This window comes from Corynebacterium maris DSM 45190, from assembly GCF_000442645.1.
In the GTDB taxonomy this organism is placed as follows: Bacteria; Actinomycetota; Actinomycetes; order Mycobacteriales; family Mycobacteriaceae; genus Corynebacterium; species Corynebacterium maris.
This window is the reverse complement of record NC_021915.1, coordinates 1-55,436: the sequence shown is the minus strand read 5'-3', so window position 1 is coordinate 55,436 and position 55,436 is coordinate 1. Positions and strand designations below refer to the sequence as shown.

57 protein-coding genes and 3 tRNA genes (1 of these 60 running past the window's edge) are annotated in these 55,436 nt (G+C 66.0%); 29 read left to right on the top strand and 31 right to left on the bottom strand.

Annotated features, from left to right (window positions below; translation table 11 throughout):
- Both B841_RS00300 and panD read right to left on the bottom strand, forming a co-directional pair.
- Nucleotides 1-447 carry the 5' portion of a TetR/AcrR family transcriptional regulator gene (locus B841_RS00300; RefSeq protein WP_084481938.1) on the bottom strand. It extends 210 nt beyond the left edge of the window, so 447 of the gene's 657 nt are visible here — the first part of the coding sequence; its start codon is at nt 445-447; the stop codon falls past the left edge of the window.
- Between the two features lie 115 nt (nt 448-562).
- Nucleotides 563-1,000, bottom strand: a complete 438-nt coding sequence (gene panD, locus B841_RS00295) for an aspartate 1-decarboxylase (protein WP_041631937.1) — start codon at nt 998-1,000, stop codon at nt 563-565.
- Between the two features lie 389 nt (nt 1,001-1,389).
- Here panD and B841_RS00290 point away from each other — a divergent pair, with 389 nt between their 5' ends.
- Entirely contained in the window at nt 1,390-2,283 is an 894-nt protein-coding gene (locus B841_RS00290) for an Lrp/AsnC family transcriptional regulator (RefSeq protein ID WP_020933473.1), read from the top strand.
- A 43-nt stretch (nt 2,284-2,326) separates the two neighbouring features.
- Here B841_RS00290 and B841_RS00285 read toward each other — a convergent pair whose 3' ends face one another.
- From B841_RS00285 to B841_RS00275, 3 genes are all read right to left on the bottom strand, one after another.
- On the bottom strand, nt 2,327-2,686 hold the full coding sequence (locus B841_RS00285) for a WhiB family transcriptional regulator (protein ID WP_020933472.1): 360 nt from the start codon (nt 2,684-2,686) through the stop codon (nt 2,327-2,329).
- A gap of 401 nt (nt 2,687-3,087) precedes the next feature.
- A complete protein-coding gene (locus B841_RS14025; RefSeq protein ID WP_020933471.1) occupies nt 3,088-3,393 on the bottom strand; it encodes a hypothetical protein in 306 nt (101 codons plus the stop codon).
- Between the two features lie 38 nt (nt 3,394-3,431).
- Nucleotides 3,432-3,959 (bottom strand): DUF1707 SHOCT-like domain-containing protein, encoded by a 528-nt coding sequence (locus tag B841_RS00275; RefSeq protein ID WP_020933470.1) that lies wholly within the window; start codon nt 3,957-3,959, stop codon nt 3,432-3,434.
- A 240-nt stretch (nt 3,960-4,199) separates the two neighbouring features.
- Between B841_RS00275 and B841_RS00270 the strand changes: the two genes are divergently transcribed.
- The 4 genes from B841_RS00270 (at nt 4,200) to B841_RS00255 (ending at nt 8,019) form a co-directional block, all read left to right on the top strand.
- Nucleotides 4,200-5,330: a glutamate--cysteine ligase gene (locus B841_RS00270; protein ID WP_020933469.1), complete on the top strand. Its 1,131-nt coding sequence runs from the start codon at nt 4,200-4,202 to the stop codon at nt 5,328-5,330.
- An 84-nt stretch (nt 5,331-5,414) separates the two neighbouring features.
- Nucleotides 5,415-5,903 (top strand): substrate-binding periplasmic protein, encoded by a 489-nt coding sequence (locus B841_RS00265; protein ID WP_020933468.1) that lies wholly within the window; start codon nt 5,415-5,417, stop codon nt 5,901-5,903.
- The gene (locus B841_RS00260; RefSeq protein ID WP_020933467.1) at nt 5,903-6,886 is read left to right on the top strand and encodes a cation diffusion facilitator family transporter; all 984 of its coding nucleotides are present in this window, start codon (nt 5,903-5,905) and stop codon (nt 6,884-6,886) included. Before B841_RS00265 ends, B841_RS00260 begins: the two co-directional genes overlap by 1 nt.
- Before the next feature lie 314 nt (nt 6,887-7,200).
- Nucleotides 7,201-8,019, top strand: a complete 819-nt coding sequence (locus B841_RS00255) for a M23 family metallopeptidase (protein ID WP_020933466.1) — start codon at nt 7,201-7,203, stop codon at nt 8,017-8,019.
- A 90-nt stretch (nt 8,020-8,109) separates the two neighbouring features.
- Here the strand turns inward: B841_RS00255 and B841_RS00250 are convergent, their stop codons facing one another.
- The gene (locus tag B841_RS00250; protein ID WP_041631665.1) at nt 8,110-8,625 is read right to left on the bottom strand and encodes a ferritin; all 516 of its coding nucleotides are present in this window, start codon (nt 8,623-8,625) and stop codon (nt 8,110-8,112) included.
- Between the two features lie 139 nt (nt 8,626-8,764).
- Entirely contained in the window at nt 8,765-9,322 is a 558-nt protein-coding gene (locus tag B841_RS00245; RefSeq protein ID WP_041631935.1) for an NADPH-dependent FMN reductase, read from the bottom strand.
- 409 nt (nt 9,323-9,731) lie between these two features.
- Between B841_RS00245 and B841_RS00240 the strand changes: the two genes are divergently transcribed.
- Nucleotides 9,732-10,400, top strand: a complete 669-nt coding sequence (locus B841_RS00240) for a hypothetical protein (protein WP_020933463.1) — start codon at nt 9,732-9,734, stop codon at nt 10,398-10,400.
- Nucleotides 10,401-10,507: 107 nt separating this feature from the next.
- On the opposite strand, the gene B841_RS00235 is transcribed toward B841_RS00240, so the two are convergent.
- Nucleotides 10,508-11,158, bottom strand: a complete 651-nt coding sequence (locus tag B841_RS00235; protein ID WP_041631664.1) for a fasciclin domain-containing protein — start codon at nt 11,156-11,158, stop codon at nt 10,508-10,510.
- Between the two features lie 415 nt (nt 11,159-11,573).
- Between B841_RS00235 and B841_RS00230 the strand changes: the two genes are divergently transcribed.
- Nucleotides 11,574-11,894 carry a hypothetical protein gene (locus B841_RS00230; RefSeq protein ID WP_020933461.1) on the top strand — a complete coding sequence of 107 codons (321 nt, stop codon included), beginning with the start codon at nt 11,574-11,576 and terminating at the stop codon, nt 11,892-11,894.
- Between the two features lie 142 nt (nt 11,895-12,036).
- Complete coding sequence (locus B841_RS00225; protein WP_020933460.1) at nt 12,037-13,164, top strand: FUSC family protein; 1,128 nt, start codon at nt 12,037-12,039, stop codon at nt 13,162-13,164.
- Here B841_RS00225 and B841_RS00220 read toward each other — a convergent pair.
- A complete protein-coding gene (locus tag B841_RS00220; protein ID WP_041631663.1) occupies nt 13,161-14,147 on the bottom strand; it encodes an LLM class flavin-dependent oxidoreductase in 987 nt (328 codons plus the stop codon). The genes B841_RS00225 and B841_RS00220 overlap by 4 nt on opposite strands.
- Nucleotides 14,148-14,337: 190 nt before the next feature.
- On the opposite strand from B841_RS00220, the gene B841_RS00215 reads away from it, so the two are divergent.
- Nucleotides 14,338-14,658 carry a hypothetical protein gene (locus tag B841_RS00215; protein WP_020933458.1) on the top strand — a complete coding sequence of 107 codons (321 nt, stop codon included), beginning with the start codon at nt 14,338-14,340 and terminating at the stop codon, nt 14,656-14,658.
- A gap of 23 nt (nt 14,659-14,681) precedes the next feature.
- Here B841_RS00215 and B841_RS00210 read toward each other — a convergent pair whose 3' ends face one another.
- A complete protein-coding gene (locus B841_RS00210) occupies nt 14,682-15,674 on the bottom strand; it encodes a S41 family peptidase (protein ID WP_020933457.1) in 993 nt (330 codons plus the stop codon).
- A gap of 95 nt (nt 15,675-15,769) precedes the next feature.
- Nucleotides 15,770-16,135 carry a hypothetical protein gene (locus B841_RS14020; RefSeq protein ID WP_020933456.1) on the bottom strand — a complete coding sequence of 122 codons (366 nt, stop codon included), beginning with the start codon at nt 16,133-16,135 and terminating at the stop codon, nt 15,770-15,772.
- On the opposite strand from B841_RS14020, the gene B841_RS00200 reads away from it, so the two are divergent.
- Nucleotides 16,106-16,705 carry a helix-turn-helix domain-containing protein gene (locus B841_RS00200; RefSeq protein ID WP_020933455.1) on the top strand — a complete coding sequence of 200 codons (600 nt, stop codon included), beginning with the start codon at nt 16,106-16,108 and terminating at the stop codon, nt 16,703-16,705. The two genes, B841_RS14020 and B841_RS00200, sit on opposite strands and share 30 nt — an antisense overlap.
- Before the next feature lie 21 nt (nt 16,706-16,726).
- Here the strand turns inward: B841_RS00200 and B841_RS00195 are convergent, their stop codons facing one another.
- Nucleotides 16,727-17,314, bottom strand: coding sequence for a CGNR zinc finger domain-containing protein (locus B841_RS00195; RefSeq protein ID WP_020933454.1), 588 nt, complete (start codon nt 17,312-17,314; stop codon nt 16,727-16,729).
- A 93-nt stretch (nt 17,315-17,407) separates the two neighbouring features.
- Between B841_RS00195 and B841_RS00190 the strand changes: the two genes are divergently transcribed.
- The 3 genes from B841_RS00190 to B841_RS00180 all read left to right on the top strand — a co-directional run bounded on the left by B841_RS00190 (nt 17,408) and on the right by B841_RS00180 (nt 21,625).
- Nucleotides 17,408-18,475: an LLM class flavin-dependent oxidoreductase gene (locus B841_RS00190; RefSeq protein ID WP_020933453.1), complete on the top strand. Its 1,068-nt coding sequence runs from the start codon at nt 17,408-17,410 to the stop codon at nt 18,473-18,475.
- A 71-nt stretch (nt 18,476-18,546) separates the two neighbouring features.
- Nucleotides 18,547-19,569 (top strand): AraC family transcriptional regulator, encoded by a 1,023-nt coding sequence (locus tag B841_RS00185; RefSeq protein WP_020933452.1) that lies wholly within the window; start codon nt 18,547-18,549, stop codon nt 19,567-19,569.
- Nucleotides 19,570-19,765: 196 nt separating this feature from the next.
- Nucleotides 19,766-21,625, top strand: coding sequence for an FAD-dependent monooxygenase (locus tag B841_RS00180; RefSeq protein ID WP_020933451.1), 1,860 nt, complete (start codon nt 19,766-19,768; stop codon nt 21,623-21,625).
- A gap of 331 nt (nt 21,626-21,956) precedes the next feature.
- On the opposite strand, the gene B841_RS00175 is transcribed toward B841_RS00180, so the two are convergent.
- The 3 genes from B841_RS00175 to B841_RS00165 all read right to left on the bottom strand — a co-directional run bounded on the left by B841_RS00175 (nt 21,957) and on the right by B841_RS00165 (nt 23,107).
- A complete protein-coding gene (locus B841_RS00175; RefSeq protein ID WP_020933450.1) occupies nt 21,957-22,304 on the bottom strand; it encodes a hypothetical protein in 348 nt (115 codons plus the stop codon).
- Nucleotides 22,304-22,762: a hypothetical protein gene (locus tag B841_RS00170; protein WP_020933449.1), complete on the bottom strand. Its 459-nt coding sequence runs from the start codon at nt 22,760-22,762 to the stop codon at nt 22,304-22,306. Before B841_RS00170 ends, B841_RS00175 begins: the two co-directional genes overlap by 1 nt.
- A gap of 258 nt (nt 22,763-23,020) precedes the next feature.
- A tRNA-Leu gene (locus tag B841_RS00165) sits at nt 23,021-23,107 on the bottom strand.
- A 186-nt stretch (nt 23,108-23,293) separates the two neighbouring features.
- Between B841_RS00165 and B841_RS00160 the strand changes: the two genes are divergently transcribed.
- The 8 genes from B841_RS00160 to crgA all read left to right on the top strand — a co-directional run bounded on the left by B841_RS00160 (nt 23,294) and on the right by crgA (nt 32,837).
- The gene (locus B841_RS00160; RefSeq protein WP_020933448.1) at nt 23,294-24,133 is read left to right on the top strand and encodes a DUF3662 and FHA domain-containing protein; all 840 of its coding nucleotides are present in this window, start codon (nt 23,294-23,296) and stop codon (nt 24,131-24,133) included.
- 9 nt (nt 24,134-24,142) lie between these two features.
- The gene (locus B841_RS00155; protein ID WP_020933447.1) at nt 24,143-24,604 is read left to right on the top strand and encodes an FHA domain-containing protein FhaB/FipA; all 462 of its coding nucleotides are present in this window, start codon (nt 24,143-24,145) and stop codon (nt 24,602-24,604) included.
- Nucleotides 24,601-26,040, top strand: a complete 1,440-nt coding sequence (locus B841_RS00150; RefSeq protein ID WP_020933446.1) for a PP2C family protein-serine/threonine phosphatase — start codon at nt 24,601-24,603, stop codon at nt 26,038-26,040. The genes B841_RS00155 and B841_RS00150 overlap by 4 nt, the downstream gene beginning before the upstream one ends.
- 2 nt (nt 26,041-26,042) lie before the next feature.
- Nucleotides 26,043-27,440: an FtsW/RodA/SpoVE family cell cycle protein gene (locus tag B841_RS00145; RefSeq protein ID WP_041631661.1), complete on the top strand. Its 1,398-nt coding sequence runs from the start codon at nt 26,043-26,045 to the stop codon at nt 27,438-27,440.
- Nucleotides 27,437-28,885, top strand: a complete 1,449-nt coding sequence (locus B841_RS00140) for a penicillin-binding transpeptidase domain-containing protein (protein WP_020933444.1) — start codon at nt 27,437-27,439, stop codon at nt 28,883-28,885. The genes B841_RS00145 and B841_RS00140 overlap by 4 nt, the downstream gene beginning before the upstream one ends.
- Nucleotides 28,886-28,889: 4 nt before the next feature.
- A complete protein-coding gene (locus B841_RS00135; protein ID WP_020933443.1) occupies nt 28,890-30,458 on the top strand; it encodes a serine/threonine-protein kinase in 1,569 nt (522 codons plus the stop codon).
- Complete coding sequence (gene pknB, locus B841_RS00130) at nt 30,458-32,479, top strand: Stk1 family PASTA domain-containing Ser/Thr kinase (protein WP_020933442.1); 2,022 nt, start codon at nt 30,458-30,460, stop codon at nt 32,477-32,479. The genes B841_RS00135 and pknB overlap by 1 nt, the downstream gene beginning before the upstream one ends.
- 85 nt (nt 32,480-32,564) lie before the next feature.
- A complete protein-coding gene (gene crgA / locus B841_RS00125) occupies nt 32,565-32,837 on the top strand; it encodes a cell division protein CrgA (RefSeq protein ID WP_020933441.1) in 273 nt (90 codons plus the stop codon).
- Between the two features lie 520 nt (nt 32,838-33,357).
- Here crgA and B841_RS00120 read toward each other — a convergent pair.
- The gene (locus B841_RS00120) at nt 33,358-34,041 is read right to left on the bottom strand and encodes a rhomboid family intramembrane serine protease (RefSeq protein WP_020933440.1); all 684 of its coding nucleotides are present in this window, start codon (nt 34,039-34,041) and stop codon (nt 33,358-33,360) included.
- Nucleotides 34,042-34,141: 100 nt separating this feature from the next.
- Nucleotides 34,142-34,663 carry a peptidylprolyl isomerase gene (locus B841_RS00115; protein ID WP_020933439.1) on the bottom strand — a complete coding sequence of 174 codons (522 nt, stop codon included), beginning with the start codon at nt 34,661-34,663 and terminating at the stop codon, nt 34,142-34,144.
- Between the two features lie 210 nt (nt 34,664-34,873).
- On the opposite strand from B841_RS00115, the gene B841_RS13200 reads away from it, so the two are divergent.
- Together B841_RS13200 and B841_RS00105 are read left to right on the top strand one after the other, a co-directional pair.
- Complete coding sequence (locus B841_RS13200) at nt 34,874-35,875, top strand: hypothetical protein (protein ID WP_020933438.1); 1,002 nt, start codon at nt 34,874-34,876, stop codon at nt 35,873-35,875.
- 156 nt (nt 35,876-36,031) lie between these two features.
- Nucleotides 36,032-36,862, top strand: coding sequence for a shikimate dehydrogenase (locus B841_RS00105; protein WP_020933437.1), 831 nt, complete (start codon nt 36,032-36,034; stop codon nt 36,860-36,862).
- Here the strand turns inward: B841_RS00105 and B841_RS00100 are convergent.
- A complete protein-coding gene (locus B841_RS00100; RefSeq protein ID WP_041631660.1) occupies nt 36,859-37,629 on the bottom strand; it encodes an ABC transporter ATP-binding protein in 771 nt (256 codons plus the stop codon). The two genes, B841_RS00105 and B841_RS00100, sit on opposite strands and share 4 nt — an antisense overlap.
- 119 nt (nt 37,630-37,748) lie before the next feature.
- Between B841_RS00100 and panB the strand changes: the two genes are divergently transcribed.
- The gene (gene panB, locus B841_RS00095; RefSeq protein WP_020933435.1) at nt 37,749-38,573 is read left to right on the top strand and encodes a 3-methyl-2-oxobutanoate hydroxymethyltransferase; all 825 of its coding nucleotides are present in this window, start codon (nt 37,749-37,751) and stop codon (nt 38,571-38,573) included.
- Nucleotides 38,573-39,448, top strand: coding sequence for a pantoate--beta-alanine ligase (gene panC / locus B841_RS00090; RefSeq protein ID WP_020933434.1), 876 nt, complete (start codon nt 38,573-38,575; stop codon nt 39,446-39,448). The genes panB and panC overlap by 1 nt, the downstream gene beginning before the upstream one ends.
- Here panC and B841_RS00085 read toward each other — a convergent pair.
- Complete coding sequence (locus B841_RS00085; protein ID WP_020933433.1) at nt 39,426-40,274, bottom strand: hypothetical protein; 849 nt, start codon at nt 40,272-40,274, stop codon at nt 39,426-39,428. The two genes, panC and B841_RS00085, sit on opposite strands and share 23 nt — an antisense overlap.
- A gap of 134 nt (nt 40,275-40,408) precedes the next feature.
- Between B841_RS00085 and B841_RS00080 the strand changes: the two genes are divergently transcribed.
- Entirely contained in the window at nt 40,409-40,714 is a 306-nt protein-coding gene (locus B841_RS00080; RefSeq protein ID WP_041631926.1) for a CHY zinc finger protein, read from the top strand.
- Nucleotides 40,715-40,733: 19 nt separating this feature from the next.
- Here the strand turns inward: B841_RS00080 and B841_RS00075 are convergent, their stop codons facing one another.
- The 6 genes from B841_RS00075 to gyrA all read right to left on the bottom strand — a co-directional run bounded on the left by B841_RS00075 (nt 40,734) and on the right by gyrA (nt 45,235).
- Nucleotides 40,734-40,952 carry a hypothetical protein gene (locus B841_RS00075; RefSeq protein ID WP_020933431.1) on the bottom strand — a complete coding sequence of 73 codons (219 nt, stop codon included), beginning with the start codon at nt 40,950-40,952 and terminating at the stop codon, nt 40,734-40,736.
- A gap of 27 nt (nt 40,953-40,979) precedes the next feature.
- The gene (locus tag B841_RS00070; protein WP_020933430.1) at nt 40,980-41,831 is read right to left on the bottom strand and encodes an SGNH/GDSL hydrolase family protein; all 852 of its coding nucleotides are present in this window, start codon (nt 41,829-41,831) and stop codon (nt 40,980-40,982) included.
- Between the two features lie 170 nt (nt 41,832-42,001).
- Nucleotides 42,002-42,074 (bottom strand) — tRNA-Ala (locus tag B841_RS00065).
- Nucleotides 42,075-42,081: 7 nt separating this feature from the next.
- Nucleotides 42,082-42,158 (bottom strand) — tRNA-Ile (locus B841_RS00060).
- Between the two features lie 134 nt (nt 42,159-42,292).
- The gene (locus tag B841_RS00055; protein ID WP_020933429.1) at nt 42,293-42,640 is read right to left on the bottom strand and encodes a DUF3566 domain-containing protein; all 348 of its coding nucleotides are present in this window, start codon (nt 42,638-42,640) and stop codon (nt 42,293-42,295) included.
- Between the two features lie 3 nt (nt 42,641-42,643).
- Entirely contained in the window at nt 42,644-45,235 is a 2,592-nt protein-coding gene (gene gyrA, locus B841_RS00050) for a DNA gyrase subunit A (protein ID WP_020933428.1), read from the bottom strand.
- 132 nt (nt 45,236-45,367) lie between these two features.
- Here gyrA and B841_RS00045 point away from each other — a divergent pair, with 132 nt between their 5' ends.
- The 3 genes from B841_RS00045 (at nt 45,368) to B841_RS00035 (ending at nt 46,511) form a co-directional block, all read left to right on the top strand.
- Complete coding sequence (locus tag B841_RS00045; protein ID WP_041631659.1) at nt 45,368-45,580, top strand: hypothetical protein; 213 nt, start codon at nt 45,368-45,370, stop codon at nt 45,578-45,580.
- Entirely contained in the window at nt 45,577-45,846 is a 270-nt protein-coding gene (locus B841_RS00040) for a hypothetical protein (protein ID WP_020933426.1), read from the top strand. The genes B841_RS00045 and B841_RS00040 overlap by 4 nt, the downstream gene beginning before the upstream one ends.
- A gap of 224 nt (nt 45,847-46,070) precedes the next feature.
- On the top strand, nt 46,071-46,511 hold the full coding sequence (locus tag B841_RS00035; protein ID WP_020933425.1) for a DUF6918 family protein: 441 nt from the start codon (nt 46,071-46,073) through the stop codon (nt 46,509-46,511).
- Nucleotides 46,512-46,516: 5 nt separating this feature from the next.
- On the opposite strand, the gene B841_RS00030 is transcribed toward B841_RS00035, so the two are convergent.
- From B841_RS00030 to dnaA, 6 genes are all read right to left on the bottom strand, one after another.
- Nucleotides 46,517-47,719 (bottom strand): hypothetical protein, encoded by a 1,203-nt coding sequence (locus B841_RS00030; protein ID WP_156844640.1) that lies wholly within the window; start codon nt 47,717-47,719, stop codon nt 46,517-46,519.
- 63 nt (nt 47,720-47,782) lie between these two features.
- Complete coding sequence (gene gyrB / locus B841_RS00025; RefSeq protein WP_020933423.1) at nt 47,783-49,849, bottom strand: DNA topoisomerase (ATP-hydrolyzing) subunit B; 2,067 nt, start codon at nt 49,847-49,849, stop codon at nt 47,783-47,785.
- A 148-nt stretch (nt 49,850-49,997) separates the two neighbouring features.
- Nucleotides 49,998-50,693, bottom strand: a complete 696-nt coding sequence (locus tag B841_RS00020) for a DciA family protein (RefSeq protein WP_020933422.1) — start codon at nt 50,691-50,693, stop codon at nt 49,998-50,000.
- On the bottom strand, nt 50,653-51,909 hold the full coding sequence (gene recF / locus B841_RS00015) for a DNA replication/repair protein RecF (RefSeq protein WP_020933421.1): 1,257 nt from the start codon (nt 51,907-51,909) through the stop codon (nt 50,653-50,655). Before recF ends, B841_RS00020 begins: the two co-directional genes overlap by 41 nt.
- 29 nt (nt 51,910-51,938) lie before the next feature.
- Complete coding sequence (gene dnaN, locus B841_RS00010; protein WP_020933420.1) at nt 51,939-53,129, bottom strand: DNA polymerase III subunit beta; 1,191 nt, start codon at nt 53,127-53,129, stop codon at nt 51,939-51,941.
- A gap of 666 nt (nt 53,130-53,795) precedes the next feature.
- On the bottom strand, nt 53,796-55,436 hold the full coding sequence (gene dnaA, locus B841_RS00005) for a chromosomal replication initiator protein DnaA (protein WP_020933419.1): 1,641 nt from the start codon (nt 55,434-55,436) through the stop codon (nt 53,796-53,798).

Here is a 55,436-nt window from a genome sequence, read left to right as displayed (position 1 = left end):
GGTCATGCTGGTGACCATGAGTGAATTCTGTGCCAGCTGACGGGTCATCAGCGCCGGGTTGTCCTGGACCAACTTCTGGCGGGCCAGAGAGCGTTCCCGGTTCGCCCCGGCGAGCGAGAGCGGGTCGTGATCCGTGAAGATCACCCGCAGACTGTGCAGCGGGGATTCATCCAACGGCCGTTCCGCGAGCAGCGGATGTAGCTCGGCGGCGATCTTTGCGGTCTCCGTGACCAGTGCGTCTTCCTTGCACGCAAAGTAGTTGAAGAAGGTGCGCGGGGATACGTCGGCGGCCTCGGTGATGGCTTCGACGGTGAGCTTGTCCACGCCCTCTTCCAGCGCAAGGGTCAGCGCCGCCTGACGGATCGTGCGCCTGGTCTCTAATTTTTTACGTTCCCGCCGTCCCAACGACGCGGAAGTACTATCTAAATTTTCCATACCGGAATACATTTACTGCATTCTTGCACGCAGTGCAAACATGTGTCGAGGAGGTCACAAACGGCTACGGCGCGGAAGGCAGTTCACCTTCCGCGCCGCAAAACAGGCGTGCCCCCGGGGCCGACGGCTACCGCTGTGCACGCACCTGCGCGAACGGGCGTGCGTGCGGCGAAACGCTCACCCCCGGGGAAAGGGCCTCGGCCGGATCGTCACCGAGTTCGATGATGCGGTTGTCCGCATCGACGTGCACGACGGACGGCACATAGGAACGGGCCTCGGCATCCTCCATCTGCGCGTACGCGATGAGGATGACCAGATCGCCCGGGTGCACGAGGTGAGCCGCGGCGCCGTTGATGCCGATCACGCCGGAGCCGCGTTCACCGGCGATGGTGTAGGTCTCCAGCCGGGCGCCGTTGTCGACGTCGACGATCGCGACCAGCTCACCCGGCAGGATCCCGGCCGCGTCGAGCAGGTCCTGATCCACGGTCACCGAACCCACGTAATGCAGGTTGGCCTCCGTCACCGTGGCTCGGTGGATCTTGGCGTGAAACATCGTCCGCAACATGGCGGCCCCCTTGGAAGTTCGGCTGACGGTGTGGGCGATCATTTTAACCCGTGTCCACCGACGGGAGTGAAGACATGAAGAAACAACACGGACAAGGCCCGTTCCTCACGAGTGAACCGGGGTTGCGTGCGGCGTCGGCGGATTACCGTGACGACTTCTTTGACCCACAGACCAGATCGCTCCCCCCCGATGCGGGCGAAGGATGAGATCGCCACGGGCATCTCACGCACCCGGCCCCAGGCAATCGATTCCGGCCCGCCCGGCCTCCAGGCCGTCCGCACCCTATCCATGGGCCTCTCCCCTCGTATTGCGGCTCGTCCCCCGCATCACCGCCTAACATTGAGGCAGCAAATGCCCCTATCCGTCAGCGAGACAATCAGGACCAGCCCGTGACGACACCGCTTCCCGCACCCGCCGCCGACATCGACGAGCTCGACCTGCGCCTGCTGATCCAGCTCGACCGCACGCCCAACGCCTCCCTGGCCGTGCTCGCGGAGAACCTCGGCGTGGGCGAACGGACGGTGGGACGCCGGTACGCGCGGTTGCGCGAAGACAACCTGGTGCGCATCGTGGGCCGCACCCCGCCCGGGGTCGACGGGCGGTTAGCGTCCCTGATCAGGGTGACGACCAGCCCCGACTCCGCAGAAACGCTCGGCCGACGACTCGCCCGCCACGACGACGTCACATGGGCGCGCCTGTCACGCGACGGCGCGGAACTGAACCTCGTGACCACGTCGAACGAGGTTCAGCAGCTGCTGCAACGCAACCCACACGTGCGCGCCGTGCGCAGCCACGACCTACTCACCGGCTGGGGCCGAGACGGCAGGGCAGCGGACCCGGCGCGGGAGGTCGACGACCTGGACCGCATCATCGTGCAGGAGCTGAGCCACGACGGGCGCGCGGAAATCAAAGCCATCGCCGAGCGTGCCGGCGTCAATTCCAGCACCGTGTCCCGACGCCGCGCCAAGCTCATCGACGACGACTTGCTGCACTTTTCTGCGGAGATCGCTCCGGAGGCCCTGGCGGGCACCGGCGCCGCGTTGTTGTGGTTGACGGTCCCACCGGGCCGCATCCGCCAGACCGGCGAAGTATTGCATAATCTGCCGGAATGCCGCTTCGTCGCGGCCTGCAGCGGGGAGGCGTCATTGGTCGCCGAGGTGCTGGTGGAATCGCCGGAGGCGCTGGTCGACTTCGTCGACGCCCGCCTGGCCGGCCTCGACGTGGTGCACTGCGAGATCGTGACCCTTGGGGCCAGGCTCACCGATGGTGGGGCGGGGCCGTAGACCCCCTCGCGCGGGGCGGCCGAGGGGAGCAACTGAGGCGGGCTTAGACCTCGGGGAGTTCGCCGCCGGCGGCAAAGTATTCCGCCCAGTTATCGACGTGGGTGTTTTTGCGCAGCAGGGCACGGCGCTGCCGTTCGGTCAATCCGCCCCACACCCCAAACTCCTCCTTATTGTCTAGAGAAGTGGCCAGGCAATGGCGCTGCACGTCGCAGGGCTGGCACAGTTCCGCAGCCTCGCGCTGCTGTGCCCCGCGCACAAAAAGCGCGTCCGGGTCCCCCTGTCGGCACGTTGCCGCCGTGACCCATTCTTCCCGCCGGAAGGAGAGATCGCGAGGGCGGGCGGGGGTTGGCTTCTGCCACACCGGAATTTCGTGTCCGGAATCGACGTAGAGCGGCATGATCATCTTTATCTTCCTCTGCGATCGGTGCTGATCATTGGTTTCCCATGAAAATCAAACAGTATTTTCTCAGGATGAGAAAGGCGACCATTTCCCCCCGAAAGGGGTCACATTATTTATGAATTATATGCAGAATGCGGCTATTTAGGCCGTGAAGAGCCCGCCCCAGCGTGCCGCCGGGCGGCGCATCGAAACGAAACTGGCGCCGCACACCGGACAGACACGCAAGGACCGCAGCGCCATTAACATGTAGCGACTTCTTTTACCCCGACGCCCCTCAGGTTCGGCCATAAAAGAAGAAATTCGACTCGGCGCCGACCCCATCGCCTTCAACACGGCAGCGAGGGGCACACTTTCTGCGGGCCGTGCGGCGCCGGGCCGCCGGTGAGGGCGGAGCTACCGAGAAATCAGAGCGCTGGGCCGCCCTCACCCTCCCACTTATTGAGCGCACGGACCTTGCGGGCGTTGTAGCGGCGGCGCACGCCGTAGCCGTGGTCGGCGTCTTCGGGAAGGAAGTCGGCGCCCAGCTCCTCGAGCGCGGTGCGCAGCTGCTCTTGCTGGGCGTCATCGAGCTCAGCCTGGCCGTGCTCGAAGTCCTCGATCGTCTCGGCGCCGAGGCCGGACTTTAAGCCGACGGTTTTCTCGGAGACGTGCAGGAGAATGCGGGCGGCGTGAGCTTGATCGGGATGAATGATGGTGTTGTCTGTAGCCATACTTTCAGTATGGTCAAGAACTCTTAAAAAGCTCCCGCCTACTGCCCCAACTCTCGACGCCGCTCGGCGGCCTTGCGCAGTCGCTCGGCCCGCTGTTCACTTTCCTTCTTGTTGAGCTCCGCAAACAGCTCCTCATCCGCGTCATCTACTTTGAGCACGGAACGCATGCCCCACGAGGCAAAGGCCCCGAGCGGGAACACCACCCAGGAGAAGGGAACGTTGACGATGAAAATGCTGGCGAAGAAAGTGATCAGCACGACCGCCCAGATGATGCCGTCCAGGCGCTGGATTTTTCGACTGCGTTCCATCACCTCATCGAGTTCACGTTGGGCGCGCATGTCAGGCGCGGGCCCAGCGGCGACAACGTCCGAGCTAGTCGCCGATTGCTCGGGGAGGTCGTCAAAGAGTGCCTCTATCTCCCCGCGGGTGCGCGCGACGGCGGCGTCGCCGGTACGCGTCTCGAACTCGGCCACGTCGAGGTAGCCGTCGGCAAAGTATTGGCCCAGTCGATCAAGGGCGAGCGCGCGGTCGCCGTCGCCGATGCGTTGGTCGGGAGCGTGATCCACGATGAGCCCTCCTTGGGGCCGACGAGGGGGAGGCGACGACGATAAGTTTCTGGCTCCAGTCTAGAACAGCGACAAGTTCAGCGGCAGGGGCAGACCACACATGTTTCACGTGAAACCCCTCATTGAGCACGGGTACGGCAACTTACCCATGTATAAAATTTGGCTGATCCCGGCCCCCTTCGCCCGCATACACCTATCATTAAAAGACCGTTGTTCCAATGATCGTCAAAGGGGCGCACCATGCGGCCGCAGCACACTTCAATCCGGACCTTCGGCGTGGAGGAGGAACTCCTGCTCGTCGACGCCGCCTCGCTCTCGCCCTTGCCTGTCGGCGAATGGCTGGCGGAGCGCAGCCCACATACGACAGGCGGCGAGCACGAGTTCACCACGGAACTGCAACAGGAGCAGGTGGAGGTCGTCTCCCCGCCGCAGACCACCCTGGCCGAGCAGGTCGAGGCCATCCGCACCGGGCGCGCCCTGGCGGATAAGGCGGTCGCGGAAGCCGGTGGCCGGATCGTGGCGCTGCCCGCCGCCCCCGGCCCGGTGCGCCCGCACGTGGTGCCGAAAGAACGATTGGAGCGGGTGCGGGACCACTTCGGGCTCACCGCCCTGGAAACGCTGACCTGCGGGTTCCACGTGCATGTGCAGGTGCATTCCCGCGAGGAGGGCGTTGCCATCATCGACCGCATCCGGGTGTGGTTGCCGACGCTGTTGGCGCTCAGCGCCAACTCCCCGTTCTGGGGCGGGGCCGACAGCAAGTTCGCCTCCTACCGCTACCAAGTGTGGACGCGCTGGCCCACGGCCGGGCCGACGGAGTTCTTCGACAGCGTCGAAGCCTACGACCGGCTGCGCTCCCTGCTCCTGGCGACCTGCGTGCCCTTGGACGTGGCCATGATCCACTTCGACGCCCGCCTGAGCGCCAAGCACCCCACCGTCGAGGTGCGGGTCGCCGACGTCTGCCTCAAATCCGAGCAGGCCGCCGTGATCGCCGCCCTGGTGCGCGCGCTGGCGGAGACCGCCGCCCGCCAGTGGCACGCCGGCGTGGCGCCGGACCCGGTGTCGGTCCCGCTGCTGCGGGCATGGTCCTGGTGGGCGAGCTTCCACGGCGTCGACTCGGAGCTGATCGACCCGGCGACGGGCACGCCGGCGGCGGCCCGGGACGTGGTCCAGCGTCTGCTCGAGCATGTGCGCCCGGTGCTCGTGGAGCAGGGCGAGAACGGCGACGTGGAATCCGTCGTCGCGGAGATTCTGAGTGGCGCGTCCGGGGCGCGGCGGCAGCGGGAAGCGTATGCCCGACACGAAGAGATTTACGACGTGACGGCGGACGCGCTGGTGGCGACGCACGACAACGCCTGGACCCCTGGCGGGTGACGGCGACGCGCTGCCCGTCCCGCCGCACCCGGCTAGGGTGAGATACATAAATAATAATATTTTTATGGAAAGAATGGAGCGGCGATGTCACACAGTTTCCTCCCCCGCCTCGGCGCGGCGCTCGGCCTGACGGCCCTCACGCTGAGCGGGTGCAGCGCGATCCCCGCCGACGCCGAAGGCACGCTGGACCGGGCCCGCAACGGCTCCCTGGTCGTGGGCGTGTCGGAGCACAAGCCCTGGACCGACGTCAACGACGAGACCGGAGAAGTCACCGGCTCGGAGGCCGACCTGATCTTAAGTTTCGCCGACAGCATCGACGCGGAAGTCGACTGGCGGCCCGCCGCAGAGAGCATCCTCGCCGGCCAGATGAAGGCCGGTGAAGTGGACGTGATCATCGGCGGCCTGACCGCCACCTCCCCGTGGAGCAGCCACATGGCGCTGACCCGTCCGTACACTTCGGCGGAGACCGAAGAAGGCGACACCGAGGACATGGTCATGGGCGTGCGGCTGGGAGAAAACGAGCTGCTCGTGGCCCTTGAGCGACACCTGGCGAAAGAACACGGAGAGATCTGATGACGCACCCGAGCGAGGCCAGCACCGGCCCGGGCCACGACTCCCTGCCGGAGGAGCAGCAAGAGGTGCTGCGGAAAGCGGTCCGCCTGGAGTGGATCACCATCGGCGTCCTGGTCGTCACCGTCGCGGCCGTCGGCCTGGTCGCCGGCCAGTCACAGGCGATGCGCGCGGCGTGGCTGGAAGACATGCTGTCGTTCCTGCCGCCGATCGCGTTTCTGGTCGCGACCAGGTTGATCCGCCGTAACCCCAGCCCCAAACATCCTTATGGCCATCACCGCGCCATCGGGGTGGCGCACCTGGTGGCGGCGACCGCCTTGTTGATCATGGGCGGGTTCCTCATCTACAGCTCCGTGATGAGTCTAATCACCGTGGAGAAGCCCCCAATCGGGATCATCGTGCTCTTCGGCCAGGACATCTGGCTCGGCTGGCTGATGGTGATCGTGATGGCCTTGTCCGGGATCGCGCCGGTGATCCTGGGCCGAATGAAACTCAAACTGGCCCCGCCGCTGCACGACAAAGTGCTCTACGCCGACGCGGACATGAACAAGGCCGACTGGTCGACGGCGGTGGCGACCATCGTCGGCGTGCTCGGTATCGGGATGGGCCTGTGGTGGATGGACGCGGCCGCCGCGATCGTCGTGGCGCTGTCGATCGTCTACGACGGCGTCACCAACCTCAAGGCCGCGGTCGAGGACCTCACCGACACCCGCGTGATGACCCTGGAGGAAAAGCCCCACCCCACCATCGACGACGTCGAGGACGTCGCCCGCGCCACCCCCTGGGTCGCGGAGTGCGTGGCCCGGGCACGCGATCAGGGCCATGTGTTCCATGTGGAGATGTTCGTGGTGCCGCACGTCGGTCATGACCCGAGTGTGGAGGAGATCCGGCGGCTACGTGACCAGCTTCACTCGGTGGACTGGAAAGTCCACGATGTGGTGATCGCGCCGGTGCCGGAGCTGCCGAAGTACTTGCTGGAGAAGTAGCCGAAGCGCCGACAGAAAGCCGTGCTGACCGGGCTTTCTGCCGCAGTCGAGGCCTCGTGGCCCAGGCGCTGTGTTCATTTCCCTCAAGTGGAGGTTGAAACCTTAAAAGGGTGGGCCACAACCTTCGCCGTCACTGATAAGTGACTGCCAACTGGGGTTTCGGGGGTTTCATGGCTTGCATCGTAAAAATGTGCGGGATATTGTGACCGCAGTTGATAACGAAGCGGTTACGATTCGCTCACAGAGACGCCACGAACCGCTTCCCCCCTCCCCCGCAGCACCGCACGACGGTCACCACGACAGGAGAAGAATACATGCGCATCCAGACTCAGCGGTCGGCCGGCACCGGACACCGTAAGGTGTCCACCCGCTCCCCGAAGCGTCGCCTCGCCCTCGTCGCCGCCACCGCAGGCGCAGTGTCCACCGCCGGCGTCGGCGGCGCGACCGCCGCCACCCTCACCGATGGGCCCGCCGCTTCTTCTGAGGTCGCCGACGTCGACTACAACCTGGTCAACGAGGCCGCCGCGCTGTCCTCCGACGGCGCCCCGCAGATCCTGGCGATCGCAGAGCACAAGCCGACCGCCGGTCTCGCCGACCAGCTGAACAAGGCCGTCGACTACGCCTCCGAGGCCCTCGCCGCCGCGCAGGCCGAACAGGACCTGGCCGCCGCAGCCGCCTCCATGTCGTCGCAGGGCGGCGCCAACCCGGTCGCCTACGCCGCCGCGGCCGCCAGCCCGCAGTCCAACGCTTCCGTGGTCCGCCCGGCGGAGGGTACCTTCACCTCCGGTTACGGCCCGCGCTGGGGCACCCTGCACGCCGGCATCGACATCGCCGCCCCGATCGGCACCCCGATCTACTCCGTCATGGACGGCACCGTGATCAACTCCGGCCCGGCCTCCGGCTACGGCCAGTGGATCCGCGTGAAGCACGACGACGGCTCCATGGCAGTCTACGGCCACATGTCCACCCTGAACGTCGGCGTCGGCGAGCGCGTCCACGCCGGCCAGCACATCGCGGGCATGGGCAGCGAAGGCCACTCCACCGGATCGCACCTGCACTTCGAGATCCACCCGACCGGCAACGGCGCCGTCGACCCGGTCCCGTGGTTCGCCCTGCACGGCATCCACTTCTAAGCGTCTCGCAGTACTGACGAGACTGGCCCGGCCCCTGATTTCAGGGGCCGGGCCAGTGTCGTCTCTCACCCGCCAGCGCAACCGGAGCCGCTACGCCCCCTCGCCGCCGCTGCGGGGATGGGCGGTGGCCAACTGCGCATCGATGCGCAGCAGCCCGGATCCGTCGGCGCCGACCAGACGGATCTGATCGATGATGCCGGAGACGGTGTCCTCCTCCTCGATCTGCTCCTCCAAGAACCAGTTCAGCAACGACCGGCTGTCCAGGTCCCCCACCGAATCCGCGATGCGGACCAGCTCACGGATCATCTCCGAGATCTTTCGTTCATGCTCCAGGGCGATCTCGAAGGCCGCCAACGGCGACTCGATCGGCGTCGACGGCACGGTCATGTCCCCCAGCTCGACGCGCCCGTCGCGCGCGATGAGGTGGTCGGTGAACTTGCTGGCGTGGAACCGCTCCTCGTCGGCCTGATTCACCATCCAGTCCTTCATTCCGGTGAAACTGAGACGGTCCAGCTCATAGGACAGCTGCATGTAGACCAACGACGACTCGAATTCCGCGTTGACCTGCTTGTTCATGGCTTCTCGAAGTTTTTCGTTCATAGTCATGCCCCAATGCTAGGCAGATCCGGGGCCTCGTGTCGGAAGCCCACTTCCACTACATGACCAAGGGCCGGACCCCATACGGGATGATCCGGCCCTCGAGGCGACGGCGGACGTCGAGGCGGCCGCGCAACCGGACGCCGTGTTAAGCGCGCAGCGTCTTGAGTGCCTCCGCCCAGGCGACGACCTGACCAAAGACATCGCCCAGGGCGCCGGTGGCGCCGTCGGTCGGGGCGAAGGTGGACATGTCTTCGAAGTCGTCGCCGAAGGTGAGGAAGACCTGCGCGCGCACGTCCGCCATCTGCAGCTCAGCGGCGATCAGGCGCCATGCCTCGACGGCGCGGGTGCCTCCGGCGCTGCCGTAGCTGACGAAGCCGATGGCCTTGTTGTTCCACTCGGCGTAAAGGTAGTCGACGGCGTTTTTCAGGGCGCCCGGCACGGAGTGGTTGTACTCCGGAGTGACGAAGATGAAGCCGTCATAGGAGGCGATCTTCTCCGCCCAGGCCTTGGTGTGGTCGTTCTGGTACTGGCCCATGGCCGGCGGCATGGGCTCGTCGAGCAGGGGCAGGTCGTAGTCGGCGAGGTCGACGAGTTCGAAGTCGGCGCCCTCGTGCTGCTGGGCGTTGTCGTGGACCCAGTCAGCGACGGATCGGCCGACGCGGTTGGGGCGGGTGCTTCCGACGACGATGGCGATGCGGGTCATGGTGGTCTCCATCTCATGCCTGGGGGTTGGGACACCCTCCACGCTAGACACGACCGCGCCACCCCCGCCACCGATCGCGGAGGAAAAGGAACAAGCCCTGCGCGGTGCCGCCGCCTCCCGACATCTCGTGGAAGCCATTCGTCGACTTACCATCTTTCTTAAAGTAAAATTATATTTTATTCATCAATCTTGCGTGTGTATCAACGTCTCTAACTGCTAAAAATAACGAGAACGGTGTCTGCCCCCTAGTTTGGGGGCTAGCGTGCGCGACATCTTGTGTCTACTTTTGAGGAATAATTTATAAAACATCCAGGGGCCGACAATCGACCTTTCTCACACCTCGTATCGACCACCCCCACGGTCGCCATTTATGCCTGACCGCTCGATGATAAGGGAGACCGCTCGCCCCATGCCGACCATTACGCCGAACCGAGAACTGCACCAACTTTTCATGGACTGGGGATTCGACCCCCTCCCTTCGGCACACGCTTACACCGGCATGGTCGCCATCCCGGAATCGACCCGGGAACAGGAAGTCCACGTCGTCTTCACCGAAGACAACACCCATTTCCACCTGCAATCCGTCGTAGAGGCAGAGGGCGCCGCCGACCGCCTCACCATTGACGCCGCCGCCCAGCGTGTTCTCGAAGGCCTCGAAGTCGAGGTGAACAGCCGGGTGGCACTGCATTCGCAGCGTTTCTCCGTCAACAAGGCGGAGCAGGACTTCAGCCAGGTCCTGCAGAAGGTGCTCTGGATCGCCAACCACGCCGACAGCGCCGCCCAGGAGGCGCGGGATGGCCGCGCCCGCTTCCACGAGCTCACCGGCCTGGTCGGCCGTCAATTCGATGCGACGGAGAACCTGAGCAAGCAGGACCTGATGCGGTTAATTCACGGACTGCGGGAAATGTTGGACCTGAACCCCAACCAAGAGCTGTGGGCCCTGCTGCTCGGCGGGGCAAGCAAAAACTCCCTCCACTTCTGGTCGATCGGGGGCGAGAAGATGTCCCAGGAGCCTTGGGACCGGGTCGCCGAGTTCCTCACGGCCTACGGGAAGCGCCGCGGCTGGGAATTGAGCTGAGCGGGCGCCGCCCTCAGCAGCCGCCCGACCACACGAAAACGGGCCCGCATGGTGACCATGCGGGCCCGTTTCATGTCCCGATTCAGGAGTTGTCGTCCCGCCCGTAATTACGGGGTGGGGCTGAGAACCCCGTCAAGGACGTGGATGACGCCGTTGCTGGCCTCGACGTCGGTGTCCACGACGTTGATGCGGTTGCCGGCGGTGTCGAGCAGGACGACCTGCTCGCCGTCGACCTCGATGGTGAAGGTGCCGCCCTGGACGGTCTCGACGGTCTCGCCGTCCATCTCCAGGACGTCGGCCGCGAAGACCTCTCCGGCGACGACGTGGTACTGCAGGATCTCGGAGAGGTCACCCTCCGGGTCAGCCAGCAACTCGTCGAGGGTGCCCTCCGGGAGAGTCTCGAAAGCCTCGTCGGTCGGCGCGAAGACGGTGAACGGGCCCTCGCCACGCAGGGTCTCTTCCAGGCCGGCGGCCTGGACAGCGGTCACCAGGGTGGTGAAGGAGCCGGCGCTGACGGCGGTGTCGACGACGTCCTCACCCTCGGCGGCCGCGGCGTCGGTTTCCTCGGTGGTGGTCTCCTCGGTAGTGGTTTCTTCCGCGGTGTCCGCCTCCGTAGTTTCGGTCTCGGTGGCCTCCGTGGTCTCGGTGGCGGTCGTCTCCTCGGTGGTGGTGTCCTCCGTGGTGGTGCCGTCCTCGGCACAGGCCGCCATGAACAGGGCGAGGCTGAGAACTCCAGATGCTGCAAGGGTGCGCTTCATTGCTGAGAACCTTTCGTAGGTACGGGTGTACCGACAAGTTTCCCAACAAAATCTCCGCGTTTCAAGGGTTTGGGAGCCATTTCTTGAAATTTCAGTATTTTGCCAGGCTAGCAAAAATCTGACCTGGGGATTCTGGAAAAAGATCTGAATAATATAACTTTATTAGCCTGGCTAAGTACCCCCCACACACCCCGTCGCACGCACGCTGCACGCAGCACCGGCCACTCACCCCCGCCGCGCGACATCGGGCACGACAGACGCCGCCCGGCTCCAGGAAGCACCATCATCTCAACTAGGCCGACACCCCAGCTACCTGGCTTTGTCCGGCTCCCGCCACGCCCACACACCGATAAAAGGTGGCGCGCACCCGGCTTCTTATTCACACTGGACACCACACCCAACGAAAGGATTCACCATGGCTGACGGCAACTTCATCACCCTCCACGAAAAACTCAACGAACTGCTCGCCCAGAACAGCATGGAGGACTTCGACGAATCGGAACTCGAGTTGAATTCCGTCTCCTCCCTGCACGCCAAGGCGGACGCGTTGTGCGCGGCACACGGCGGCGACCCGTCGAACCTGCCCAGTGAGACCCTCGCCCAGCTGCACCCGAAGCTCGATCAGCTGCTCGAGGGGAACGACGTCGCCACCGATTCGGAAAACCCCGACACCTTGGCCTCGGTGGAGGCCAAGCTCGACGCGGTCCGCGCGGCGCGCGGCGGCAAAGACGCGTAGTTCCTCCTCGCACTGACGGCCACCCGCCCGGCCGCATCGTGAAGGCATAGCTTCCCTGCACGTGGTGTTATAGAGGGACGGGACGGTGCTGATGCGACCTTCCCGCCACCGAATCACCGTCTGACATGTGGAGGGCTGTCTTTTGTCTTCTCCGGCCCCGATGCAGGCCCTGGCCCGCCAGTTTCGTCATCTCCGCCATTCCCCGGAGATCGCCACCCATCTGCTGCAGCTGGCTAAAGCGGTCGTCGCGGCCACTGTGTCGTGGTGGGTGGTGGTCGAGTTCTTCGACTCCCAGGTCCCCTTCCTCGCCCCGTGGATGGCATTGGTGACGGTGTATCCCACCGTCTACCAATCCCTGTTCCGCGGCGTGCAGTCGTTGGTGATGTCCTGGCTGGGGGTGGGCCTATCGTTTGTCGTCGGCTACTTCCTGGGCGTGAACTTATGGACGTTCGGCCTGGCCCTGCTGGTGGGGATGCTCTGCGGGCTTCTCCCCGGCCTGCGTAAAGAAGGCACGACCATGGCCACGACCGCGATCTTCGTTTTGTCCAGCGCGTTTATGGGCGAAGATCTGCTGGTGGTGGATCGGATCGTCGAAGTCGGGATCGGGGTGGCGGTGGGAGTCGCGGTCAATGCCCTGTTGGTGCCCCCGCTGCAGGATCAGCAGGCCGCCTGGTACATCGACTCCGCCAACCGGAAGATCGGCGAAGTCCTGATCGACATGGCCGACGAGTTCTCCGGCTCCTGGGAAACCACGCAAGCCGACGATTGGCACGACCGCACCAAGACAATGAGCGAGAACCTCTCCAGCGCATGGCAGGCGGTGCGTGCCGCGAAGGAGAGCCACCGCTTCAACCTGCGTCGGCACCTCCCCGGCCCCCGGAAACAACGCCGCGGCGGGCGGCTGCTGCTTGACGACGTCGGCGGGGACGCCTCCTACCAGCAGATCCTGGAGCGCACCGACGAAGCCGTGACCCATCTGCGTCACCTGACCCGCACCCTGCGGGAGGCGACGTACGCCGACAGCCGCTGGGACGACCAGTTCCGGAGGCGGTGGTCGGACATCGTCCGCAACGCCGGCCACGCCATCGCCGACCCCTCCATCGACGTCAGCCCGTGCCACGACCAGCTCTTGGAGCTGGCGGAGGACATGTCCGGCGACGTCGACCTGCCCGCCCAGCACTGGCCGCTCTACGGCTCGCTGATCAGCAGCATGCTCCACATCGTCGTCATCACCGGCGACGTGGCCTCCACCAGGAGGACCCGCGGCTAGAACCAGACGTCGGCCAGCAGCTGCAGCGAACGATCGCGCACGGCCGGGTCAAAGGCGTAGGTGACGGTAATCAGCTCATCGGCGCCGGTGCGATCCACGAACTCCTCCATCTGGGCCTTCGCGGTGTCCGGCGAGCCCACGGCCTTGATCCGCAGCATGGAGTTGGCCCCGCTGAGCATGGTGCTCGGGTTCGGCTCCACCGGGGGTTGGAGCTTGCGGCTGCGCCCGACCTGGATGTCTCCGAACATCTGCTCCACCACGGTGAATTCCCGCTCGGCCTCGGCGTCGGTATCGGCGACCATGACGTTGATGCCCGCCATGACGTAAGGCTTGTCGATCTGCGCGGTGGGCATGTCGGTGGTGAAGCTCTCCCGGTACACCTCGATGGCCTGGTCGATCTGGTCCGGTGCGAAGTGCGACGCCAGGGAAAACGGCAGGCCCAGCTGTCCCGCGATCGACGCGCCGTTGACGGTGGAGCCGAGCACCCACACGGGCACGTCGGTGCCGGCCGACGCCGCAGAGACGATCGGCCTGCTGTGGGAAGTGCCGGTGTCGCTGAACCAGCCCTGCATGTCATAGATGCTTTCCGCGAACTCCTGCGGATCGCCGGAAGACCGGCTCAGCGCCTGGGCGGTCATGCGGTCGGTGCCCGGCGCGCGCCCCAGTCCCAGGTCAATCCGGTCGCCGTACATGTTGGCCAGGGTCCCGAACTGTTCGGCGACCATCAGCGGGGAGTGGTTAGGCAGCATCACCCCGCCCGAACCCACCCGAATCTGGTCGGTCAGCGAGGCGGCCCGGGAGATCAGCAGCGAGGTGGCGCTGGAGGCCAGGTTGGGGGTGTTGTGGTGTTCGGCGAACCAGAGCCGGTGGTATCCCAGCCGGTCGGCGAGGCGGGCGGAGTCCATCGACGCGGCGATGGCGTCTTCGGCGGTGCTGCCCTCGGAGATGGAGACGAGATCAAGAATATTCAACGGTGTAGCCAAAGCGGGGTGTCCTCAAATCTTTTAAGCAGTAAATACGTCCACCAGGAACAACCGTCGTCAGGTGCGAATCATTCCTTGGTCCGGTCGGCGGCTTGCCGCTTATCGACGCCCGCCCGCACCGCCAGGCGGGCCCGGGACTTCTTGCCCATAATGGGAAGCCACACCTTCCCCCGCGGAGAAAGGCCGGGCCATGACCCACGTAAGCTACACCACGCTGCACGAGAAGCTGGACGCCCTGCTCGATGAACTCGGCGTGCCCGAGGTCGACGTCTCCGGGCTGAACCCGGAATCGGCGGCCTCGTTGCACGCCAAGGTCGACGCCCTGTGCGCCGTCCACGGCGGTGACCCGGCGGGCCTCGCCGGCGACACCCTCGCCCAGCTGCACCCCAAGCTTGACCTGCTGCTCACAGACCACGGAGGCCCGGCCACGCCCGATCACCCGGACAGCGTGGCGTCGGTGAAAGACAAGCTGGACGCGATCAGCCGGCAGCGCACCGATGGCGATGCCTGAGCTGGATCTGGAATTTGTGTGATTTACCCGCACCCGTGTTCGTCGCTCAACCACTGTCTGGCCTTACCCATCGGGTCTGAGTCGATCACCTCGTCGGGCCGGACAGGGACGTCATGGAAGATCTCTCCGGTGCGGTCTTTGGCCTGCGCCACGGTGAGTATCAGCTGGGCCCCGTCGGGCATGGTCACCACCGTGTTCGCCGATGTGTACCCCGCGGTGGGCATGCCGAAGCTGCGGGTGTAGTCGAGGCCTCGGAAAGCCAGCATGGTCATTTCCCCGGAGCTGGCGGTGCGGGCGTCGACAAGCACCGCCACGGGAAGATCGTGCTGCCCGGCGCCGTCGACGCTGGCCGGGGTGCCGCCGCCGCGCACGCTGTGACCGTCGATGATCACCGGCCGTTCGCTGTGCTTGTCGACGAACGCCAACGCCTCCCCGTCCGGCAACAACCCCGCCAGCCCGGCGAGCATCGGGCCCATGTCCCCTCCGGTGTTGCCGCGCAGATCCACGACCACCCCGCAGGCGCCGTCGTCCACCGCGCGGTCGAGGCCATGGGCCAGCCGATTCGCGTAGTCCCGGGAGTCGTCCTCCATGCGGTGCGCGGGCACGGCGGCGACGGCGACGTCGTCGCGGGTGGTCACGGCGGGTTGTTGCAGCGTCGTCGTCAGATAGTCTTCGCGTTCCTCGGGGGTGAGCAGCCGGGAGTGCTTTCCACCGGCGACGGTGAGAGCGGCGTTGAGTTCGTCGTGGATCTCGGCGACGTCCTCGGCCTGCGCCGCGGCGTCTTCGGCGGCGGCGCGAGCCTGCGCGAATTCCGAGGAGGAGGCGTACACGCCGCGTTGTTGCGCGGCGTCGAGCACCACCGCGGCGTAGCGCTCGGGCGTGGGTGGGACGACGAAGATCGGCCGGCCCAGCAACGCGGCGCCGTAGGCCGGGCCCCACACATACAGCGCCGCCACGGCTGCGAGCGCCAGCACGGCGACTATGCCCGAGCAGCCGATCAGCATCTTTTTGCCCATGGTCGGTCACAGTAACCGCGGGCCACCGGCCCCGCCATCGGGCAGGGTCGGGAGCAGGGGCAGGGACAACCCCTAAGGCGGACCTTCTCGTAGACCTACTGGGCGGTGGCTTCCGCGCCGTTGACGGCGGACTCCACCAGGTTGCTGCGCTCCAGCGGAGTGTTGTCGCGCACGGCGTCGATCCACTGCCCGCTGGTGCCGACCGCCGCGAGATTGGAGTTCAACAGCGCCATCATCGTGGTGTGGACGGTCTTCGCGTCGGCGGCGCCGGCCGAGTTGGACAGGTTGATCGCGCCGGTCGCGTCCGAAAGGACCTCGGTGGTGAATCCGCGCTGTTCGCCTTCCTCACCGAGACGATCGCCGCAGCCCATCACCGGGGCACGAAAGCCGTCAGCCTGTGCCTCGGCGCGATACCGCTCGCCCAGGCGGGCGTGCTCCAGGAGCGTCCGGCGGTCACCCACTGGCACGCCTTCGACGAGTTGTCCCGGCGCAACGCCTCGATCCCCTGGGATGACTCGGTGCTCTACCTCGACCACGGTGACGTGATGACCTCGGCGGGCACCGCCGCCGGGCTCGACGCCTGCCTCCACCTGGTCCGGTCTCAGCTCGGTTCCGACGCTGCCGCGCATGTCGCGCGCAGCCTGGTCATCGCGCCGCACCGCGACGGCGGCCAGGCCCAGTTCGTGGAGCGCCCGATCACGCCGGCGGCGGAGAATGCGCCAATCGCCGCCGTGCTGGACTGGATCGACGAGCACTTGGAAGGTGATCTCACGGTCGCCCGGCTGGCCGAGGTCGCGCACATGAGCACCCGGACGTTTCTCCGGGAGTTTCAGGCCGCCACGGGGTCTGGGCCGAGCGCGTGGGTGCGACGTCGGCGCCTGGATGAGGCGCGCCGGTTGTTGGAGGTGACAGACCATCCGGTGGAGCAGGTCGCCCAGAAAGTCGGTTTCGGCGGTTCCGCGACACTGAGGCAGAACTTCCGGGCAGCCTTCGGGGTGCCACCCGCGGCCTATCGCAGCCGCTTTTTCTGACGGACTGACTTGCATGGGGCGTCACGACGTCGTGGCCTGTTTCTTCTTGGCGTAGGCGCGGGCGGCGCGCACGCGATCCCCGCACCGGGTGCTGCACCAGTGCCGCCGGGCATGGGTGCGCAGAAACACTCGGTCGCAGGACGGCGCCCCACATTGTTCGAGGGAGCCGGCCTCCTCCCCCGCCAGGAGGGCGGCGGCGTCGTCCGCGATGCGCGCCATGGCGTGCTCTACGAGCTGGGTGACGGGGTGGCCGGTGACGCGGGCGAAACCGCGGCCGGGTTCGTGGACGAGCGTGAGCGTCTGCGGAACCATCCTGACGGCGGCGTTGACCTCGGCGAGCACCTGCGCATCGGGCGTCTGCCCTGCGAGGTGGGCGTCGAAAAGGTGTCGGAGCTGGGAGCGCAGCGTCGTGAGTTTGGCGTGGCAGTAGTCCTGCAGCCGGGTGTCGTCGGGCACAAGCCCGTGGTCCACCAGCCAGGCGGTGGTCGCTATGGGGCCGTCGAGGAGTTCCACGGCGTCGTTGCCGGGCACCGCGAACAGTGTGCTGATCAGTGCGAGGGACGGGTGCTCGGCGGCGCCGGGCACCGCGGGCGGCAGCGAATTATTCATGCAAGTCATGGTAACAGGAACGACTTTCCGTGATAAGACTGCTAACGTACTGTCACGGAAACACAATGATCCATCCATGAGAACTGAGGACACATGCACATCCCCCCGAAGTCCGGCTCCGCCCCTTTCACCCTTTCGGTGCTGGACAACGCACTGACCAGCATCGGCACCACCGCCCAGGAGGGTCTGCAGGGAGTCATCGACCTGGCCGGACTGGCCGACCGCCGCGGCTACCACCGCTTCTGGCTGAGCGAACACCACGCCATGCCCGCCGCCGCGACCTCCTCCCCGCAGCTCATGCTTTCCCGCCTGACTGCGGAGACAAAGAACATCCGCCTTGGCGCGGGCGGAGTGATGCTGCCGAACCACTCCTCCCTGATGATCGCGGAGCAGTTCGGCATGCTGGAGGCCCTGGCCCCGGGGCGCATCGACTTGGGGCTCGGGCGCGCCCCGGGCACCGACGGCGCCACCGCCGCCGCACTGCGCCGGCACCAGAGCGCCAATGACCACTTCCCGCAGCAGGTGCTCGAATTGCTCGGCTTCCTGCAGGCCGACTTCCCCAATGGCCACCGCTACCAGAACGTCCACGCCGTCCCCGGGCCCTGGCAGGCGCAGATCAACCGCGTGCCCGGCTCAGTCAGCCTGCCCGATGTCTGGGTGCTGGGCTCGTCGACTTACTCTGCCAGCCTCGCCGGCCAGCTCGGCCGCCCTTATGCCTTCGCCCTGCAGTTCGGCGACTCGGACGTCGACAGCGCTTTCCAGCTGTACCGGGAGAGCTTCCGCCCGTCCGGAATCATCGACGAGCCGCACACCCTGGTCAGTGTGCTCGCGACGGCCGACCACGACGCGGAGGAGGCCCGCCGCCAGACGCTCTCTAACTCCATGGCGATGCTGCAGATGTTCCAGCGCAAACCCTTCGCCTCCTTTTCACCGGAAGAAGTGGAGAACTACCCGGCGACACCGCAGGAGCGTCAGGTCATCGACACCTATGTGAACCAGACCTACCACGGCACGCCCGCCCAGGTCGCCGACCGCCTGGAAGAACTACAGGGGCGCACCGGTGCCGATGAGATCATGCTCGTGGTCTCCGGCCATACCCGCACGGCCCTGAACACGACCGTGGATCTGGTGGCTGATCATTACGGCATGTCGGCCGACTAAGCAGTGTCTACCGACGCCCGCTGCGCGCTGACCCAGGGATTCAGGGGCAGGGCACTAAGCTGTGTGCCACCATGTCTGAGCGCCCAGAACAGCCCGACCATGAGGTCCCGAAACTCCTGCGGTTCACCACCCAGGGCATCGTGCCCAACGACCGGGTCCAGATGTGGGAGGGCCACAACGCCCGGGCGTTGCTGCCCTTAGACATCCGGACGCTGAACAACCGGCCCATGCGGGCAGCGGAGACCAACCTGCACCTGCCCTCGGTGCGGCTGGCCAGCGTGTACGGCTCCTCGCAAGTGGTGGAGCGCTCGGAGAGCTTCATCAACGACAACCCCACCGGCATGATCGCCATTTTCTTTGCGACGGAAGGCGACGCCTTCTTCTTCCACCGCGGCGGCAACATCTCCCTGCGGCCCGGACAGGCGATCGTCTACGACGCCGACCTGCCGTTCATGCGCGGTTTCGATGACGGTTTCCGCGAGCTCGTGCTGACCATCCCGAAGCAGCGCTACCGGGAGATGGTGGGCAAGACCGGGGCGGAGCTTCCTGCCGTGTTTGATTTCGGCCCCACCGCAGGCCCAGGGGAACAAGCGTTGGCGCGGCTGGTCAGCCGCACGCTCCAGCACATCGCCGCCGGGGAGACCACACATGTCACCCACACCGAGCCCAGCGCGAAACCGCTGCACAGCGTCGAAGACGAAGCCCTGGGGCTGATCCGTAATGTGCTCGGCGAACCGGCCAGCCACAACAAGGGCCTGATCAGCGCGGCCCGGCACCACATCGAACTCAACATCACCGACCAGGACCTCAGCCCGGCGGATATTTCGGCGGCCGTCGGCATCAGCGAACGACAGCTCAGCCGCATCTTCGCCGGTGCCGGCACCACGATCAGCCGCTACGTGTTGACCAAGCGCCTGGAGCTCACCCACCGTGCCTTGGCCGCCCCGGAGCAGGACACGCTGACGGTCGGTGAAATCGCCCGGCGCTTCGGGTTTGCCTCACCGAGCCACTTCAGCCGGACTTTCCGCGCCCACTTCGGGATGACTCCGCTGCAGTGGCGGAAGGAAGCCCAGCGGCAGCGTCTGTGGGACTGACAGGGAGGTTGTCCTCCCCCACTCTTGCCTGAGCCGGACGCGGTTTGGTCTGGCACGGACAAGTCTGCGTCCGCCCCTATCCAGCGACTGTGACGGTCGATACATTCTTGTCAATGCCACGCCGGTATCCAGTATCGACGGCGCGGAGAATCGACCAGCTCAGGGCTCACGGGGCCCGCCTGCGAAAGGACGCACCATGCAGTTCCACGTTTCCGGTTACAGCACCAAAGATCCGCTCACCCTTCCCGCAGAAGGCACCGGCGTTGACCGGCCAGACGACGTCCCGGAGCAGGTCGACGTGCTCATCGTCGGCGCCGGCCCCGCCGGCACCATCGCCGCAGCGCAGCTGTCCCGCTTCCCCGGCATCACCACCCGCCTGGTGGAACGCCGCGGCCACCGCCTGGAACTAGCCAACGCCGACGGCGTGCACTCCCGCACCGTGGAGACGATGGCGACGTTCGGCGCCGCCCACCAGATCCTGGCCGAGGCGCACGAGATCACCGACATGGCGTTCTGGAAGCCGGACCCGAAGAATCCCAGCGAAATCATCCGCGACAACAGCACCCGCGAACTGCCCCAAGACATCAGCGAGTTCCCGCAGGTGCTACTGACCCAGGTGCGGCTCATCGACCACCTCAACCGGTTCATGAAGAACGCGCCCACCCGCATGGAACCCGACTACGGCTACGAGTTCAACGACCTGCAGATCTCCGAGAACTCCGACGCGGAAGACTACCCCGTCACCGTCCAACTGACCCGAACCCTGGAATCCGGAGAAACGGAAGACGTCACCGTCCGCGCCAAGTACGTCATCGGCGCCGACGGCGCGCGCAGCAAGGTGCGCAAGTCCCTGGGCTACCGCCTGCGCGGCGACCAGGCCAACCACGCCTGGGGCGTGATGGACATTTACGCCGACACGGACTTTCCCGACGTGCGCAAAAAGTGCACCATCAAATCCGAGACTGGACGCACCATCCTGCTGATCCCCCGCGAGGGCGGCTACCTGTTCCGTCTCTACGTCGACCTGGGCGAAGTCGCAGAAGACAGCGACAAGTCGGTGCGCGACACTCCGTTAGAGGAGGTCATCAAAACGGCCAACGACATCCTGAGCCCGTACACCGTGACGGTCAAAGACGTCGTGTGGAACTCGATCTACGAGGTCGGACACCGGCTGGCCGACCACTTCGACGACCGCGTCTCCGAGAAATCCTCCGGCGAACACCCCCGCGTGTTCATCGTCGGCGACGCCTGCCACACGCACAGCGCGAAGGCCGGCCAAGGCATGAACGTCTCCATCCAAGACGGCTTCAACCTCGGCTGGAAGTTGGGGCACGTGGCCAGCGGCAACAGTCCCCGTGAGCTGCTGAACACCTACAGCGAGGAACGCGAGGAGATCGCCCGCCGCCTCATCGAATTCGACAAAGAATGGTCCACGCTGATGGCCAAGCCCGCCAACCAGCTCGGCAGCGCCACCGAAGTCGAAGAGTTCTACCAGTCCACGGCAGAATTCAACGCAGGCTACATGACCCAGTACGAACCCTCGATGATCACCACCGAGGCCACCCACCAGAAGCTGGCCGGCGGCTACCCCATCGGACGACGCTTCAAGTCCGCCCGCGTGGGACGGGTCTGTGACCTCGTGGAGCTACACCTCGGGCACCAGGCCACGTCCGACGGCCGAGTGCGACTGTATGTCTTCGCCGACTCCCCCGCGCCGGGCGAGGACTCTGCGGTTAAGGACTGGGCCGGGTGGGCGGAAGGCAAACTCGACCCCACGCTCATCGACGCCAAGGTGATCTACCAGCAGCCCTACACCGAATTCGACATGCTGGACGTGCCGGCGGCCTTCAAGCCCCGGGTCGGGCACCTGGATCTGGTCGATCTGGAAAACGCTTTCGGAGTGTTGGAGGGCGAGAACATCTTCGAACAGCGCGAGATCTCCCGTGACGGCGCCGTGGTGGTCGTCCGCCCGGACCAGTACGTCGCCGGCGTCTTCCCACTGACCGACACCGAGGGCTTGGGCGACTTCCTGGGCGGGATTTTTCCGAACATGTAGGCGTTCCCCACATATCTCTGAGGTCTCGGGTGGTCATTGACTGCCCGAGGCTTTCGCCTTCCTTGCCTGAACAATCGAGCTTTCCCGGTCAAGAAGAAGATGCGCCGCAGAAGACACCAAGGCTGGACAAGTTCGGGTCTCTGCCGACGGCAGGGGCGACGACCTGTCCAGGCAGTGGCTGACAAGACATAAGCGTCGCAGGCAAACCCGGCGTAGTTGCGGTCAGGAAAGCATCGATGTTGCCCGCAAACGAGACCCAGGCTGGAGGAAGTCGGTGGGCCTGATGTTGGCCATCGCTTACCTGCCGTAGGACACTACTTCCGAGATGCCGCTACTTCGTTTCGTTTGGGTGGTTGGTGTGCACCTGCTCGAGAAATACCGTGTGCCCATCTACATAAAACCAGATCCGCGCAGTACCTTTTGCCGTCGGTTTATGCTGCCAGCGGTCATAGCGCGCCTCGCCTCGCCGGATCGTGGCGAGCTCACCTTTGAGTCGGTAGTTCGTCGACGTCGTATCCAACGGCGTCCTGGTCAAAAAGTCCCACGCGTGCGCCATTGGGTTGCGGATCGTCGCAACCAGATCGCGCCACCCCTTGCGGGCGTGGGTGGTGGCGAAACGGATCTCATACTCTGTCTTCCTTGGCGGGCGGGGGGCCAGCTCGCCCTTTTTCGCAGCCACTACGGCCGTTCCACAGTCTCGTCATCATCGAGCCATTGAAGGTCAGCGTTGCCCAGGCCGGTGGCCACGGCCGTGGCCGTCTCTTTCCAGGAGGTCAGCTCGCTGAGCACCAGATGGGGTTGCTCAGTGGAAAACGAGGCACGCGCGGCGTCGAGAAGATCCTGGGCACACGCCTCACGATCTGCCGGAGATAGAGCGAGCATCCAAGGAAAGGCCTTTGTCAAACGCTCGGCAAATGTACCGTCGGAGTCGATCGTGGCGGTGATCAGGTGAGCGGCGAAGTCGAGGAGGCGAGCACGTCCGTCGGCCTCACGCCGTGACATCAATACCAGCGGTTCACCGTCACGACGCGTGATCATGATGGTGTGGTTTTCGGCTTCGGCGAAGACCTCGGCCGAGTGCTTACTCAAATCCGAGGAGCGTCGGGTCCGGTAGGGGAAATCAGCTGCGAGGGCCATACCCCCACCCTATTCGGAACGTATTCGGAATTCTAGGGGTGTTCGACGAACCCGGAGATTAATTCTTTAGAACGCCACTGCTTTCGTACAACGCCCAATGCCCCGAGAGCCATGAACCATTCCTCACACCAGAACCTGCGGGCAAGATTCCCATAAAGCCCATCTCACGACCAGCCAACACCAAAAACAAAAGAAACCGGAGGTCACACCCTCTTTCGAGTTTGTGACCTCCGGTGCTTGCAGTTCAAGAACTGCATATGGTGCCCGGGGAGGGACTTGAACCCTCACGTTCTTGCGAACACTGGCACCTGAAGCCAGCGCGTCTGCCAATTCCGCCACCCGGGCGGGCGACTTATTTAATATAACAACAGCAGTTGGATATACACAAATCGCCAGCTCATGACGGCTTTCGATGCACTAAAATCACTGTGTCCGAGCCGCCGCGCATGTCGCAATGGCTACGGATTAGGGGCCGGGTCATTCTATACTGTCCGCACCGGCCTTAATTGGAAGTAGAAAGGAGGCCGCTTCATGTCTTTTATGGTTCAGCTGGCCAAGTTCGACAGCCGTCTGCAACGCGGCCTCGACAACGCTTTCGCCCTCGTCTTCGGTGGGCGTGTCGTGCCCGCCGAGATTGAGGAGCTGCTCAAGCAGCAGGCCATGGACAACCTCACCGCCACCGACGACGATCACCTGATCGCCCCGAACGTGTACACGGTGGGCGTGTCCTCGAGAGATCTGGAAAACCTTTCCCAGGACCAGGGCCTACCGGCGCGTTTCGCCGAGCAGATGACCCGTTTCACCCGTAACCAAGGGTGGGAGCTCGCAGGTGAGCCAGTGGTACGCATCGCCGAGGAATCGGGCTTGCGTACAGGTCAGCTGCGGGTATCGTCCTACATCTCTCCCGACCCTGAGCTCGTCAGTGGCTTTGACGCCATCGAGACGGACCCTGAGCCGGCCGCTTCCCCACGGGATTCTGCGGCCGCAACTTCCCTAGAGCCTGAGGAGGCCGAAGTGACTGAGATCTTCAACCGCGAGGGATCAACCTCAAGCCAGAGCGCGACGATGACGCCGGTGGTGTCGTTGTTGCTGCAGGACGGCTCTTCGCGGACGCATCACCTGCAGGAGGGATCCACCATCATCGGCCGCAGCAACGCGGCGGATTTCCGCCTGCCGGACACGGGCGTGTCCCGTCAGCATGCGGAGATCACGTGGGACGGCCGCGACGCCGTCCTGGTCGATCTGGAGTCGACGAACGGCACGACCGTCAACCAGACCCCGATCGACAACTGGCTGCTCGGTGACGGCGACGTCATCACCATCGGCCATTCGAACATCGAGGTTCGCATTTACACTCCCGACAACGTTTAAGGAGGGGCGATGGATACGGTTGTGCTGACAGCCATTCGTTTCGGCCTGTTGATCCTGCTGTGGGTGTTCATTCTGGTCGCCCTCAACGCCATGCGCGTGGACGCGAATAAGGCGGCAGGTCAACGCCGGACGAGCAAGAAGGCGGGCAGCACGACCAGGGCCGCCGTCTCTCGTGAGAAAGTGGGCCACCTGACGGTGGTCGAGGGTCCCTTGCAGGGCTCGCACATGGATATTTCTTCCCTGTCCGAGGTCGTCATGGGCCGTAGTTCGGACTGCCACTTCGTACTCGGCGACGACTACGCGTCGTCGCGCCACGCCCGGTTGTTCCGCCGCGGCTCCGAATGGTTCGTCGAGGACCTGGAGTCGCGCAACGGCACCTTCGTCGGCGGCTACCGCATCGACCAGCCCGAGCAGGCGTCCACCGGCGCGGACATCAAGATGGGTCGAACGACAGTGAGGTTGATTCCGTGAGCCTGATCCTGAATTACGCGGTCTCCTCGGATCGCGGGTTGGTGCGCCAGGACAACGAGGACTCCGCCTACGCGGGCCCGCACATCCTGGTCCTGGCGGACGGCATGGGCGGGCATGCGGCCGGCGAAATCGCCAGCCAGATCATGGTCAACCACATGATCAAGCTCGACCGCGACCCGCAGGACAACGATCTTCTGGCGCTGTTGGGCGGATACTCGGACGACGCGAACCGCGAGATCGCCCAGACGGTGCGCACCCAGCCGGAGACGGAGGGCATGGGCACCACCCTGACGTCGCTGCTGTTCAACGGCACGCACTTCGGTTTGATCCATGTCGGCGACTCCCGCGGCTACCGTCTGCGGGACGGGAAGCTCGAGCAGATCACCGTGGACGACACGTTCGTGCAGTCGCTGGTGGAAAAGGGCAAGCTTGATCCGGGCGACGTGTCGTCTCACCCGCAGAAGGCGCTGATCCTCAAGGCTTATACCGGCACGCCGGTGGAGCCCTCGCTGCGCATCCTGGACGCCAAGCCGGGCGACCGGCTGCTGCTGTGCTCCGACGGTTTGTCTGATCCGGTGACGGCGTCGACGATCGAGGAGGCGCTGCGCCAGGGCACCCCGGAGATCGCCACGCAGCGGCTCGTGGAGCTGGCGCTGCGTTCCGGTGGTCCGGACAACGTCACCGTCGTCGTCGCCGACGTCTTGGAGGACACGGAGATCGACGAGAAGACGCGCGCCCAGGTGCCGAAGACGCCGGTCACCGCCGGCGCCCTCAACGGCCCCGTCGAGGTCTCGCACCCGGACACGGCCGCCGGCCGGGCCGCCGCGCTGTCGCGGCCCGCGGCCAGCGCCCAGCCGAATAAATCGGTGTCCGTCCCGCCGCCGGCCGTCGAGAAGTTCGACGAAGACGAGCCCGGCGACGACGCCGAGGAGGGCCCCAGGAAGGGGCGCTGGATCGGAGTGATCGTCGCGCTGCTGGTGATCCTGGGATTGATCGGCGGCGGTTGGTGGTTGTACTCACGCATGGACGACAACTATTTTCTCGCCGCGGAAGAAGTCGACGGCGAGGAACGCTTCGTCATCGAACAAGGCGTGAACTTCTCCGTCTTCGGACGCGACCTCCACGAACCCGTGCAGGGGGCGTGCCTGAACGCAGGCGACGACCTCCGGGTCCTCGACCTGGCGGACCTTCCCGCGGCGGGGGACGACGACTGCGCCGCCTTCGGCCCGCAGGATCTGCCGGAATCGGCGCGCGCCGGCTTGGACGCCCTCGACGGCGGCAGCTACGAACAGGTGACGCAACAGCTGCGTAACCTCGCGCAACAGGCGTTGCCGGTGTGCATCACCGTGGAGCCGGAGGACCCCGACGCCGAGACACAAACCGAAGCCGGGGCGGGCGACCTCGCCCAGCCCGGCGTGAACTGCCGGGAGGTGTGATCATGAGCCGACTTCTTTCCCGACGCACGGAACTGGGCCTGCTCGTTCTGGCCACCGTCGTGCTGGCGCTGATGCTGGTCTCGCTCGAACTTTCCCAGGGCAACGCCCTGACCACCGACATGCTGTGGCTGATCGGCGGCTTCATCGCCGTCTTCGCGATCGCCCACTTCGTGATCTGCTTCGCGGCGCCGCACGCCGATCAAATCATGTTGCCCATCGCCGCGGTGCTCAACGCCATCGGCCTGGTGATGATCTATCGGCTGGACCTGGCCTCCGGCGGCGCGCTCGCCTCCCGGCAGGTGCTGTGGACCCTGGTGGGCGTGGTGCTCATGGTCGCGGTGCTGTTCATTCTCTCCGACCACCGCACCCTGACCAGGTACTCCTACCTGCTGGGCCTGGCCGGCATCATCCTGCTCGCCCTGCCGCTGGTGTGGCCGCAGCCGCCCGGCGCGGAGGCGCGCATCTGGATTTGGGTGGGCCCGCTGTCGGTGCAGCCGGGCGAGTTCTCCAAGATTTTGCTGCTGTTGTTCTTCGCGCAGCTGCTCACGCAGAAGCGCGCGCTGTTCACGGTGGCGGGCTACCGCTTTTTGGGCATCACTTTTCCCCGGCTGCGTGACTTGGCGCCGATTCTGGCGGTGTGGTTCATCGTCATCATGATCATGGCGGTGTCCAATGACTTCGGCCCGGCGCTGCTGCTGTTCATCACGGTGCTGGGCATGTTGTACATGGCCACGGGCCGAGTGTCCTGGCTGGTGATCGGTCTGGTGCTCATCGCGGTGGGCGGCACTGCGGTGTATGCGGTCTCGGGCAAGATTCAGGAGCGAGTGACCAACTTCCTGGACCCGATCGGCAATTACGACACGACCGGCTATCAGCTCAGTCAGGCGTTGTTCGGCATGAGTTGGGGCGGGTTGACCGGCACCGGACTGGGCGAGGGTCATCCGGAGACCGTGCCGGTGGCGCATTCGGACTTCATTTTGGCCGCGATCGGCGAGGAGCTGGGCCTGATCGGTCTGGCTGCGGTGCTGGTGCTGTTCGCGGTGCTGGTGGCCCGTGGTTTCCGGGCGGCGCTGACGGTGCGCGACTCCTACGGCAAGCTCGTGGCCGCCGGGTTGTCGTTGACGATCGCCGTGCAGGTGTTCGTGGTCACCGGCGGGGTGACGGCGCTGATGCCGATGACGGGTCTGACGACTCCGTTCATGTCCGCCGGCGGTTCGGCCCTGATGGCGAACTACGTGTTGTTGGGGCTGTTGCTGGTGATTTCGAATTCGGCCCGCCGGCCGAAGGAGCAGGACGCGGCGGAGGCCGCGCAGCGGCAGCTGTCGGCGGGTGATCCGGCCAGCCCGGGCACCGCCATGATTCCGGTCGCCGATCCGAAGGCACGGGGGTCGCGCCGATGAACAAGTCCATTCGCTGGAGCGCGTTGTTCGCGCTCGTGTTGACGCTGATTCTGCTGATCAACATCACGATCGTGCAGGCTTTCCGGGAAGAGGAGTACGCCCAGAACGCCTTGAATCCGCGCGGTCTCTACGAGATGCAGCAGACGCACCGCGGGCAGATCAACGCCGGCGGGCAGGTGCTCGCGGCGTCGCAGGCCGATGAGAACGGCATTTACGACCGTTCTTATCCGACGATGCCGGTGGAGTTTGGCCCCATCCTGGGTTATCTCTCCGACCAGTACGGCACCGCCGGCCTGGAGGCCAGCTTCAACGGGGTGCTCACCGGCACGGATTCCACCGTCGCCGGAGCCCGGTTGTGGGATTCGCTGACGGGTGCAGAGCAGCGCGGCGCCAACCTGGAGCTGACGGTCGACCCGAATCTGCAGCAGGTGACGTACAACCAGCTGGCGCAGAACGGTTATGAGGGCGCGGCGGTGGCGATGCGCCCGTCGACGGGTGAGGTGTTGTCGCTGGCGTCGACGCCGTCGTACGACCCGAACCCGTTGACGGAGTCCGCCACCGCCAGTCAGGCGTGGGAGTCGCTGAACAACGATCCGGGGCAGCCGTTGATCAACACGGCGACCCAGGAGACGTTGCCACCGGGGTCGATCTTCAAGGTCATCACCACCGCCGCGGGTCTGCAGGCCGGGTACACCCCGGATTCGCAGCTGACCGGCGCCGCGGAGATCACGCTGCCGGACACCGTCACCACGCTGACCAACTACGCGGGCCAGACCTGCGGCGGTTCGCCGACGGTATCGTTGACCACCGCCTTCTCCTTGTCGTGCAACACCGCGTTCGTGGAGATGAGCACGGACATCGGCGCGGAGGGCCTGCGGTCGACGGCCGAGGCTTTCGGCGTGGGCGAGACCTACGACCTGGGGCTGCAGATGTCGCCCGGCGGCATGGGCGAGATGCCCGACGCCGCCGCCGTGGCGCAGTCTTCCATCGGCCAGCGCGACGTGACCATGTCCGCGCTACAGGCCGCGGTGATGGCGGCGACCGTCGCCAACGACGGCCGCCGCATGGAGCCCTACCTGGTGGAGACGATCACCGAGCCCGACCTGACGGTGCTGCGGGAAAACGAGCCCCGGGAGATCACCCAGGCCGTCACCCCGGAGGAGGCCGCCACGCTGGAGGGGTTGATGTTCGCCTCGGAGCGGGCCACCTCCGGTTATGACGGCAACGGCTACGCCTCCAAGACGGGCACCGCCGAACACGGCGACGGCAGCGTGGGCCCGCACGTCTGGTACGTGGCCTATGACCCCGCCAAGGACGTGGCGGTGGCCGTGGTGGTCAAGAACGGCGGCGGTTACGGCGCCAGCGCCACCGGCGGGCAGCTCGCCGCCCCCATCGGGCGCACGATGTTGGCCACCGCCCCGGCCGCCGGCGAGGGAGGTGCCTAGCACCATGGAAAACAAGGAACAGCTGCAGGGCTTGCTCGGCGACGATTACACGCTGCAATGGGTGATTGGCCGCGGCGGCATGTCCACCGTGTGGCTCGCCGACGACAACCGCAGCGACACCGAAGTCGCCGTGAAAGTGCTGCGCCCGGAATTTTCCAACAACGACGAGTTCTTGGCCCGCTTCCGCAACGAGGCCGTCGCGGCGGAGGACATCCACTCCGACAACGTGGTGCGCACCTACGACTACCGGGAGGCCCCGGACCCGGCGGGCCACACCTTCTGTTTCCTCATCATGGAGTACGTGCGCGGCGAGTCGCTGGCCGATCTGCTGCAGCGGGAGAAGGCGCTGTCGGAGGAACTCGCCCTCGACGTGATGGAGCAGGCCGCCCACGGCCTGTCGATCCTGCATCGCCACGGGCTGGTGCACCGCGACATCAAACCCGGCAACCTGCTGGTCACGCAGAACGGCCAGGTCAAGATCACGGACTTCGGCATCGCGAAGGCCGCGGCCGCGGTGCCGTTGACGCGCACCGGCATGGTGGTGGGCACCGCCCAGTACGTCTCCCCGGAGCAGGCGCAGGGCCAAGAGGTCGGCGCCCCTTCCGACGTGTACTCCCTGGGCGTGGTGGGCTACGAGATGCTCGCCGGCGAACGCCCCTTCATCGGCGACAGCGGCGTGTCCGTGGCGTTGGCGCACGTCAACAACGCCCCGCCCGCCCTGCCGACGACGGTCAGCGCCCCCACCCGGGAATTGATCGGCATCTCGTTGCGCAAGGATCCGGCCACCCGCTTCGCCGACGGCAACGAACTGGCGTTGGCCGTCTCCGCCGTGCGGCTCGGGCAGCGCCCGCCGCAACCGGCGTCGGCGGCGATGAACCAACTCGCCGCCGAACCGTCGCCGACCGCGTCCACGCACATGCTGGGCCAGACGGCGCAGCCGACGACGATCCACCCGGCCGCGGCCGCGGCCGGGGCCGCCGGCGCCGCACCCGGCCGTCCCCGGACGGCGGACCAGCCCGTGATCGCCCGGCGAAAACAGCAGCGCTCCGGCGGCGGTTTCGCCGTGGGCCTGCTCATTGCACTCGCCGCGGCGGGCGCCGTGGCCGCGGGCATTTGGGCGGCGGCCAGCGGCGTCTTCGACGGACAGGCGGAAGAGACGACGACCCCCGCCACCACGACGATGCCGCCGGAGATCGTCACTGAATGGGTCACCCCCACGCAGGAACAGGCCCCGGTCGAGCCGACCACCGTGACGCAAGAGCCGACGGCTCCGCAGCAACCGCAGCCGCAGCCCAGCCCGACGGACCCGGGGACCGCTCCCCCACCGGCCGGCCCGCCCACCACGCAGGCCCCGGCGCCGGGCCCGGGCCCCTCGCAGCCGGGGAACCCGCCGCAGCCGGATCCGGCTCCGGCGGACCCGGGAACCGGTAACAATGGAGGAGACGGCACAGGCGACGACGCCGGCGGCACCGGTGGCGGCGCGACGAACGGCGCGCAGCCTGCACTGCCTCCCGCCGACGAGTCGAACGGCGAGTCAGGTCAACTGCCCGAGTCCTTTGAAGGGGGCGCGTAATGGCACTGCTCAACGACCGGTATGAACTCGGCGACGTCATCGGCACCGGCGGCATGTCGGACGTCTACCGCGCCGACGACACCCTGCTGGGCCGGGAAGTCGCCGTGAAGATCCTCAAACAGGAGCTGACCCGCGACGTCAACTTCCGGGAACGCTTCCGCCGGGAGGCGCAGAACTCCGCCCGCCTGAACCACCCCAACATCGTCTCCATCTACGACACCGGCGAAACCGAGATCGAGGGTTTCCAGGTGCCGTTCATCGTCATGGAGATCATCTACGGCCGCACCCTGCGCAGCATCGTCCGCGAGGACGGCCCGCTCTCGCCCGACGAGGCCGCGGAACTGCTCGTGCCCGTGTGCTCGGCGCTGCAGTCCTCCCACGACGCCGGCATCATCCACCGCGACATCAAACCGGCGAACGTCATGGTCACCAACACCGGCGCGCTGAAGGTCATGGACTTCGGCATCGCCCGCGCGCTTGACGACGCCACCTCCGCCATGACCCAGACCGCCGCGGTCATCGGCACCGCCCAGTACCTCTCGCCGGAACAGGCCCGCGGCAAATCCGCCGACGCCCGCTCCGACGTGTACGGCCTGGGCTGCGTCCTCTACGAAATGGTCACCGGAGAACCTCCCTTCGCGGGTGACAGCCCGTTTGCCGTGGCGTATCAGCACGTGCAGGAGGATCCGCAGCCGCCGTCCGAGCGCATCGGCGCGGAGACGCTCTCGCCCACCGCCGCCTTGAACATCGACGCGGTGACGCTCACCGCCATGGCCAAACACCCGGCGGACCGCTACCAATCCGCCGCCGAGATGGGCGAGGACCTGGCGCGGCTGTCCCGCGGTTCCGTCACCCAGGCCGCCCGCGCCCACGTGGACCCCGCGGACGAGGAGGCGCCCACCACCGTGGCCCCGCCCGTCGCCGCCGGAGCGGCCGCGGGCACGGCCGCCACGAAACTGGCCGCCGCCACCCCGCCTCCAGCGGAACCCGCGACGACGGCCGCCGGCGCGCACCCGGCCCAGGCCGCCCCCGCCGCCCGCACCAACTGGGCGAAGTGGATCGCGATCCTGCTCGCGGCGTTGATCGTGGTGGCCCTCGGCGTCTTCGCCCTGGACTTCTTCCGCACCACCGGCGGCAACGGCTCCGAACCCGGTACGACGACGATCTCTGACGAGGCCGCGGTGCCCGACGTCGTCGGGTGGCAGGAAAACGACGCCGTCGCCGCGCTGGAGGAGGCCGGCTTCACCGTCGAGATCGAGGAGGAACCCAGCCCCGAGGTCGAGCGCGGCTTCGTCACCGGCACCGACCCGGCCGCCGGATCGATGCTGCGCCCCGGCACCACCGTCACCCTGTCGGTGTCCAGCGGCCCGGAAATCACTGACGTGCCCGACCTCACCGGCCTGACCGCCCAGGAAGCCCAGGAGGCGCTCGACGAGGCCGGTCTGCTGCTGAACTCGCAGGTCAACGAGGAGCGCTCCGACTCCGTCGAGGCTGGCCAGGTGCTGTCGCAGAACCCGGCGGCCGGCTCGCAGATCTCGAAGGGCACCCAGGTCAGCATCACCGTCTCCGCGGGGCCGAACCTGGTCACGGTGCCGTCGCTGCGCGGCATGCAGCTCGAGGAGGCGCAGGCCACGCTCGGGTCGTTGAACCTGGTGGCCGACGTCAGCTACCTCGACTCGGCCTCGCCCGAGGGGCAGGTGTTGCGCGTCATCGACGCCGGCTCCCAGGTCGCCCCCGGGTCCACGGTGACGCTCGAGGTGTCCAACGGCATGATCATGTCCATGCCGGACGTCACTCGCCTGAACCGGGCGGACGCGCTGCAGGAGCTGCGCGACGCCGGCTGGCAGGGCAGCGACCAACAGCTGGTCGTGGGCGAACCCGTGGGCACGGGCGCGCTTCTCGACGAAGGGCTGGTCGCAGTCTCCGAGCCGGTCGCCGGCGAGGAATTGCGCTCCGACGCTAATGTCACGATCCGGCTGTACGATTTCGACCTGGCGGAGCTCGCCCCCCGGCTGCCCTGACGTCCAGGCGGCCTGCGGGGCGGCTGCTAGGATTGCCCTCAAGTTCACGTCGATTCCGTCAATCGCCCCGTGTTTAAGGATATAGATGCCTAAAGCCAAGATCACTCAGAATTCCGCCGTTCCGTCGTCGAGCGGCACGTCACCGAGCCGGACTCCGGTCAAGATCAACAGCGGCGGCACCCCGAAGTGGTACATCGTGCTGATGTTCGGCTTCATGCTCGCCGGCTTGGCGTGGCTGGTGGTCAACTACCTCGCCGGCCCCCAGATCCAGTTCATGGTCGAACTCGGCCCCTGGAACTACGCCATCGGCTTCGGCCTGTTCATCGTCGGCCTGCTGATGACGATGGGATGGCGTTAGCGCCACCGCCCTGCCCGGCCCTCGCACCACACGGTGTGAGGGCCGTTGTCATTTTCCTAGTCGCGCGTGGGGTCAGGGAGGGCATCACCCCGCCAGGCACAACTGTGCCCCTTCGACTGTCCGGGTGCAGCTGCGCACCGCAACGACAGTGCGGGAGCGTACACACCCTGTGAACATCATACCAACAAAAAGTTATCCACAGGCTGTGGAGTAATCTGTGGAATTCTCTCGATTTTACTTATCCACCGCCATTTCCACAGCCTGTGGAATCTTTCCTTTCACCTTTCCCGCACTCGTTTCTCCTGCAGAAACACCCCGGAAAACAGCCGGTAACACACCCCTTTCACAAACCCGATCGCACAGGGGTTCGTAAATTACAAGAGTGTGGTTATCCACAATGTGGATAGACAGTGTGGATGATTATGGGCGAATGACGGGGTGTGGAAAACATTTCATCCGCCAGCAAAAAGTCCCCGGCGGTTGTGGATACCGCTGGGGACTACTCTGTGGATAACGACGGTCAGCTGATGGGCAGGTCCGTCACAGTAAAGGTGGCCACATAGAGCAGCACCGCACCCACCGACAGCGCGAGCACGGCCAGCGCCGCGATCCATCGCCTCTGCGGTCGCGGGGAGGTCACCCACCACGCCATCACCGCACCGGCGAGCAATCCGCCGACGTGACCCCAGAAACTCACCCCGGTGCCCAGCACCGTGTACCCGATGTTTACTGCGATGAGCACGATCGGCGCCCGCAGGTCACCGCCGGTGCGTGCCATGTAGGCCACCAGCACCGCCATCAGCGCATAGACCGCGCCAGAGGCCCCGGCCGTCGGTGAGATCGGGTCCATCCATAACACCGCGGCCGAGGCGCCGATCCCGCCCGCGAAGTAGGCGGTGGTGAACACCCCGGTGCCCAGCGAGCGTTCCATGCCCCACCCCAGGTAGCCGAGGAAGATCATGTTCAACACCACGTGGACCACATCCAGGTGCAGGAACATGGCGCCGACGGCGCGTAACGGGCCGAGGGGTTCGGTGGCGACCAGCGGGCCCCACAGGATCCAGGATCCGGCCAGTGGGCTGCCCAGGACGGAATTGGTGGCCGACCCCGATTGAAAGACGGTCACCGCCCAGACCAGCAGACACGCCAGCATCAGCGTCGCGGTGGCGGGAGAGGTACGGAAGAAAGTGCGCAGGAAGGTCACGGTGAGAGGCTCTTTGACGTCGAGGAGGGGCGAGCAACGAAAAACCGCGCCCCCGGATCGTGATCCGTGGACGCGGGAACGCAGCCTGTAAAAGGAAGGCCTACTTGATCTCGATGGACTCGATGACGATCGGCTCGGTCGGGCGGTCCATGCGGTCGGTTTCAGTGGTGCCGATCTCGTCGACGACCTTCTTCGAGGCCTCGTCGGTGACCTCACCGAAGATGGTGTGCGCGTTGTTCAGGTGCGGGGTCGGCGCCACGGTGATGAAGAACTGGGAGCCGTTGGTGCCCGGGCCGGCGTTGGCCATGGCCAGCAGGTACGGGCGGTCGAAGCGCAGCTCCGGGTGGAACTCGTCGGCGAACTGGTAGCCCGGGCCGCCGCGGCCGGTGCCGGTCGGGTCGCCGCCCTGGATCATGAAACGGTCGATGACGCGGTGGAAGACGGCGCCGTCGTAGAACGGGCCGGTCTTTTCACCCTTGGCGTTCTCGGTCTTGTACTCCTTCTCGCCGGTGGCCAGGCCGACGAAGTTCTCGACCGTGACCGGCGCGTGGTTGCCGTACAGGTCGACGACGATGTCGCCGCGGTTGGTGTGCAGAGTTGCGGTAGCAGTCTTAGTGGTCATGCGGTCAAGTGTAGTGAAGGCGCCCCGCGACGGTGGCCGCCCACGAAGAATGTTCGCCGAGGGCAGACAAAGGGCGACGAGGGAGGAAAATTCCGCCACCGACCGGCCCGACGAGACTAGCCTTAGGGTTAAGACCACCCATCAACGGTCCCGCCGCGCTCTTCCGGCCGGTGGCCGGCCTGATGAACTGTAAGGACTGAGGTGCATAACATGGCATTCCCCGCCAATACCGCTCTGCTCAAGCAGAGCTTTCAGATGATGAATTCTCTGCGCGAAAAGCTCAAGGACCGCAGCGACGAGCGCAACGACTCCGATTACGAGGAGCTGCGCCAATCCGCCCTGAACGTGCAGGACCTGCGCGAGCGAGTGCGCTCCCTCGACGCGGAGGGTCGCCGGGCGCTGTTGGCCGCCGGCCCCGTCGCTCAGAGCGCCCGCCTGCGGGTGGCCAACGCCCGCGAGGACCTCGACGGCAACTTCTCCGACTGGATGCTGCGGGCCTCCAAGGCCGCGGACGAAAGCTCCACCAAAATGGGCAAGGCCGTGAAGAAGTTCCGCCGCAACCCGAAGAAGACCTCCAAGCGAGTGGCCAAGCGCGCGGAGAAGGCCGCACAGAAGGTCACCGACAAGATGACCGGTAAGGCCGCCCGTCGCGCCGAACGCCGGAAGAAGCTGCGCACCGGCGGTATCGTCGCCGGCGTGATCGCGCTGCTGGCCGCCGGCGGTGGCGTGGTGTACTACGTGATCACCAATCGCCGCCAGTCCCCGGTCCTGGACACTCCTCCGCGCGTGGAGGAGCATTCCGGAAAGCGCCAGTCCGAACTCGTTTACTCGACCACCACTGAGGAAGCCATGACTGAGGACGCCACTGCCCGCACCCCCAAACCCGTCGACAACGTCCCCGTGGATCACACCCCCGTCGACGACGCCTCCGCCGACACGCCCGTGGACGAGGCCGCCGACCGCTCCAAGATCACCTACCCCACCGCCGACGCCCCCGAGACGGGCGACCAGACCAGCACCGACGTCCCCTCCGCTGAGCAGCACTCCGCCGCGGAGGAGGCCGTCAAGAAGGCCTCCGGTGAGCGCGTCGGCGACGGCAACGTCTACGACCACGCGGGCGAGTCCGCCGCTCAGCCAGCGGACGCCGACGCGGACGCAGAAGAAAAGGAAGACACCCGCGAGGAGATGGAAAAGCACAAGAAGAACATGTAGTTCCTCCCCTCCCGCCTACCTGTGACACCACTGCCCCACAGGTAGGTGTTTCCTGTGCGCTCTCCCTTTCGTCGAGCGGTGTCCGGACGCCGGCCCTATGGTGAGGGATCACGGTCGCGGCGTGCGACCCGTGTTGTCGTGTAAGGAAATACCTAGATGAAAACCATGTTGCTCGGGATGGTCGGCACTGACCTGTCCTGGGCCCGCACCCCCGCCATGCACGAGGCGGAAGGCTTGGCCCACGGCGTGCCGACGGTGTGCCGCAGGCTGGATGCGCTGCTGGTGAACAAGTCGCTGCCGGAGATCGTCGACGCGATCCGCGCGCTGGGTTTCGACGGTTTGATCATCACGCACCCCTTCAAAACGGAGGTGGTCGGCCTGCTCGACGCCATCAGCCCCTCCGCGGCCGCCGTCGGCGCCGCCAACACCGTGGTCGTCTCCCCCGACGGTCTGCTGACCGGGCATAACACGGAGGTCACCGGGTTCACCCAGGCACTGCGCACCGGGCTCGCCGGCGCACCGATGAACACCGTGGTGCAGATCGGGGCGGGCGGCGCCGGCAGCGCCACCGCACACGCGCTGCTCAACCAGGGGGTCAGCCGCATCGTGCTCTACGACATCAACGAGGCGCGCGTCGCGTCGTTGGCGGCGTCCATCAACGCCGTCGCCGGCCGCGAGGTCGTGGTCCCCGGCACGCCTGCGGACATCCCCGCCGCCGACGGCGTCGTCGACGCCACCCCGATGGGCATGCCCGTCCATCCCGGCACCGCCTTCGACCCCGCCGTGCTGCGTCCCGACCAGTGGATCGCGGACGTGGTGTACCTGCCCTATGAAACGGAACTCGTCGTTCGGGCCCGCGAAATCGGCTGCCGCATCCTCGACGGCGGTCACATGGCGCTGTACCAGTCCGTCGACGCGTTCCGGCTGTTCACCGGCCTAGAGGCCGACGTCGAGCGGATGCGCAGCACTTTCCATTCCTTCGACTAACCCGTGGCACGGGCGACCCACCGTCCGTCGTCGCGCGTGACCGTCAACGGGTAATCAAAGCAGGCGCTGACGTTCGCGCTGGTGAGCACCTCGTCGGCGGGGCCCGCGGCCAGCACCCGGCCACCGGCGATCAGCAGCGCGTGCGTCGTGGTCTTCGGCAGTTCCTCCAAGTGGTGGGTGACGGTCACGGTGGTCATGGGCAGGGCGTCCATGCTGGTCAGGAACTGTTCACGGGCGGCCACGTCCAGGCCGGTGGTGGGTTCGTCGAACAGCACCAGCTCTGGATCGGCGATCAACGCCCGCGCGATCAGCGCCCGGCCCCGTTCGCCCTGCGACATCGTGGGCCACCGCAAGGTGCCGTCGAGTCCGAACTCGATGAGCAGCTCATCCGCCCGCGCGGACTCCGCGGGGCTGGGCTCCCACCGGGTCATGCGCTCGGTCGTTCCCGTCAGCCCGGCCAGCACCACGTCGCGGGCCGTCATCGACGAGCGGACCGGGTGCCGCGGATTGACGTGTCCGATGCGTTCGCGCAGGCGGCGGATCTCCACCGCCCCCATCGTCTCCCCGAGGATGCGCACTGTGCCGGACGTGGGGAAATTCACCGCCCCGGCCAGCGACAACAGCGTGGACTTGCCCGCCCCGTTGGGGCCGAGCATGGCCCAATGTTCGCCGTCGTCGACGCGCCAGGCGACGTCGTCGAGAAGTGTTTTTCCCTGGCGCACCACATGCACGCCGTCCAATGCGATCGCGGGTTCAGCTGCAGACATGCTCTCAGGGTAGCGGGGCGACGGTTTCCCCGGAGACGACATGCGGGTGTTCCCTGCCTTCCATAAGCCTTCATTAAAGTGGCCCCAGGCCATGATGCGCGAGCCTATACTGAGCTTTCGTGAATGGAATTGACGCTGCCCGGGTCCGCACCCGGCATTTTGCCCAGGCCAAAGCGGAAGGCCGCAGAATCTCCGCACTGACCAGCTACGACGCCCTGACGGCGACCATCTTCGACGAAGCCGGCATCGACCTGCTGCTCGTCGGCGATTCGGCGGCGAACGTCGTCTACGGCCGCGAGACGACCTTGTCGATGACCGTCGACGAGATGGCGGTCATGGCCACGGCCGTCGCCGCCGCCGCGCAGCGCGCCTTGGTGTGCGTGGATCTTCCCTTCGGCAGTTACGAGGTCTCCGAGGAGCAGGCGGTGGCCACCGCCGTGCGCTTCATGCAGGAGACCGGGGTGGCGGCCGTGAAGCTCGAGGGCGGCGTCGAGCGCGCCGGCGCGATCCGCCGCATCGTCGATGCCGGGGTGCCGGTCATCGGCCACATCGGTTTCACCCCGCAATCGGAGCACGCCCTCGGCGGCGCGGTCATCCAGGGCCGCGGCGCGGGCCGGGAGAAGCTGCGCGCCGACGCCCTCGCCGTGCAGGAGGCGGGCGCTTTCGCCGTGGTCCTGGAGATGGTGCCCGCCGAGATCGCCGCGGAGATCACCGCTGAACTCGACGTCGTCACCATCGGCATCGGAGCAGGTGACGGCACCGACGGTCAGATTTTGGTGTGGCAGGACGCCTTCGGTCTCAACCGCGGCCGCACGGCCCGCTTCGTGCGTCAATACGCGGACCTGGGCGAGCAGCTGCTCGACGCCGCCAAAAACTACGCCGCCGACGTCGCCGACGGGTCCTTCCCCGATGAAGCCGAGTCCTACGAGGACACGGCGCGGTAATGGTCGCCGTCACCCGTACCGCCGCCGAACTGCGTGCGGCCCTGGCCGAGTTCCCCGGCGCCTCCCGCGGCCTGGTGCCCACGATGGGCGCCCTGCACTCCGGCCACGGTTCCTTGGTCGAGCTCGCCCGCGCCCACAACGACGTCGTGGTGGTCAGCGTCTTCGTCAACCCCCTGCAGTTCGAGGATCTCGGCGACTGCGAGGACTACCGCGAGTATCCCCGGGACCTGGAAGAAGACGTGGAGTTTCTGCGCGGCCTGGGCGCGGACGTCGTCTTCGCCCCTGCCGTGGCGGAGATGTACCCGGACGGCGCCCCACAGATCTGGGTGCGCACCGGGTCGATGGGCCAGCGCCTGGAGGGCGCGAGCCGCCCGGGCCATTTCGACGGGGTGGCCACGGTCGTCGCGAAACTCTTCCAGCTGACCCGTCCCGACCGCGCGTACTTCGGTCAGAAGGACGCGCAACAGGTCGCGGTGATCGAGCGGATGGTCGCCGACCTGGACTTTGACGTGGAGGTCGTGCCCGCCCCGATCGTCCGCGCCCCGGACGGGCTCGCTGAGTCCAGCCGCAACCAGCGCCTCAGCCCGGAGGACCGCCGACGTGCGCTGGCGTTGTCGCGGGCGCTGTTTACCCTGCGGGACCGGGTCGCCGACGGCGCGGACCCCGACGTCGCCGGGGTCCGTGCCGAACTCGCCGCGGCCGAGGGCGTCACGCTGGACTACCTCGAAGTCGTCGACCCGGGCACGCTCGCTCCGCTTGCCGACGACAGCCTCACCCGGCCGCTGCAGCGGCCGGCACTGGCGCTCGTCGCCGCCCAGGTCGGGCCGGTGCGACTGATCGACAACCTCCGGCTCACTCCGCGAACTCGGCGGTGACCGGCTCCGTCACGCCACGCAACACGTCCTCCACCTGTTGGGCGGCCTCGAAGACGTGCGTCCACGAGAAGCCCTCCGGTAGGGCGATGCCTGCGAGGTAGTTGCGGAACCAGTGGCTCTTGTACAGCCGCGGCGGCACCCACAGCCGCTCCAGCACCAGGTAGGAGACGGCCTCGGCTTCCACGTGGACGACGGGCCGGTCCCCCAGCGTCAGCGTCGCCACCTGGCGGGCGATCTCCGGGAAGATGTCCCGTCCCCCGTTGGGATTCAGCCGGATCACGAACCAGGCGTCGAACTCCGTCATCTCTGGGTGCGGCTGCTCGCCGGAGGAGGGCACCGTGCCGGGGGTCAACCAGCTGAGCATGTCTTCACGAGAATCATCCCACGTCAAGGCCACGCCGATCTTCCAGAGGTTGCCCAGCATGGTGATGCGCCGCTTCGGTATGCGCAGGAAACCGTCGTAGCGGTCCACCGCCGTGGTCTCGGTGATCAGTTCCCGCTGCGCCTCGCGCACGCCCTCCTCATAGGGCATCAGCCGCAGGTGAGAATGCTCCGGCCGGTTGACCTGCGTGGCGAGGTAATAGACGCGGTCACCGACCTCCACCGGCGTGGCGCCGGGGTCGGGTTCGTACCCGTAGCCGGTCCACTCTTCCTTGGAGCGCAGCTGCAAGCCGGACACCAGCTTGGCGACGGCGTCGAAGTTCTCGTAGCGGTTAAGCTGCACGGGCTCCGCCAGTTGGGTGGCCGCAGAGACCGCCTCCGCGACGGTGAATTGTGGCATCGCACGCACCACCTCCGCGATGAACTGTTCCAGTTGAAAAGCCACTGGATCTCCTTCCGTGAGGGGCTCGGGCAGCGTTACCGCTGCACGGGGGTTCCCTCCATACTAGGAAGAAAAGTCCACGGCGGGGAGTTTTTATGCGTCATGGGTCACATTTTGACACTGGCATGATGAAAGTCATGAAAATTAGAGGCCGGAACATCGACGAACACGGTCGGTGCGCGCACTACCGCAGCGAGCGCGACGTAGTGGCCAACCGTTGCGCCACGTGCCGGGAGTACTGGGCCTGCCACGCCTGCCACCGCGCGCTCGCCGACCACCCCTTCGGGCGCATGGCCGTGGATGACCCGACGTCCGCGATGTGCGGGGTCTGCGGGCACACAATGGGCTATGACACCTACTCTCGGGCCACGGCCTGCCCATCGTGCGGGCACCCCTTCAACCCGGGCTGCGCTGCCCACGCGCCGCTCTACTTCGAGGTATAGAGCGGCTGTAATTGCCCCGCTAGTTGTACGGCGCCCACCGCACGTACAACACATTGCCGGGCACCAGATCCAAGGTCGTGTCCTCTAGGCCGTCAAAAAGCTTGCTCCCAGACAGCGCACCCTCGAAGTTGGCCTTCCAAGCATCGTAATCGGTGGCGCTGATCGGCTGCCCGGGGAGCTCGGCGCCACCCAGAAGCACAAAAGTGGGCTGTATCTGCGGATCATTCAGTCTGCTCATGCCCCTGATCTTAGGCCCCGCGAACCGCTACAGCTCCGCCAGCACGGTGTCCGCCATGGCCTTCTGCCCGGCCGACGTCGGGTGCATCGGGTAAGCGTCGGTCGCAAATCCGAAGAAATCCACCCACCGCTCCGCCGGTTCCGCGCACCCGGTGTGGTTCTCTACGCCCGCCGGCAGTACGGCAGTGCCGCCGTGTCGCTCGGCGGCGTCGCGGACCTGCTGATTGAGTTCGTCGGTCAGGGAGATGATCCACTCCCGGTCGGCGGGGCTGATGGCGGCGACCTCGACGCATTCGTCGCCCGGAGCCAGCAGGGGCATATATCCGGTCGCGATGACCCGGGCGTCGGGAGCACGGTCGTCGATCGCCTCATAGACGCGATCCAACTGGGCCGGAAGCTCCGCGAATTGTGCGTCAGTCGACTCCTGCAGGAGTGTGCCGCAGTCGGAGGTCTGGTTCGATTCGATCGCCTCGACGAAACAGCCGACGATGAGTCCGAAACCGATGTCGTTCCCACCGATGGACAGCGTGACCACGTCGGTGTCGTCGGTGAGCGCGTCGATCTGGGCGGGAATGTCTTCCGTCTCCGTGGCCCACGGCTCCAAGACGTCGTCGGTGACGGCGCCGCCGCAACTGACGTCTTGTCCTTCCACCTGAGCATCTTGCAGGACATGCGAGGGGTAGTTGTCGGCGGAACGCTGGCAGACTTCTGGGCCCGTGATCGGGGACTCCCTGCTGCCGAGCGCCGCGTAGGAGTCACCGAGGGCGAGATACGTCTGCACGGGGTCGGGTTCCGGGGTCGGCGCTGCGGCGTCCTCGGCTGGATCCAGCTCGGCGGTGCATGCCGTCAGCGCGAGGCCGGCGAGAAGAGCGGTGGTCACGGTGGCTATTCTGCGTCGAAGTCGAGTCACGGGGTCCACTGTAATGAATTTCCGACCGGCGGAAACGCCTCCACATCATCCCACGACCCGTGCGTAGCTTATGCGTAGTGCAACGAGAACAGGGCCGGTCCGCATTTCTGCGAACCGGCCCTGACCTGCCACTTTAGTTGTGGAGCATAGGAGAATCGAACTCCTGACCTTCTGCTTGCAAAGCAGATGCTCTACCAATTGAGCTAATGCCCCGCGTTCCTGGTGGGCCTAGCAAGAATCGAACTTGCGACCTCATCGTTATCAGCGATGCGCTCTAACCGACTGAGCTATAGGCCCTGGGAACGATTATTCATATTACAGAGCACCCCCTGAAACCACCAAATCGCCCGGTCACAGTGGCTTTCACTGGGTCCGGGCGATGTGTTTGGCGGGCTAGGCCGAGGGGCTCTCAGAGGGCTGTCCGAGAGGAGCTATTCGCGCTCTTCCTCCAGGTCGACGCTGAAGCCGCCGAGCAGGTCCACGATGGCGTTGTAGACGACCGCCGCGAGTGGCGCGAGGATGGCCATGAGGATGGCGAAGACCGCCCCCAGCAGGGCCGCCGCGATCATGACGACGCCGAAGGTGACGGCGTTTTCGCCGCCGACGTCGCCGATGAGCGAGTTCAGCGACTCCCAAATCCCCGCCGCCGACATGCCGGCGTAGAGCACGGCGACGGCGATGAGCCAGGCGACGAACCCGACCAGCGCCATGGCCAACCCCACTCGGAAGGCGGACAGCGGGGCAATACGGTTCACGGCATAGGTACGGCGTGCAGCCATCAGCTACTCCTTATCGTCGGCGTCATCGGCGGAGCCCGAGTCTCCGTCAGACTTTACGCCAGCGGAACCCACGCCCGCCTCTTCGACGGACTTTTCTCCCTTGGCCACAGCCTGTGCCTCATCCTCGCCCTCGTCCTCGACGTTGACATCGACGACGGTGAGCTCGACGTCGTCGGCAAGGTCGACCAGCCGCACGCCCATGGTGGCACGCGAGGTCGGGCGGATCTGGTTGACCTCGGTGCGGACGACGCCGCCGACGGACGTCAGGCAGAAGAGCTGGTCGTCTTCGTCGACGGTGACGGCGGAGACGAGCTTGCCGCGCTTCGGGGTGTACTTGAAGGTCATCACGCCCATGCCGCCGCGACCCTGGGTGGTGTACTCCTCGATGGGGGTGCGCTTGCCGTAGCCGCCGGAGGTGGCCACCAGCAAGTACTGGCCGTCGTGGACGACGGTCATCGCCAGCAGCTGGTCCTCCTCCCGGAAACGCATGCCCTTGACGCCGGCGGTGGCGCGGCCCATGGGGCGCAGCTGCTCGTCGTCGGCGGTGAAGCGGATGGCCTGGCCCCGCTCGGAGACCAGCAGCAGATCCTCGTTGTCGTTGACCAGCGCGGCGCCGATGAGGCTGTCGCCCTCATTGAGGTTGATGGCGATCAGGCCGGCGTGGCGGGCGGACTCGTAGTCCTTGAGGCGGGACTTCTTGACCCGGCCGTCCTTGGTGGCCAGCACCAGGTAGGGGGCGTCCTCGTAGGAGCTGATCTGGATGACCTGCGCGATGCGCTCCTCCGGCTGCAGCTCCAGCAGGTTGGCCACGTGCTGGCCGCGGGCGGTGCGGGAAGCCTCGGGCAGCTCGTAGGCCTTGAGTCGGTAGACGCGGCCGAAGTTGGTGAAGAACAGGATCCAGTCGTGCGTGGAGCAGATGAAGAAATTCTTGACCACGTCGTCGACCTTGAGCTCGGCGCCGCGCACGCCCTTGCCGCCGCGCTTCTGCGACTTGTAGGCGTCGACCTTGGTGCGCTTGGCGTAACCGGTGGAGGTGATGGTGACCACGACGTTTTCGCGCGCGATGAGGTCTTCGGCGGAGACGTCGCCGGTGTCGGCGACGATGCGGGTCAGACGCTCGTCGCCGAACTTATCGACGATCTCGGCCAGCTCGTCGCGCACGATGGCACGCTGGCGCTCGGTGGAGGCCAGGATGTCCTTGAGGTCGGCGATCGTCTTCTCCAGCTCGGCGAGCTCGTCGACGATCTTCTGGCGCTCCAGCGCGGCCAGGCGGCGCAGCTGCATCGCGAGGATGGCGTCGGCCTGGACCTCGTCGACGTCGAGCAGCTCCATCAGGCCGCTGCGGGCCTCGTCGACCGTCGGCGAGCGGCGGATCAGGGCGATGACCTCGTCCAGCAGATCCAGCGCCTTGACCAGGCCGCGCAGGATGTGGGCGCGCTTTTCGGCCTCGTCGAGACGGAACTGGGTGCGGCGGACGATGACGTCGACCTGGTGGCGGACGTAGAACGTCAGCATCTGGTCCAGGCGCAGGGTGCGCGGCACGCCGTCGACGATGGAGAGCATGTTGGCCGAGAAGTTCGCCTCGAGCTGCGAGTGCTTGTACAGGTTGTTGAGCACCACACGCGCCACGGCGTCGCGCTTCAGGGTGATCACGATGCGCATGCCGACGCGGTCGGAGGACTCGTCCTCGATCTTGGAGATGCCCGCCAGCTTGCCGTTGGTCACCTGGTCGGCGATGTTGGCGATGAAGTTGTCCGGGTTGACGCTGTACGGCAGCTCGGTGATGACGATGCAGGTGCGGTTGCCGATCTCCTCGATCTCCGACTCGCCGCGCATACGGATGGAGCCGCGGCCGGTGGTGTAGGCGTCCTTGATGCCCTGGGTGCCGACGATCATGGCCTTCGTCGGAAAGTCCGGGCCCTTGACGAACTTCATGCACGCCTCGAGGCGGTCCTCTTCGTTGGACTCCGGGTTGTCCAGGATCCAGAAGATCGCCTCTGCCAGCTCAGTGAGGTTGTGCGGCGGGATGTTGGTGGCCATGCCCACGGCGATGCCGGAGGAGCCGTTCATCAGCAGGTTCGGCACGCGCGAGGGAAGCACGTCCGGCTCACTGGTCTTGCCGTCGTAGTTCGGGGAGAACTGGACGGCGTCCTCGCGGATGTCGCGGACCATCTCCATGGCGATCGGGGTGAGCTTGCACTCCGTGTAACGCATGGCGGCCGGGCCGTCGTTGCCGCGGGAGCCGAAGTTGCCCTGCCCGTCGATCAGCGGGTAGCGCATCACCCAGGGCTGGGCCAGGCGCACCAGGGTGTCGTAGATGGCGGTGTCGCCGTGCGGGTGGAACTGGCCCATCGTGTCAGAGACCGGGCGGGCGGACTTCACGTAGGAACGCTCCGGGCGATAGCCGGAGTCGTACATGGCGTAAATGATGCGGCGGTGAACCGGCTTCATGCCGTCGCGCACCTCAGGCAGCGCGCGGCCGACGATCACGCTCATGGCGTAATCGATGTAGCTGGTCGTCATCTCCTCATTGATGTCGATGGGCAGGATCTGGTCGTGGCTGACGATGCCAGATCCGGGAGTGTCGTCGCTCATGGCTTCCTTCGCTTACGGGATGTGAATAACAAAGCTTCATTCTACCCGGCTTTTCCGCTAAAACATCGATTCTGGGTCGTTTTAGGCGGTTTTATCCTGACATTTGGTATCAGAGTGGTATCAATAGTCCTTATGGCAATGACTCTGCGGCTCACCGAAGAACAAGATCGCGCGCTGGCGCTGCTCGCCAGCGCGCAAGGCTCCAGCAAGCACGAGGCGGCGGTGCGGGCGATCGTCACCGCGGCCGCGAGGATGCTTGACGACGCCCGCGTCACCGCCCTGGCCCGCGACGTCGTCGCGCAGCACTCGGCGCTCGAATCCCGCATCCGGCAGGCGCGGGGATGACCCGGCCGCTCACCCCCGAGCAACTGCTGCTGATCGCCGATGAATTCTGCGCCGTGCACCGGGTGCGCGTGCGCAGCTTCGCTGCCTTGGCCGCCGCGGCCGCCATCCCGGGGGCGCGGTTGCACGGCGTCGCCGTCTTCGACTCCCCCGCCGCCGCCGGCCGGGCGCTGGAAGAGACGGTGGTGAAGCTCGCCCCGTTGAATGACAAGAACGAGGCTTTCGCGCGGGTCTGCGGCGAGGTGTACCGCCGTTTCGCCGACGAATGACTGGCCCCGCAGGCCACACTCTGTTACTTTTGAGGCTGCTGTGATTGCAGTTGTCCAAGTGACTGTGGCGGAAGAATCACAGCTTTCAGCGATCGTCGTCGTTGACCGCATCGTCCCATTCCAGGGCCCTCGGTGCGCCCAACAATGACGATCGCTTTTCTCGTGCCCACCCCTCTCCGATTACTCTGAGGACGTCCTCGCCCACCGTCTTCCGAAAGGCCGACATGTCCGATCTCTCCCAGCTGCTGACCGACGACAAACGCCCCGCCGTCGTCGATGACCTCGCCAGCCACGCAGAACAGGTGATTTCCGAGCAGTCCGGCATCACCGGCATGGCGGTCAAGGGCGGCGCGGCCGCCGCCAAGAAGTTCGACTCCGACATCTTCACCAAGGCCGTCAACCGCGTCCTGCCGGACGTGCTCGGCGAATTCCAGCCCTACTGGCAAGATTTCCAGGACTCCGACTCCGACGACTTCGGCGCCTTCGTGTCGGTGCGCTCCGCAGAGGTTGCAAATTCCTTGCTCGGCGTCGCCGACAAACACGCCAGCAAGGTGGACAACTCCGCGCTGGCCAAGATCTACGACTCGGTGCGCGGCCGCGCCACCAAAATCATCGAGCCGGCCGTCCCGGGCCTGGCCAACGCCCTGCAGCGCCACATGGCCTAATCACCTCAACGGCGCCGGATCGCCACCACTGCGATGATCAGCGCCAACAACACCGCGCCGCCGGCCACCCACAACAAGGGATTCGCCGCCGCCTGCCGCCAGGCGGGCTCCTCGAAGCCCGCGGCGTAGTACATCTCCTTGTCCACGGGCTCGACGTCGGCCTGCGCCGCTTCCGCGGCCGCCGCATCAAAGACCGGCCCCGGTGCCGCGGCCTCCCCGCGCGGCTGCACCGCCACGCGGTAATCCACCGACCCCGACGTCACCCCCGTGTACGTCACCGCCAGGTAGACGTGCTCACCCAAAAAGCCGGTGGTCCGCGATTTATTTTTCGCCGCCAGATTTTTGTAATGCGCCGGCGAGCGCTGCCCGAACGTAGCCTCACCGGCGTGATCGTCGGCGATCTCCCGCTCCCCGACCACGGTCAGCTGCTCTTCGGCGGCGTTGAACATCTTGAAAGACAGCGTCCCGTCGCCGGCGGCGGGCTCGAGGATCTCGGCAGTGGCGTCGATGGCCTGCAACCAGCCGAGCGGCACCCGGAACATCTGCGTTTGACCGGCTTCGATGCGCTGCTGCGTGGTGCCGGTCAACTCGCCGGCGTCCCCGAACCATTCCCCCGGGGCGGACTCGGACACCGGCCCCGCCGCCACGGCGTCCAGGTCGTCCGCGTAGCGCAGCGGCGGGCGGTCGACGTCGGCCAGCGCCCCGCCGTCGACGACCTCGGGGATCAACGACACGGACAGCCCCACGGGAAAATTCCCGCCGGTCGGCGCGAGCCGCAGAAGGGTGTCGTGCCCGTAGGAGCGGTGGGCGGCGTTCATCGGCTCAGAAATCACAAAACCCGAGCGCAGGCCCGCCCCGGAGTCCTCGTTGGCGGTCGGCAGGGCGTCGTAGTCGGAGAGATAACCGCGGGCGTCAATGAGTTCGCCGGCGACCTCCGCCGAGTCCGGGGCCCGGTTCGGGTCCACGGTGTACGCCACGTGCAGGCGTTGGCCGACCGGGATGTCGACGTCGAAGTAGAGCCAGTCCTGCCCGGCCACCTCGAGGGTGTAGCGCTCCGGTTCGCCGGCGGTACCGACGATCAGCTCTGGGGCAGAGGCGACCGAGTCGCCGCCCGAGATCCGCTCCTGCGCTGCGGCGGCGGGGAGAAAAGGAGCCGCCGCAGCCAGCAGGCCGGTGGCAACGACGACGGACACTGCCCTGGCTTTCATGGGATCAAGGATACCGCGCCGCCCGTTCATGGACGGGCGGCGCGGAAAACCAGGGTCGGCGGCCTAGACGTCCAAGAAGCGGACGTCCTTGGCCTTGCGGGTGATGAAGGAACGGCGGGCCGCGACGTCGTCGCCCATGAGGATGGAGAACAGCTCGTCGGCGCGCTGCGCGTCGTGCAGCTCCACCTGGCGCAGGATGCGCGTCTCCGGGTTCAGGGTGGTCTCCCACAGCTCGCTCGGGTTCATCTCGCCGAGGCCCTTGTAGCGCTGGATGCCGTCGTCGGTGTTGATCTTGCGGCCCGCAGCCTGACCGTCCGCGAGCAGCTCATCGCGCTCCCGATCCGAGTAGGCGTAGCCGGGCTCGCCCTTCGACCACTTCAGCTTGTACAGCGGCGGGTTCGCGAGGTAGACGTGGCCTTCCTCGATGAGCTGCGGCATGAAGCGGAACACCAGGGTCAGCAGCAGCGTCGCGATGTGCTGGCCGTCGACGTCGGCGTCGGCCATGAGGACGAACTTGTGATACCGCAGCTTGGCGATGTCGAATTCCTCGTGGATGCCGGTGCCCAGGGCCGTGATGATGGCTTGGACCTCGGCGTTCTTGAGGATCTTGTCCATGCGGGCCTTCTCCACGTTCAGGATCTTGCCGCGGATCGGCAAGATGGCCTGGTACATGGAGTCGCGCCCCTGCTTCGCGGAGCCGCCGGCGGAGTCGCCCTCCACGATGAACAGCTCGGAGCGCTCCGGGTCCTTGGTGCGGCAGTCGGCGAGCTTGCCGGGCAGCCCGCCCATGTCGGTGGCGGACTTGCGTCGCACCAGGTCGCGCGCCTTACGTGCGGCGATGCGCGCCTGCGAGGAGGCCACGGCCTTGTTGACCACGGCCTTCGCCTCCGCCGGGTTGGCGTCGAACCAGAAGTTCAGGTGCTCGTTGACGGCGCGCTGCACGAAGGAGCGGACCTCGGTGTTGCCCAGCTTGGTCTTGGTCTGGCCCTCGAACTGCGGCTCGGCCACGCGCACGGAGATGATCGCGGCCAGCCCCTCGCGGCAGTCGTCGCCGGTGAGGTTGGGGTCCTTTTCTTTGAGCAGCTTGTTGTCGCGCGCGTAGCGGTTCATCAGCGTGGTCAGCGACGCCCGGAACCCCTCCTCGTGGGTGCCGCCCTCGTGGGTGTTGATCGTGTTGGCGAAGCTGTGCACCGACTCCTTGAAGCCGGCGTTCCACTGCATCGCGATCTCGATCTCGTGGCCGTCGCCCTTGGCGTCCAGGGCGATGATCGACGGGTGGATCGCCGTCTTGTTCTTGTTCAGGTGCTCGACGTAGTCGATCAGACCGTTCGGGTAGTGGTAGGTGACCGTGCGGTCGCGCTTCTTGGTCGGCTTCTCCGCCTGCGCCTCGGAGTCCTCGCTCGGGGCCTCGATGGCGGCGTCGTCGAAGCTGTCGCCCTCCACCGGCAGGGCGGTGTCGCCGCCTTCGGCCAGTGCCTCCAGCTCGAGTTCCTTCTCCGAGACCTTGCGCTGGTCCTTGAGCACGATGGTCAGGCCCTTGTTCAGGAAAGCCATCTCCTGCAGGCGCTTGGAAATGGTGTCCCAGTCGAAGTCGACCGTCTCGAAGATCTCCTCGTCCGGCCAGAACTTGATCGAGGTGCCGGAACCGCGGGCGTTTTCGCCCTCGATCAGGTCTTCCGGCAGCGAATTGTTGAAATTCTGGTACCAGTGCTTGCCGCTGCGCTTGATGTGCGCCTCGACGCGCGTGGACAGGGCGTTGACCACGGAGATGCCCACGCCGTGCAGGCCGCCGGAGACGGCATAAGAATCGGAGTCGAACTTGCCGCCGGCGTGCAGCTGGGTCATGACGACCTGGATGGTCGGCGCTCCCGTCGAGTGCATCTCCACGGGGATGCCTCGGCCGTTGTCGACGACCTCGACGCCGCCGTCCTCCAGCAGCGTCACCTCCACCTTGTCGGCGTGGCCGGCCATCGCCTCATCGACGGAGTTGTCGACGACCTCCCACACCAGGTGGTGCAGGCCGCGGGGGCCGGTGGAACCGATGTACATGCCGGGGCGCTTGCGGACGGCCTCGAGACCCTCAAGGATCGTGATAGATGAAGCGTCATATTGGGGTTCAGTGGTAGCCACGTGAAACGAGCACTCCCTTTTTGCGGAGAAATGGATTCTAGACCGTTTCAGTCTACACCCTAGGGTTGACCTACCATAAGGGCCACTCCGGGCGCTGCAGGCGCATTCTCGCGCCGATGGCGGCATTTCCCCAGGTCGCGAAAATCGCTTATCCGTAGGTGTCGCGCGGCCCGCGCCCCTTGACGTGCAGGGGGCCTTTCCGCCAACTTTTCGTCTGCGGACCGTAGATGCGCAAAGCGACGATCACGTCCGGGCCCACCTTCGCGGCGATCTGCTGCAAAATGGTGCGCTGCATGTACTTCAGGTTCGTCGCCCAGGCGGTGGAGTCGCAGGTGATGAACACCTTTTTGTCCTTGATCATCTCGATGGTGGTGTGCTGCGCGATCTTTTCGCCCACCAGCTCCGCCCAGTGATTGGTCACCCACCCGGCCGCCAGGTCGTGCTCCCAGCCGCGGTCCTCGATCTCCTTGCCCAGCACCGCGCCCAGCCGCGGCACCGAATAACTGCGCCGCATCCGGCGCCCGTCCGGACCGCTCGGCCGACCCAGGCTCCCCGCCCGCCAATAACCTCGGGTGCCCAGCACCGCCCGCCGGTCCGCGCCCGCCAGGTCGGCGAACTGCGTAAATCCGGGGATGACGGGACCCGCGGCCTCTTCCCCGCTGGTGGAGGCGTCGCGGGCGGCCAACGGCTTGGCGACGGAGCGGCGCGGGCGCACCGACCGGCCCTGCGCCGCCAGATCCGGCACGCGCCCGCCCCGGCGGCGCGCGACCTCCCGCATGTTCTCGAAAGCGGCGTCGACCGCGTCAGTCTCGGGCTCCTTCTGTTCCTGTGATTCTGGCGTCATGTCCCTGCTCCACCTCCTCCGGCGTCATCATCCGCGACGTCCGTTCATCGCCGTCTCCGGTAATTCCCACGTCGAAACGCGCGGTGACCCGGCCGGCCAGGTTCTCCGGCAGGTCGTCGTCGACGGCCGCGGTGATCAACACCTGCTCGGCGTCCTGCGCCACCTTCACCAGCTGTTCCCGGCGGCGGGCGTCGAGTTCGGCGAAGACGTCGTCCAGGATGAGCACCGGCTCGCTGCCTTCGTCGGCGAGCAAGAAGAACTCCGCCAGCCGCAGCGACAGCGCGAAAGACCAGCTCTCACCGTGGCTGGCGAAGCCCTTGGCGGGTTGGTTGCCGAGGCGTAACTCCAGGTCGTCCCGGTGCGGGCCTGCCAAGGTGCGGCCGGCTTCCACCTCCCGGGGGCGCAACCGCGCCAGCTCTGTGAGCAGCACGGACTCAAAGACGGCCGGGTCGCGGGTGGAGGCGGCCTCATCGCCGAGGACGGTGCGCAGCGCCTCGGCGAGCGTCGTGTCGTAGTGCACCGACGCCGGGCGCGACTCCGGGGCGATCCGCGCATAGGCCCCCGCGATGCGGCCGGCCAGAGCATCCAGCAGATCCAGCCGGGCGGCGACGAGCATTCCGCCTTGGGCCGCAAGTTGACCGTCCCAGACGTCCAGGGTGGCCAGAGCGCTGGCCCCGTCGGCGTCGTCGTACCCGCGCCGCAGGGCCCCACCGGCACTTTTGAGCAGGGCGTTGCGTTGTTTGAGGATGCGGTCGTAGTCCGCACGAACCCCGGCCAACCGAGGGGTCCGGGTCGCCACCAAATCGTCCAGGTAGCGGCGCCGCTGGGCGGGCTCCCCGCGCACCAGCGCCAGATCCTCCGGCGCAAACAACACGCTGCGCAGCACGCCGAGCATCTCCCGCGGAGTCTTCAACTTGGTGCGGTTGATCTGCGCCTGATTCGCGGCGTGCGGTTTGATCAGCAGGTGCGTCGTCAGCTCCCTGCCCTGGTTGACCGTGGTGGCGGACACCCGGGCGTTTTTCGCCCCGGTGCGCACCAAGGGCGCGTCATGGCTGACGCGGTGCGAGGACAGGTGGGCGGAATAGCCGACGGCTTCGACGATGTTCGTCTTCCCGAAGCCGTTGCGTCCCACGAACAGGGTGACGCCCGGATTCAGGTCCAGCGACAATTCCGGCCAGGAACGGAAGTCCCGCAGCTCAAGCCGTCGAAGATACATCTACGCCCACCTTCCTGTGCGCGCGGAGGCTACCCCGGCAAGCGCACCGGCATGAGCAGGTAAGTGAAGTGGGTGTCCGGGGTCGGGAACACACCGTCGTCGTCTGCCTCCGGCATCTCCTCCGGTTCGGGGATCAGGATCGCCGGGCGCGAAGGCTCGGTGAAGCCGAAGACCACGCGCTCGGTGTTGACCACGGCCAACCCGTCCTTCAGGTAGCCGGGGTTGAAGGCGATGGTCAACGAGTCGCGGCCGGTGAACGAGCACGGCAAGGACTCTTCCGCGTGGCCGGAGTCGTTGGTGCCGCCGGCGGAGAGGATGACCTGACCGTCGGAGAACTCCATGCGGATCTGCGCGTTGCGGTCGGTGACCAGGCTGACGCGGCGAATCGCCTCCTGCAGCGGAGCGATGTCGATGGACGCCATTGAGGTGTGCGTCTTCGGCAGCAGCGGCTGGATGTTCGGGAATTCGGCGTCGAGCATGCGCGTCGTCGTTTCCCGGTTGGCGGCGTGCATGCCGAACAGCCCGTCGCTGCCAATCTGGTCGTCGGAGCCCACCGCGATCTGGATCGGCTCATTCAGACCGCTGTCCAGGGTGCGGGCGTTGTCCAGCAGAGATTTCGCCGGCACCAGGAGCTTGGCCTCGACGGAAGGCGTGGCCGGATCCCATTCGAAGGAACGCAGCGCCAGACGGAACCGGTCGGTGGCGGCCAGGTGCACTTCCGAGCCCTGGATGTCGATGTGGACGCCGGTGAGCATCGGCAGCGTGTCATCCTTGCCGGCCGCGGCGGCGACCTGAGTGACGGCCTCCGCGAACAACGCCGGATCCGCGGTGCCGGTGACCTCGGGGAGTTCCGGCAGCTGCGGGTAGTCGTCCAGCGGGATCAGCGGCAGCTCGAAACGCGAGGAACTACAGGAAAGCAGCACCTTCGTGCCCTCGACCTGCAGGTCGACCGGCTTGTTCGGCAGGGTGTTGACGATCTCCGCGATGAGACGCCCGGCGACGGCGATGGTGCCCGGCTCGGAGATCTCGGCGGGGATGCGCACCTTGGTGGAAATTTCGTAGTCGAAGCCCGCGAGCTCGAGGCCCGTGTCCGTGGCCGTGATCAGCATGGCGCGTAGAACCGGCTGGGTGGCCTTAGTGGGCAAACTCCGTGCCACCCAGGCAACGGCATTGGCCAGGTCGTCCCTAGCTACGCGGAACGACACTGCTTGTGAGTCCATGCTTTTCCTCGGCTCCTCGCATCAATCGCAAAAATGTGTAATTCCATTGTCCCCGACAGTTCCGCGCACGCAGAACTCGGGACAGTGCCCCAGTCGGGGAAACGGGTGATCGTACAAAACTAGCTTAGGCCCCTCGGAGATACGAAGGGACGCTCGGATTCGAGCGTAGGCCATCACCGTGGACCTTAGGAAAAGGTCTAATTGGTCTAGTTTCGCCCAATCCCATATGTCGGGACGGTTTTTCGGGGGTGCCCGGCGAAACTCTCCACACATCCCTTTTCTCTTAAACGAATTACAAGTAAGGGACTGGTAACAACAATAGGCTCTGTGCAATCTGTGGATAAGTGGTCATCGATTGTGGCTGGACCAGAAAAGCATCGTGTGGGCGGGCCTGTGGATCGACTGTGGATGAATCGCGGATCTTGTGGATAACTTTCTACGCCCCTTATTCTTCCACACCAGAGCGGCTTTTATCCACTTTCTTTGCACATCTTTCCGGGGGTTCTCCACAGGGTGCCGGATTTCTCGCCACCAGAGGAAGGTGACCAACTTCATTGAATTACAGCGTTGTAATTACACTGTTGTGGATAACTTGTGGGCCGGATAAACGAAAATCGGCCTTTCCTGGGTGGCAGGAAAGGCCGATTGCAACGACGTGAGTCGCAGCTAAAAACGATTGGCGCTCTTGATCTGCTGAGTCAACGCCTGGATCTCGTCGTAGGTGTCCCGCTTTTCCGTCATTTCCTTACGGATTTTGCGGTCGGCGTACATGACCGTGGTGTGGTCTTTGCCTCCGAATTCCTGGCCGATCTTCGGCAACGACAGGTCAGTCAGCTCCCGGCAGAGATACATCGCCAACTGACGCGCGTGCGCGACGGCGCGGGTCTTGCCGGCGCCGGTGAGCACATCCAGGCTGATGTCGAAGTACTCCGCGGTCTTTTCCTTGATCAACGCGGCGGTGATCTCGACGTCGTCGGCGTCGGGGAGGATGTCGCGCAGCGCCACTTCTGCGATTTCCATGGTGATCGGCTCGTCGATCAACGAGGAATAGGCGGACACGCGGATCAGCGCGCCCTCGAGCTCACGGATGGAGGATTCGAACCGGGAGGCGATGAGTTCGAGGACCTGCCGGTCGACGTGGGTGTCGTCGGCGGAGGCCTTCTTCTCTAAAATCGCGATGCGGGTTTCCAGGTCCGGCGGCTGGACGTCGGTGATCAGACCGCCTTCGAAGCGGGTGCGCAGCCGGTCCTCCAGGGTGGTCAGCTGCTTCGGCGGACGATCGGAGGACAGGATGATCTGCTTGTTGGCCTGGTGCAACGCGTTGAAAGTGTGGAAAAATTCTTCCTGGGTGCCTTCCTTGCCCTCCAGGAACTGGATGTCATCGACCATGAGGATGTCCAGGTTGCGGTAGCGCCGCTTGAATGATTCCTGCCGGTCGTCGCGCACCGAGTTGATGTAGTCGTTGGTGAACTCTTCGCTCGAGACGTACTTGATGCGCAGGCCCGGCTGCAGCACCTCGGCGTAGTTGCCGGCGGCGTGCAGTAAGTGGGTCTTGCCCAGGCCGGAACCGCCCCAGATGAACAACGGGTTGTAGGCGCGGGCGGGGTTTTCGGCGACGGCGAAGGCCGCGCTGTTGGCGAAACGGTTCGACGAGCCGATCACGAAGTTCTCGAAGGTGTACTTCGGGTTGAGGGAATTTTCCTGATCCGTCGACTTTACCGGCGTCTCGCGCGGGATCCGTTGCTGGTTCATCCGTGCCGCCGGAGCCTCTGTTCGGTCGGCGTACTGAGCGGCGAGATCGTCGAGCCCCATCGGCGGGGTGGACGGCTGTCCGTCGAACTGGGCGGGGGCATGGCTTTCGCGCCAATGCTGGAGGTTGAGCTGCTCTTGGTGGGGAGCGGGGGGCTGGACCTCCACCTGTTTGGGGCGGTGAGGACGGGGCGGGATGTCCTCCGGCGAGAGTTTGGGCGTCTGCGGCTGGGCGGGGGTGGGCGGTTGAGCCGGCGGCGCCTGCTGTTCCCGCGGTTCGACGGTCACGGCCAAGACGCAGGGGCGACCCGCCCGCCGGGTCAGGGCCTCGGTGATGACTTCCCCGAGCTCATCCTCGATGACCTGCTTGACGTCCGGGTAGGGGGTGGACAGGACGGTGTACCCGTCGACCATGACGACGGGTTTGGCCAGCTGGAGAAAAGCCCGTTGAGTGTGGCTGAAAGTCGGGACGTCGGAGTCCGGGCGGTCGGAGTCGCGCAGCAATCCGTCCACTACTTCCCGCCAGGCAATCTCCAATTCAGAAGCCTGTTCTGTCAT

Coding starts and splice junctions, on each gene's coding strand:
- panD (WP_041631937.1), bottom strand. CDS start 1,000: ATGTTGCGGACGATGTTTCACGCCAAGATCCACCGAGCCACGGTGACG.
- B841_RS00285 (WP_020933472.1), bottom strand. CDS start 2,686: ATGATCATGCCGCTCTACGTCGATTCCGGACACGAAATTCCGGTGTGG.
- B841_RS14025 (WP_020933471.1), bottom strand. CDS start 3,393: ATGGCTACAGACAACACCATCATTCATCCCGATCAAGCTCACGCCGCC.
- B841_RS00270 (WP_020933469.1), top strand. CDS start 4,200: ATGCGGCCGCAGCACACTTCAATCCGGACCTTCGGCGTGGAGGAGGAA.
- B841_RS00265 (WP_020933468.1), top strand. CDS start 5,415: ATGTCACACAGTTTCCTCCCCCGCCTCGGCGCGGCGCTCGGCCTGACG.
- B841_RS00260 (WP_020933467.1), top strand. CDS start 5,903: ATGACGCACCCGAGCGAGGCCAGCACCGGCCCGGGCCACGACTCCCTG.
- B841_RS00255 (WP_020933466.1), top strand. CDS start 7,201: ATGCGCATCCAGACTCAGCGGTCGGCCGGCACCGGACACCGTAAGGTG.
- B841_RS00250 (WP_041631665.1), bottom strand. CDS start 8,625: ATGACTATGAACGAAAAACTTCGAGAAGCCATGAACAAGCAGGTCAAC.
- B841_RS00245 (WP_041631935.1), bottom strand. CDS start 9,322: ATGACCCGCATCGCCATCGTCGTCGGAAGCACCCGCCCCAACCGCGTC.
- B841_RS00240 (WP_020933463.1), top strand. CDS start 9,732: ATGCCGACCATTACGCCGAACCGAGAACTGCACCAACTTTTCATGGAC.
- B841_RS00235 (WP_041631664.1), bottom strand. CDS start 11,158: ATGAAGCGCACCCTTGCAGCATCTGGAGTTCTCAGCCTCGCCCTGTTC.
- B841_RS00230 (WP_020933461.1), top strand. CDS start 11,574: ATGGCTGACGGCAACTTCATCACCCTCCACGAAAAACTCAACGAACTG.
- B841_RS00215 (WP_020933458.1), top strand. CDS start 14,338: ATGACCCACGTAAGCTACACCACGCTGCACGAGAAGCTGGACGCCCTG.
- B841_RS00210 (WP_020933457.1), bottom strand. CDS start 15,674: ATGGGCAAAAAGATGCTGATCGGCTGCTCGGGCATAGTCGCCGTGCTG.
- B841_RS00195 (WP_020933454.1), bottom strand. CDS start 17,314: ATGAATAATTCGCTGCCGCCCGCGGTGCCCGGCGCCGCCGAGCACCCG.
- B841_RS00190 (WP_020933453.1), top strand. CDS start 17,408: ATGCACATCCCCCCGAAGTCCGGCTCCGCCCCTTTCACCCTTTCGGTG.
- B841_RS00185 (WP_020933452.1), top strand. CDS start 18,547: ATGTCTGAGCGCCCAGAACAGCCCGACCATGAGGTCCCGAAACTCCTG.
- B841_RS00180 (WP_020933451.1), top strand. CDS start 19,766: ATGCAGTTCCACGTTTCCGGTTACAGCACCAAAGATCCGCTCACCCTT.
- B841_RS00170 (WP_020933449.1), bottom strand. CDS start 22,762: ATGGCCCTCGCAGCTGATTTCCCCTACCGGACCCGACGCTCCTCGGAT.
- B841_RS00160 (WP_020933448.1), top strand. CDS start 23,294: ATGTCTTTTATGGTTCAGCTGGCCAAGTTCGACAGCCGTCTGCAACGC.
- B841_RS00155 (WP_020933447.1), top strand. CDS start 24,143: ATGGATACGGTTGTGCTGACAGCCATTCGTTTCGGCCTGTTGATCCTG.
- B841_RS00145 (WP_041631661.1), top strand. CDS start 26,043: ATGAGCCGACTTCTTTCCCGACGCACGGAACTGGGCCTGCTCGTTCTG.
- B841_RS00140 (WP_020933444.1), top strand. CDS start 27,437: ATGAACAAGTCCATTCGCTGGAGCGCGTTGTTCGCGCTCGTGTTGACG.
- B841_RS00135 (WP_020933443.1), top strand. CDS start 28,890: ATGGAAAACAAGGAACAGCTGCAGGGCTTGCTCGGCGACGATTACACG.
- pknB (WP_020933442.1), top strand. CDS start 30,458: ATGGCACTGCTCAACGACCGGTATGAACTCGGCGACGTCATCGGCACC.
- crgA (WP_020933441.1), top strand. CDS start 32,565: ATGCCTAAAGCCAAGATCACTCAGAATTCCGCCGTTCCGTCGTCGAGC.
- B841_RS00115 (WP_020933439.1), bottom strand. CDS start 34,663: ATGACCACTAAGACTGCTACCGCAACTCTGCACACCAACCGCGGCGAC.
- B841_RS13200 (WP_020933438.1), top strand. CDS start 34,874: ATGGCATTCCCCGCCAATACCGCTCTGCTCAAGCAGAGCTTTCAGATG.
- B841_RS00105 (WP_020933437.1), top strand. CDS start 36,032: ATGAAAACCATGTTGCTCGGGATGGTCGGCACTGACCTGTCCTGGGCC.
- B841_RS00100 (WP_041631660.1), bottom strand. CDS start 37,629: ATGTCTGCAGCTGAACCCGCGATCGCATTGGACGGCGTGCATGTGGTG.
- panC (WP_020933434.1), top strand. CDS start 38,573: ATGGTCGCCGTCACCCGTACCGCCGCCGAACTGCGTGCGGCCCTGGCC.
- B841_RS00080 (WP_041631926.1), top strand. CDS start 40,409: ATGAAAATTAGAGGCCGGAACATCGACGAACACGGTCGGTGCGCGCAC.
- B841_RS00075 (WP_020933431.1), bottom strand. CDS start 40,952: ATGAGCAGACTGAATGATCCGCAGATACAGCCCACTTTTGTGCTTCTG.
- B841_RS00055 (WP_020933429.1), bottom strand. CDS start 42,640: ATGGCTGCACGCCGTACCTATGCCGTGAACCGTATTGCCCCGCTGTCC.
- gyrA (WP_020933428.1), bottom strand. CDS start 45,235: ATGAGCGACGACACTCCCGGATCTGGCATCGTCAGCCACGACCAGATC.
- B841_RS00045 (WP_041631659.1), top strand. CDS start 45,368: ATGGCAATGACTCTGCGGCTCACCGAAGAACAAGATCGCGCGCTGGCG.
- B841_RS00040 (WP_020933426.1), top strand. CDS start 45,577: ATGACCCGGCCGCTCACCCCCGAGCAACTGCTGCTGATCGCCGATGAA.
- B841_RS00035 (WP_020933425.1), top strand. CDS start 46,071: ATGTCCGATCTCTCCCAGCTGCTGACCGACGACAAACGCCCCGCCGTC.
- B841_RS00030 (WP_156844640.1), bottom strand. CDS start 47,719: ATGAAAGCCAGGGCAGTGTCCGTCGTCGTTGCCACCGGCCTGCTGGCT.
- B841_RS00020 (WP_020933422.1), bottom strand. CDS start 50,693: ATGACGCCAGAATCACAGGAACAGAAGGAGCCCGAGACTGACGCGGTC.
- recF (WP_020933421.1), bottom strand. CDS start 51,909: ATGTATCTTCGACGGCTTGAGCTGCGGGACTTCCGTTCCTGGCCGGAA.
- dnaN (WP_020933420.1), bottom strand. CDS start 53,129: ATGGACTCACAAGCAGTGTCGTTCCGCGTAGCTAGGGACGACCTGGCC.
- dnaA (WP_020933419.1), bottom strand. CDS start 55,436: ATGACAGAACAGGCTTCTGAATTGGAGATTGCCTGGCGGGAAGTAGTG.